This is a genomic window from Luteimonas sp. YGD11-2, from assembly GCF_004118975.1.
Taxonomy (GTDB): Bacteria; Pseudomonadota; Gammaproteobacteria; order Xanthomonadales; family Xanthomonadaceae; genus Luteimonas; species Luteimonas muca.
Map to the genome: position 1 here is coordinate 1 of NZ_CP035376.1, position 55,910 is coordinate 55,910.

Below are 55,910 nucleotides of genomic sequence, written 5' to 3' on the forward strand. Positions count from 1 at the left end.
GCCCATCCTGCGGCGGCGCGCAGGTCGCCTGCTGAAAAAAGTTCAACACCCGATGGATGTCTGGCCCCGCTGTCTCGAACGCCTCGAAGCCGAATTCCCGCTCGAGGACGTGCACACCTGGCTCAAGCCCCTGCAGGCCGCGCGGCGCGACGACATGACGGTGCTGTACGCACCCAACGCCTTCGTCCGCGACGAGGTGCGCTCGCGCTACCTGGCGCGCATCCGCGAGCTGCTCGCGCATTTCGCCGGCAACGGCGAGGTCTCGCTGGAGATCGGCTCGCTGCCGCGCGCGGCGCCGGAGACGATGGCCGACACGCCGATCAGCGTGGTGCCGCCGCAGGCGCCCAGCGAACCGTTCGCCGGCAACCTCGACAGTCATTACACCTTCGAGAACTTCGTCGAGGGCCGCAGCAACCAGCTGGGCCGTGCCGCCGCACTGCAGGCCGCGCAGAAACCCGGCGACCGCGCACACAACCCGCTGCTGCTGTACGGCAGCACCGGCCTGGGCAAGACCCATCTGATGTTCGCCGCCGGCAATGCCATGCGTGCGGCGAATCCGTCGATGCGGGTGCTGTACCTGCGCTCGGAGCAGTTCTTCAGCGCGATGATGAAGGCGCTGCAGGAAAAGGCGATGGAGGGCTTCAAGCGCCAGTTCCAGCGTGTGGACGCGCTGCTGATCGACGACATCCAGTTCTTCGCCGGCAAGGACCGCACCCAGGAGGAGTTCTTCCACACCTTCAATGCGCTGTTCGACAGCCGCCAGCAGATCATCATGACCTGCGACCGCTTCCCGCGTGAGGTCGAAGGGCTTGAGCCGCGGCTGAAGTCGCGGCTGGCGTGGGGCCTGTCGGTGGCGATCGACCCGCCCGATTTCGAGACCCGCGCGCAGATCGTGCTGTCGAAGGCGCGCGAGCGAGGCGCGCAGATCCCCGAGGACGTCGCGTTCCTGATCGCCAAGAAGATGCGCTCCAACGTGCGCGACCTCGAGGGAGCGCTCAACACGCTGGCGGCACGCGCCAACTTCACCGGCCGCGCGATCACCCAGGAGTTCGCCCAGGAGACCCTCCGCGACCTGCTGCGCGCGCAGATGCACAGTGTCGGCATCCCCAACATCCAGAAGACCGTGGCAGACTACTACGGCCTGCAGATCAAGGACTTGCTGTCGAAACGGCGTACCCGTTCGCTGGCCCGCCCACGCCAGATGGCGATGGCACTTGCGAAGGAACTCACCGAACACAGCCTGCCCGAGATCGGCGACGCCTTCGCGGGGCGCGACCATACCACCGTGCTGCATGCCTGCCGTCAGATCCGCACCCTGATGGAGACCGACGGCAAGCTGCGCGAGGACTGGGACAAGCTGCTGCGCAAGCTCAGCGAGTAGCGCGAAGAAGCCGGTGCACGGAACCGGTACAACATGTGGATAAGTCGACCGCCAATCCGGGGTGCCAGAGTTGTCCACAGGTTGTCTCCAACCCGCACCGACTTGTCCACCCGTTTCACAGTTCCAATTTCTCCAAAGGATTCAACGGGTTGAAGCACTAGCCCACCGATTCCGGCGACACCATCACCACCGCTTTTTGATATTTATCCAATCCTTGATACATGGGCATGGGGGTTAGCGCAGGCATGCGATTCAGTCTTCAACGAGAGGTATTCCTGCGACCGCTGGCCCAGGTGGTCAATGTCGTCGAGCGCCGGCAGACCCTGCCCGTGCTGGCCAACCTGCTGGTGCAGGTGCAGGACGGGCGGGTGTCGCTGACCGGTACCGACCTCGAGGTCGAGATGGTTGCGCGCTCCGCGGTCGACGACGCGGTCGACGGCGAGACCACGATCCCGGCACGCAAGCTGTTCGAGATCGTCCGTGCCCTGCCCGACGGCAGCAAGGTCACGGTCTCGCAGACCGGCGACAAGATCACCGTGCAGGCCGGGCGCAGCCGCTTCACCCTGGCGAGCCTGCCGGCCAACGACTTCCCGTCGATCGATGACGTGGAGACCACCGAGCGGGTGCAGGTGCCCGAGGCCACGCTGAAGGAGCTGATCGAACGCACCGCGTTCGCGATGGCCCAGCAGGACGTGCGCTACTACCTCAACGGGCTGCTGTTCGACCTTGGTGAAAGCCGGCTGCGTTGCGTAGCGACCGACGGCCACCGCCTGGCGCTGTGCGAGGCCGAGCTGGAGGCACCGGTGGTGACGCGGCGGCAGATCATCGTGCCGCGCAAGGGCGTGCAGGAGCTGCAGCGCCTGCTCGAGGGCGGGGACCGCTCGCTGGAACTGGAGATGGACCGCAGCCACCTCCGGGTCAAACGTGACGATGTCACGTTCACCTCGAAGCTGATCGATGGCAAGTTCCCGGATTACGCCGCGGTGATCCCGATCGGTGCCGACCGTGAAGTGCGGGTGGATCGCGAGGTGCTGCGCGCGGCGCTGCAGCGTGCGGCGATCCTGTCCAACGAGAAGTACCGCGGTGTCCGCGTCGAGGTCTCGCCTGGCCAGCTCAGGATCAGCGCGCACAACCCCGAGCAGGAAGAGGCGCAGGAAGAGATCGAGGCACAGACCAGCGTCGATGACCTCGCGATCGGGTTCAACGTCAACTACCTGATGGACGCGCTGAGCGCCCTGCGCGACGAGGAGGTCATCCTGCAGCTGCGCGATGCCAATTCCTCGGCACTGGTGCGAGAGGCGGGCAGCGAGAAGTCGCGGCATGTGGTGATGCCGTTGCGGCTCTGACCTGACCCTATGTTCCACGTGAAACAGTACCCGGCTCCGGCCGGGTACTTCGTTTCGGGCGTTCGCAGGGAAAGTCCGCCTCCCCGCGACGCCCTACACTGCTCTGGCTTTCGCCTTCCGGTACCACCGATCCGTGCGCATCACCCGCCTGCATATCCGCGATTTCCGCCGCCTTCACGACGTCGACGTCAGGCCGGGGCCGGGGGTGAACCTGCTGATCGGCCCGAACGGTGCCGGGAAGACCAGTGTTCTCGAGGCCATCCACCTGATGGCCTACGGCCGCAGTTTCCGTGGCCGTGTACGCGACGGCCTGATCCGCACCGGTGCCGCCGCGGTGGAAGTATTCGTCGAGTGGGATGACGCCGGGCGCGAGCGGCGCGCCGGCCTGCGCCATGGCGGCGACCGCTGGGAAGGGCGTCTGGACGGCGCATCCGTGGACCAGCTGGGCGACCTGTGCGCCGCGCTGGCGGTGGTCAGTTTCGAGCCCGGCAGCCACGCGCTGGTGGCCGGAGGCGGAGAGCCGCGGCGGCGTTTTCTGGATTGGGGCCTGTTCCACGTGGAACATGAGTTTCTGCCCGCCTGGCGCCGCTATGCCCGTGCACTGCGCCAGCGCAACGCCCTGCTCAAGGCGCAGCGCGGTGATGCCGAGCTCGACGGCTGGGAGCACGAGATGGCCGTCGCCGGCGAGACGATGACGCGGCTCCGTGCCGGATACGTCGACACATTGCAGGCGGCGCTGGCCGACGTGGTGCCGGTGATCGCGCCGTCGCTGGGCGCGGCGGGAATGGAGTTCGTCGCGGGCTGGAAGCGCGCGGACCTGAGCCTGCGCGATGCACTGCTGATCTCGCGCGAGCGCGATCGCCTCTCGGGTCATACCACCGTGGGCCCTCACCGCGCCGACTGGCGGGTGCATGTGGCCGCAACCCCGCAGGGCGAGGCGCTCTCGCGGGGGCAGGCCAAGCTGGTGGCGCTCGCCTGCCTGCTGGCGCAGGCACAGGATCTCGCTGGTCGGCAGGGCCAATGGCCGATCGTGGTGCTGGACGACCTCGCCTCCGAACTCGATGCCCACCATCGCGAGCGTGCGCTGGGGCTTCTGGCCGCCACCCGTGCCCAGGTCTTCGTCAGTGGGACCGATCTGCAGCCGCTGGCCAGTGCGGCCGCGGCCGGGGCGACAGTGTTTCACGTGGAACAGGGCAGCCTGATCCCCGACGGGCCGGCCGGCCCAGGCGCATCCGGGGCGGCCGTACCCCCCAAAATGCTATAATTCGTCGATTGTCGAGCCTGCTTCTTTGCCCTTCCGGCCGCCTTGGCCCGGCGCAGGCCGCGTCCGCACAGAGGAACGCATGACCGAGCAGACCCCCGAGTCCACCGCCGCCGGTGGCACCAGCGCCTACGACTCCAGCAAGATCACCGTCCTGCGCGGGCTCGAGGCCGTGCGCAAGCGGCCGGGCATGTACATCGGCGACGTCCACGACGGCACCGGCCTGCACCACATGGTGTTCGAGGTGGTCGACAACGCGGTCGACGAGGCGCTGGCTGGCCACGCCGACGACATCGTGGTGACGATCCACGTCGACGGCTCGGTGTCGGTGTCCGACAACGGCCGTGGCATCCCGGTCGACATCCACAAGGAAGAAGGCGTATCCGCGGCCGAGGTGATCCTCACCGTGCTGCACGCCGGCGGCAAGTTCGACGACAACAGCTACAAGGTCTCCGGCGGCCTGCACGGTGTCGGCGTCTCCGTGGTCAATGCGCTGTCCGAGCACCTGTGGCTCGACATCTGGCGCGATGGCCACCACCACCGCCAGGAGTACTCGCTGGGCGTGCCGTTGTACCCGCTCAAGGAGCTGGGTCCCGATGATCGCCGTGGCACGCTGCTGCGCTTCAAGCCGGCCTCGGAGATCTTCAGCGATACCGAGTTCCACTACGACATCCTGGCGCGCCGCCTGCGCGAGCTGTCGTTCCTCAACTCCGGCGTGCGCATCACGCTCGCCGACGAGCGCGAGGACCGCCGCGACACCTTCGAGTACGAGGGCGGCATCGCCTCGTTCGTGGAACATCTGGCGCAGCTCAAAACGCCGCTGCATCCGCATGTGATCGCGGTCTCGGGCGAACACAACGGCATCAGCGTGGAAGTCGCGCTGCAGTGGACCGATGCCTACCAGGAAACGATGTACTGCTTCACCAACAACATCCCGCAGAAGGACGGCGGTACCCACCTGCAGGGCTTCCGTGCCGCGCTCACGCGCACGCTGACCAATTACATCGAGCAGAACGGCATCGCCAGGCAGGCCAAGGTGGCGCTGTCGGGCGATGACATGCGCGAGGGCATGATCGCGGTGCTGTCGGTAAAAGTGCCGGACCCGAGCTTTTCATCGCAGACCAAGGAAAAGCTTGTCTCATCAGATGTGAGACCGGCTGTTGAGAGCACGTTCGGTGCGCGTTTGGAGGAGTTTCTCCAGGAACACCCGAACGAGGCCAAGGTGATCGCGGGCAAGATCATCGACGCGGCACGTGCCCGCGAGGCGGCGCGCAAGGCGCGCGACCTCACCCGCCGCAAGGGCGCGCTGGATATCGCCGGCCTGCCGGGCAAGCTGGCCGACTGCCAGGAGAAGGATCCGGCGCTGTCGGAACTCTTCATCGTCGAGGGTGACTCGGCCGGTGGCTCGGCCAAGCAGGGCCGCAACCGCAAGAACCAGGCGGTGCTGCCGCTCAGGGGCAAGATCCTCAACGTCGAGCGCGCGCGCTTCGACCGCATGCTGGCCTCGGCCGAGGTCGGCACGCTGATCACCGCGCTGGGCACCGGCATCGGCAAGGACGAGTACAACCCGGACAAGCTGCGCTACCACAAGATCATCGTGATGACCGACGCCGATGTCGACGGCTCGCACATCCGCACCCTGCTGCTGACCTTCTTCTACCGGCAGATGCCGGAACTGATCGAGCGCGGGCACATCTACATCGGCCTGCCGCCGCTGTACAAGATCAAGCAGGGCAAGACCGACCTGTACCTGAAGGACGATGCCGCGCTGGATGCGTATCTCGCCGGCAACGCGGTGGAAGGTGCGGCACTCACCCCGGCAGAGGGCGAGCCGGCCATCGAAGGCGTGCATCTGGAGAAGCTGCTGCTGTCGTACGCCCGCGCCCGCGACGCCATCGCCCGCAACGCGCACCGTTACGACCCGGCGCTGATCGAGGCGCTGATCGACTTCACCCCGGTGGATCCGGAGCGCCTGCGCGCCAATATCGACGAGCGCCATGAGCTCGATGCCCTCGAGGCCCGCCTCAACCGGGGTGGCCTCGGCCGCCCCGTCTATCGGCTCACCCTGCAGGCGGATGCCGACGGCCGGCCTGCGGCGTTGCTGTCCACCCGCAGGCACATGGGCGTGGAACTGCAGCAGGTGCTGCCGCTGGCCGCGCTCGAAAGCGGTGAATTGCGCGCGGTGCGCGAGGCGGCCGAGCTGCTGCATGGGCTGGTCCGCGATGGCGCGATGATCGTGCGCGGCAACCGCCAACAGCCGGTTGCGAGCTTCGCCGAGGCGCAGGCCTGGCTGCTCGAGGAGGCCAAGAGGGGGCGCCAGATCCAGCGCTTCAAGGGTCTGGGCGAAATGAACCCCGAGCAGCTGTGGGAAACCACGGTCAATCCGGATTCGCGCCGCCTGCTGCAGGTGCGCGTCGAGGACGCGGTGGCCGCCGACCAGATCTTCAGCACGCTGATGGGCGATGTGGTCGAACCGCGCCGGGAGTTCATCGAGGACAACGCGCTCAAGGTCTCCAACCTCGACGTCTGAGTCGGCTCGATGCACAGGATCCGGCGGCGATGTTTGCCGGATCCGGCGATATCACGTCCCGTCCGGCTGGAACCGGGCTTGACGAATCGTTAAGCCCCGCCCGATTACAAGTCGAATCCTCTCCCTGCGGAACTCCCGACGCATGAAGCCGATCCTGACAGCGCTGGCCGCGGCCGCGCTTGTGACCGCCTGCGCGACCACGGTGTCGCCCACCGGGCGCACCCAGTACGTGGGCGCCGTCTCCCAGGCCCAGCTCGACCAGCTCGGCGAGCAGTCGTTCGTGCAGATGAAGACCCAGCAGCAGGTGTCGGGCGACGCCCGCCAGAACGCCTACGTCAGCTGCGTGGTCAATGCCATCGTGCAGCAGCTGCCGGCCAACGAGCAGCGCATCCGCTGGGAATCGGCGGTATTCGTGGACGACAATCCGAACGCGTTCGCGCTGCCGGGCGGCAAGGTCGGCGTGTACACCGGCATCTTCAAGGTCGCGCAGAACCAGGACCAGCTGGCCGCGGTGATCGCCCACGAAATCGGCCACGTCATCGCCCGCCACCACGACGAACGCATTACCCGGCAGGCCGGCGCGAGCGGCGCGTTGCAGGTCGTCGGCGCCGTGCTCGGCTCGCGCTATGGCGAGGGGGTTGGCAATGCAGCGGTGCAAGGTGGCAGTATTGCCGCCCAGGCGGGGTTCCTGCTGCCCGGTTCGCGGGAGCAGGAAAGCGAGGCCGACGTGGTCGGCCAGCAACTGATGGCGTCGGCGGGTTTCGATCCGCGGGCCGCGGTCAACCTCTGGCAGAACATGATCGCGGCGAGCGGTGGCAACCGTCCCGCGACGTGGCTGTCGACCCACCCGGATCCGCAGAGCCGGATCGGCGAACTCCAGTCCCGCGCCCAGGGCCTGGTGCCGGCCTGGCAGCAGGCGCGGGCGGCGGGTCGCCAACCCAGGTGTGGCTGACAGGACGTTGGCAGATCGATTCCAGCGCAAACCAACGCACCGGCCCGGTGCCCAATGTCAACGCTACAGGTGATTGCATGAAAGCCACTACCCACGCACCGGCCCTGATCGCGCTCGCGGTTGCCGCCGTCCTCGGCACCGGCACCGTCAATGCCACGGCGACGTCCGGCATCCAGGCCGACGAACAGCAGTGCCAGCGCGAACGCGCGTCGCGCAGCAATCGCCCGCAGGAGCTCTATCCGGAGTCGACCCGCACGGCACCGACCGAGCGTGCCTCGCAGCGCATGGGTGGCCAGCTCAACAAGCTCGGCACCGCGCTCGACAAGGAAGACAACGCGCAGGTGCGGCAGATCGCCGACGAGGTGATCGCCAACGCGCGCGCCAACAACTACGACAAGGCCTATGCCGCGCAACTGGCAGCCAACGCCGCCTACAACGACGATGACCTGGCCGCGGCCAAGACCTACCTCGTGCAGGCGGTGGAACTCGATGCGCTCGACAACAACGCGCACTTCCAGTCGATGATGATGCTGGCGCAGCTGCAGGCACAGGACGAGGAGTACGAGCAGGCGCTGGCCACCCTCGACCGTTACCTGGAAGGCAGCCAGAGCAGCAAGGCCGACGACCTCGCGCTGAAGGGGCAGATCCTCGTCCAGGCCGGCCGCCCGCAGGATGCGATCCCGGTGCTGCGCCAGGCGATCGACGCCGCCGAGACGCCCAACATGGGCTGGACCCAGGCGCTGATGGCGGCCTACCTCGACACCGAGAACACCACCGAGGCCACCCGCCTCGCCGAGCAGATCGCCGCGGCGTCGCCGGGCGACAAGCGCTCCCAGCTCAACCTCGCGTCGATGCATATCCAGGCCGACAACAGCGCCGAAGCGATCGCGATCATGGAACGCCTGCGCGCCGAAGGGCAGCTGACCGAGGACCGCGAGTACCGCAACCTCTTCGCGCTCCACCTCAACACCGAGGGCGGTGAGCCCAAGGCCATCGAGGTCATCAACGAGGGCCTCGAGAAGGGCGTGCTGGAGGGCAACCACCAGACCTACCTCGCGCTCGGCCAGGCGTACTACTTCTCCGAGCAGGTGGCGCCGGCCATCGACGCCTACCAGAAGGCCGCGCCGCTGGCCGAGAACGGCGAGACCTATCTCAACCTGGCACGCATCCTCTTCAACGAGGACCGCATCCCGGAAGCCAAGCAGGCGGCGCAGCAGGCGCTGGACAAGGGAGTCCGCAACCCCGACGAGGCGCGCAAGCTGCTGGCGCACTGAGCGGTCGCCACCTCCGCACTGAAAAAACGTTTTCGGTGCGGTGGTGGCGAGGATTCTTTTTGTTATAGACTTGGGAATTCGCGTCTGCACACGGTGAAGACGCGCTCCAAAGCCACCGACTAGGGGCGCCCCGGCGTCCAGCCAGACTTGAGTTCCCCCCGCATGACGCAACGCTTGCATAACCAACCGCGCGAAGACGAAGGCCTCAACTGGGCGCGTATCGCTGGCTTCACGATGGTGATCGCAGTCCATGCGGCCGCGATCATGTTGCTGATGGCGCCGGTCAATCCGCCGGGCGCGGGACCCGAGGAGGAAGAGGTGACCCAGGTGGTCATCATCGAACCGCCGCCGCCGCCACCCCCGCCGCCGCCGCCGCCGCCGGAACCGCCGAAGCCGCAGCCCATCAAGGAACTGTCGCCGCCGCGCCCGACTCCGGTGCCGCCGCCGCCGGAAGATCCGCCGGTGGTGTTCGACGAGCCGTCACCGGTCGACACGCCTGCACCGACGCCGGCTCCGCCCGCGCCTCCGGCCCCGGTCGCCGATATCGGCGCCAGCGTCGACATTTCGTCGAAGAACATGAACCCGCCGAAGTACCCGCCCGCCGCCATGCGCGCCGGCATCGAGGGTACGGTGATCCTGATCATCGACGTCGACGCCAACGGCAACGTCACCAACGTCAGCGTCGAGACCTCCAGCCGCAACCGTGACCTGGACCGTGCCGCGATGCAGGCCGCACGTGGCTGGCGCTTCAACGCCGCAACCGCCAACGGCAAGCCAGCCGCTGGCCGGGTCCGCGTGCCGGTCGATTTCAACCTCGGCGGCTGACGCCTCCGCGGGTCGCAACACCCGTTCCATACCGCACCATCCATAACTCCAATCTTCATCATTCAAAGGTAAGCGTCATGCTGCAGGAATCCACCAACGCCCCTGTCACCGGAGCCACCGACAACGCCGCGGCAATGAGCCAGATGGGCTTCGCGGACATGCTCCAGCACATGGATGCGGTGAACTGGACGGTGCTGATCGTCCTGATCGCCATGTCGGCCATGTCGATCTACTGGATCATCTTCAACTTCATCAAGAACATGCGCCTGCGCGCATCCGCCGATCGCGTCGTGACCACGTTCTGGGAAACCCCGAACGCCCAGGACGCCATCCGCTACATGGAAGAGCAGCCCGCCAGCGAGCCGTTCTCCAAGGTCGCGCTCGACGCTGCGCAGGCCGCTGCGCACCACCAGCGTCATGAAGGCTCGCGTCTGGTCGAGTCGCTCAACCGTTCCGAGTTCGTCGACCGCGCCCTGCGCCAGGCCGTGATCCGCGAATCGCTGCGTCTCGAGTCCGGCCTGACCGTGCTCGCCACCGTCGGCTCGACCGCTCCGTTCGTGGGTCTGCTCGGTACGGTGTGGGGCATCTACCGCGCCCTGATCCGCATCGGTGCCAGCGGCCAGGCCGACATGGGTGCCGTGGCCGGTCCGGTCGGCGAGGCGCTGATCATGACCGCGATCGGTCTGGGTGTTGCGATCCCGGCGGTGCTGGGCTTCAACTTCTTCACCCGCTCCAACCGCATCACCAACAACAAGCTCGACACGTTCGCGCACGACCTGCACGACTTCTTCGCCACGGGTTCGCGCGTGGGCGATGCGCCGCCGGCCCAGCGCTGATCTCGTCGACGTACTGACGGAGTCCGGATATGGCTTTCAGTTCCAATGAGGGTGGCGGCAAGCCGATGGCGGCCATCAACGTCGTCCCGCTGGTCGACGTGATGCTGGTGCTGCTGATCATCTTCATGGTGACGGCACCACTGATGACCCACCGCGTGCAGGTGGACCTGCCCGAAGCCGATCTGCTCGAACGGCCGGAGGCGGGTCCTGCTCCGCCGATCACCATCGCGGTGACGGACCAGGGCAACGTGTTCATCAACGATCAGCCCGTGTCCCTGGCCCAGCTGGAGAGCGCGCTGTCGGTGGAGGCACAGAAGACCCCGCAGCCGCCGATCAACCTCCGTGCCGACCGCACCACGAAGTACCGGATCGTCAACGAAGTGGTGACCATCGCGCAGTCCCAGGGCATGCGTAAGGTCGGCTTCGTATCGACCGTCGAAAGCAATTGAGGAAGAGCACCCATGGCATTCAGTAGTGGTGACGGCGACGGCCCCATGGCCGAGATCAACATCATTCCGCTTGCGGACGTGATGCTGGTGCTGCTGATCATCTTCATGGTGACCGCCCTGAAGACGCAGTACCCGATCGACATCGACCTGCCGCAGCGTTCGACGACGCCGCCGGACAACCCGGTGGAGCCGCCGGAGCCCGTCCGTCTGCGCATCGACAACTCGAACCAGGTGTTCTGGAACGACAGCCCGGTGCCGGTGACCGCGTTGCGCAACATGATGGAAGCGGAAGTGCAGCGTGATCCGGCCAACCAGCCGACGCTGGAGATCGACGCCAGCCAGGACTCGGACTACGGCGTGCTCGCCAAGGTCCTGGCCGAGGCGAAGAACGCACAGATGCTCAAGATCGGTTTCATCAAGAAGTAATCGCAGGACCTGGCCGGTCGTCGCCTGCAGCGCGCCGGCCAGCCGCTTACCTTTGAACGCCGCCTCCGGGCGGCGTTTTTTTGTCTGCGCCCTGGGCACAGCACGGCGTGGAAGGTAGCGAGCCGACACGGACCGACATCGCCCCGCGACATCGCCCCGCGCCCCGCGCATGAGCGATGGCAGTACCTCGGCGCTGTGATCCGGGTGATCGGAGGGCCAGCCCACCGACGAGTGCACCGATCGGCGAGTCGCGCGGTCGACCTGGCTTTGCGGATCGCGAACCGACGCAGTACGAACGCAGCGGTGTGATCAGCCGCCGACGATGCGCACGTAACGGGCGACGGTGGCGGCGAGCCCGTCGTAGAGCGCCTCGCCGATCAGCGCATGGCCGATCGAGACTTCCAGCACGCCGGGCACGGCGGCAAGGAACGGGTCGAGGTTGTCCTGGTTGAGGTCGTGACCGGCATTGACGCCGAGCCCGGCATCGCGGGCACGGCGGGCGGTGTCGACGAAGGGAGCCAGCGTCGCGGTATCGCCGCGCGCGTGGCCCTCGGCGTAGGGGCCGGTGTAGAGCTCGATACGCTGTACGCCGATCGCGGCTGCCTGTTCCACGTCGGCGCCGGCATCCGCGAACAGGCTGACCCTGCATCCCAGTGCCTGCAGCACCGACACCGGTGCGCGCAGGCGCGCGGCATCACGCGCGAAGTCGAAACCGTGGTCGGACGTCAGCTGGCCATCGTCGTCCGGCACCAGGGTCGCCTGGTCGGGTCGCGCCAGTTCGCACAGCGCAACAAAACCCGGATAGCCCTCGCGTGCCCCGGCGAACGGGTTGCCTTCGAGGTTGAACTCGACGCCGCGCTGCCGGCACAGCGCCGCCAATGCGATGACGTCATCGGTGCGTGCGTGGCGTGCGTCGGGGCGCGGATGGACGGTGAGTCCGTGCGCGCCGGCCTCCAGGCAGACGCTTGCCGCACGCACGACATCCGGTTCGCCACCACCGCGCGAATTGCGCAACAGGGCGACCTTGTTGAGGTTGACGCTGAGCCGGGTCATGCGTTGCGTGCGTGCTCAGCGTGCGGTGTCACGGTCGCCAAGCGTGGCGGCGGCGGCGGCGGCGCGGCGCGCCTCGGCCTCCTCGCGCAACCGCCGCAATTCGGTCGGGTCGATCATCATGGTGTCGTCGCGGCTGCGGGTTCCCACCCGCTGTGCGAGAAGCGACAGTACCCAGATCACCAGGAACACCAGCGCGGCCAGCACGCAGATGACGGCGAGCGCCATCGAGGTGGTCGACATCGCGATGGCGAATGCCGCGATCGCCAGCAACAGGAACAGCCAGGGCATGGGCGCTCTCCTTGAGCCTCGTCCGGTGAAGTCTACCCGCTGCGTGGCGCGGCGGTCGCCGCTCGCGAACGCCACGGCACCGCCCGTCCCGAATGCCGGGTGGCAACTCACAGCAACGGCGACAGCAGCCTGGCCATCGCTTCCGGCAGCCGATAGGTGAACAACGGGCGGCTGGCGACCGGCTCCACTTCGGGCGCGTCGGCGAACTCGCCCTGCAGATGCCGGTCGAGCCGGGCCGCGACGTCGCGGTCGTCGAACATCACCGCAACCTCGAAGTTGAGGCGGAAGCTGCGGTGGTCGAAATTGGCGCTGCCGAAGATCGAGATCGCGTCGTCGACCAGTAGCGCCTTGGTGTGCAGCATGCGCGGGCCGTACTCGTGGATATGCACGCCGGCCGCGATCAGCTCGTCGAAGTAGGAACGCGCCGCATGGGTGACCAGCACCGAGTCGCTGCGCTTGGGCAGCAGCACGCGCACGTCGAGACCCGCCAGCGCCGCCGAGGTCAGTGCCATCCGCGCGGCTTCCCCCGGCACGAAATACGGCGTTGCCAGCCATACGCGCCGTCGCGCCGCGTGGATCGCACCGACCTGCACGCGGTGGATGGCCTCCCAGTCCGAATCCGGCCCGGACACCACCACCTGCGCGGCGATGTCGCCGGGCGGCTGTGCGTGCGGGGTCTGGTCGGCGATCTCCTTCAGGCAGTCGCGCTGGCCGCTGGCGTAGATCCAGTCCTCGGTGAACACCCTCTGCAGCGGGCGCACCACGTCGCCCTCCAGCCGCACGTGCAGGTCGCGGAAGGCATCGTCGCGGCTGCGGTTGTCCTGTTCGTCGCTGATGTTGATGCCGCCGGTATAGGCGATGCGGCCGTCGATCACCACGATCTTGCGGTGCGTGCGCAGGTTGATCCACGGCCGCTGCCAGATGCGCCCGAAGCGCGCCGGATGGAACCAGGCGATCTCGCCGCCGGCGTCCAGCAACGAACGGAACATACGCCGCGCGCGTGCCGCCCCGACGGCATCGACCAGCAGGCGCACGCGCACGCCGGCGCGCGCGCGCTCGGTCAGTGCCTCGCACAGCGCGGTGCCGATCTCGTCGCAGTGATAGATGTAGTACTCCAGGTGCACGTGCTTGCGCGCCGCGCGGATGTCGTCCAGCAGCGCTTCGTATTTCTCGCCGCCATCGACCAGCAGCCGCACCTCGCGCGCCACCGAAGGCGCCAGGCCGCTCGCCGCCTGTCCGAGGCGGGCGAGTTCGCGTGCGTCCGCATGACCACCGAAGGCATCGTGGCTGGCGTCGAGCTGGCTGCGGCTGTTGGCGCGGCGCAAGCGGTGCCGCTTGATCTTCTGCGGCCCGAACACGTGATAGATGAGGAATCCCACGTACGGCAGCAGCGCCAGGCCGAGCAGCCAGCTCAGCGTCGCGACCGGCTCGCGCTTCTGCAGCACGATCCAGCCGCCAAGCACGACCAGGTACAGCAGCCAGCCGAGCGCGAGGACCGTGGTCAGGTCCAGTGAGGCGGCAATGGTGTCGGCAAGCGGCGCAATCGCGTCGGGCATCGAAAAATCCTCGGAGAACGGCGACACGATAGCGGCTTGCCGGTGTGCGCCACAGTGTGAGCGGCGGGTGTAACCCCACACGCAGGGGTGTTGCATGGATGTAACAGGCCGGGAACCGCGCCCCGCCGCGCCATTGCTCATCCGGGCGCGCGACGGGTGATGCGCAGGCGTTACAGGGATACAGGGCCCCAGTGCCCGGCCGGCGGATACAAGTCGTTGATTCGAAAATGAAAATTGATGTGGCACGCGGTATGCGTTGGCTGTGGGACCCGAAAGGAGTTCCGCCATGTCCCGCACCGCCACCACCGCGATCGTCACCGGCCTGCTGCTCGCGCTGCCGGGCCTGGCCTCGGCCGCCGGCGCCAGGCGCGCCGTGGACGCGCACCATGGCGAGATCACCCTGCTGCGTGATGTGCATGCGCGGCCGGCCTATCGGCCGATGCCCCCGGGCATGGCGATCATTGCCGACCCGACCCCGAACCGGGAACTGGCCCATGCCCTCGGCACCGGCGAACTGAGCGACGCCGAATTCGCCGGCCTGGCCGCGGATGCCCCGGTCACTGCGACGCGCGGCGTGGCCGTCCCTTTGGCACAGCGCATCGAGCAGCCGCTGCACGGCGTGCTCGGCGGTACCGGGCCGAACGGCGGCGCCAATGGCACCGGGAGCGCGCTGGGCGGCGCGCTCGGCGTGCCGCTCAACGCCGTCGGCAATACCACCCGCGGCATCGGCGACCACGTCAAGGGCGCGCTGGCGCAGTTCCCGATGATGGGCACCAAGGCGGGCGGCCCGTGAACCTGCCGCGCGCATTCCACCGCACGGCCGCCGGCGCGGCTGCGCTGGCGCTGTGCATTGCCGCGGTCCTGCCCCGGGAGGCGGCCGCGGACGACTACACGGCGATGCTCGGCTACCTCGCCGACAGCCGCATCGAGGACCGCGCCTTTGCCGGCGCCCAGGGTGCGATCGCCATCAACCAGGCGGCCGGCGACCACAACCTGCAGGCCAACCTGCACAGCCTTGCGCAGGGCGACCGCGCCAGCGCAACGGCCACCGCCCGCCAGTACAGCAACGATATCCGCACCCGCGGCGCGCTGCCCGACACCGCACGCGCGGTCATCGGTGGCGACGCATTCCGCGGCGCCGGCGGACTCGTTTCGATCAACCAGGCCAGCGGCGCAGCGAACGCCGAGCTCAATGTCGTCATCGCGACGCTGGCCAACCAGGGCATACGCGAGGCCGGGGATGCGTGGTTGGCATCCGCGGATCTCGCGTCGGCAGGGCCGCGGGCCCCCGCCGTGCAGGACGACAGCGACCCGGCGACGCGACACGTCGCTGTGGAGCGCACCGCCCTGCACGGGTTCGAAGGGGTCCTGCAGCTCAACCAGATCGCGGGGGCAGGCAACACCACGGACAACGCGCTGGTGATTTCCGTGCAGGCCGGACCGTGAAATTCACTTCCCAGGAACACGAAGAGGAAACACCCAGATGAACACCAACCTGAAGCGGACCGCGCTTGCACTGGCCGTTACATCGTTCGCACTGGCGGCCCACGCCGCCGAACCCTCGCTCCCATGGGCGGACGTCAATACCGCAGTCGACACCGACATCACCATCTCCGGCGACATCGAGGCCGTCGGTGAAGTGGACGTCAGTGGCGAGCTGGTGGTCGGGGGCGAGATCACCCTCAACCAGACGTATGACTACACCGACACCTACGTGCGCGACGTCAACATCGACGAGAACGTCGTCCATGACCACACGGTAACGACGAACGACGATATCTCGAACGTCATCGACAACACCACGACCAACGACATCACCAATACGGTCACCAATACCAGCACCACGACCAATGACACCAGCAACAGCGTCGATTACTCGAGCACGACCGACATCAACAACAGCGTCGACGTATCCCTGCTCGACGACCGCAGCTATGTCGAGGATCGCAGCTTCACCGAAGACCGCATCGTGCTCGACGATCGCAGCTACGACGAAGACCGGACCTACACCGAGGACCGCAGCTGGACCGAGAACCGCAGCTACGACGAAGACGTCAATGTGACGCGGGACGATACCCGCAGTTACGACGAGTCGGTCAGCCTCGAGGACAACCGCTCCTACAACGAGGACGTGTCGCTGAGCGTGTCGCAGGAGCTCGAGGTCTACCAGCGAGTGCACCAGGAGGAGGAGAACGTCAACGTCGACTCCAACATCCGCCGCGAGCGCAACGAACACGGCCGTTCGGTGTACCTGTCGAAGGATCTGTCGCTGGATTCAGACATCAGCTTCAACGGGGACATCGAACTGACAGGCGAACTCGAGGTCGACTCCGCGGCGATTGCCGTGGTCGATGGCCGCCAGACCATCGTCGACAACGAAGGCAACAACGACATGCTGGCCAACGACGCGTCGATCTCCGATGACGCGGCCTCGGGTTCGTCCGGCAACCTCGGCTTCAACGTGGCCGCGGGCGACAACAACGCCCAGGACAATGCGGCCGCGCTGTCGGCTGCCGATGCGGCCTTCAGCTTCGGCATGTCCGATGCCGAGATCTTCAACAACCAGCTCGGCGCCAACAACGCAACCGAGAACCAAGGCGTGACCAACAACGCCAACATGGGCGGCAACGCCTTCAACGGTGCGAGCGGCAACATCGCGGTCAACATCGCCGCCGGCAACAACAACGCCCAGCGCAACTCGCTGGCGGCGTCGGTGTCGGTTGCCGGTTATGCACAGGCCTCGGTGGCTTCCGACCAGGTGTCGACCGGCAACGTGACCAACAACATGGGCATGACCGAAACCCGCGAAGTCGATTCGGACTTCAGTCTGAACGGGACGATCTCCGCTGGTGATGGCGCCGAACTCGCGTACGCCGGTCGCGGCAACGCGTACCAGCAAGCACACATGTATCCGGACTCCTGGGGCGCCGACGAGAACGACGGCAACCATGAGAGTGGCCCGCGGCTGGGTCATATCGACCTCGATAGCGATATGCAGGGTGCTGTGGACAACCCGTACCAGGACGATGTTGGTGGCTTGGCCTTCGACACTGACGAGGCAGGCATCATCGACCTGTCCGAGCTCGAGCTCGATGCAAGCCTGAGTGGTGCTGGCACGTTGCTGTTCGATGTCGACGTGCAGGCAACCAACACCGCCAGCCTCAATGGTTCGGCCTTCAGCGGGGCGTCCGGCAACATCGGCGTCAATATCGCCTCGGGTACCGGCAATCTGCAGTCCAACAGCCTTGCGCTGGCGGTTGCGCAGCCGGGTGGCAACGGTGGCGGCGGCGGCGGTGAGTAGTCGAATCGCGTCCTGAGTTCCCCACGGAGCAAGTGCGTCACCCCCGGCGCCTCCCCTGTCGCCGGGGTCCCGAAAGCCCCGCTCCACTCCCCCCGGAGCGGGGCTTTCCCTTCCTGGAGTGATCGATGTCAGCCCGCACACGGATCCGCGTGCTCGTCACCAGGGTGCTCGCTGCCTGCGTCCTGTTTCTTGCCGGCAGCGGCCATGCGGTCGCCGCGGAGATCGGCTTCAGCGGCGTGTTGCCGAACGGTGCGATCTACCGCACCCCGGTCGAGAGCATGCGCGAGGCGCGCTATCGCAATCTCGTGCGCCAGCAGACCGACTACAGCTGCGGCGCGGCCGCACTGGCGACGCTGCTGCGCTACGCCTATGGCCTGGATGCCGACGAGGCGACCGTCATCGAAGGGATGATGCGCGTGGCCGACCCGGTGGTGGTGCAGCAACGCGGTTTCTCGCTGCTCGACATCAAGCGCTACGTCGAAGCCCTGGGGATGCGTGGCCGCGGTTACCGGATCGACGAATCGCGCCTGCGTTCGCTGCGCGTGCCGGCCATCGTGCTGGTCGACGTGCGTGGCTTCCGCCACTTCGTGGTGCTCAAGCAGGTGGTGGGCGACCAGGTCGAGGTGGGTGATCCGATCCTCGGCAACCGCAGTGTGCCGATGGGGGAATTCCTGGAGTCGTGGCCGTCACGGGCCGTGTTTGTCGTGATAGGGAGCGACTTCGACCGAAACACCGTGCTGCTGGAGCCGATGTCCAGGCCCAGTGCGCGAACCCTGTATGCACGGCAGGGGCCGATCACCGACGCCGAGCTCATCGACTTCGGTTTCAGCCACGCCGACCTGTTCTGATGGAGTAACGCCATGCACACCGCCACCTGGTGCCTCGCCCTGCTGCTTGCAGGCGCTCCCGCCGTGGCCGCGCCGCCCGCATCCGCTCCGGCGCGCACCCCTCTTTCCGAGATTCCCGATGCCGAACTGGGCGACATGCGCGGCCGCTACGTGGTCGGCAACGACCTGGTCGCCTGGTTCGGCGTCACCATGACCTCGGTCTGGCAGACCGCGTCCGGGCAGACCCTGCAGGGCACCCTGCAGCTCGGCATGGACTTCTCGGCCGGTGGCACGCCGACGTTGAGCTTCGAGCCCACCGTGAGCATCACCGCCGCCGATGCGCCGCTGCCGACGGCAACCGCCGGTGCCAGCGTGGACGCATCCGGCCTGGCCAATGTCTCCGGCCTGGTGCAGAGCGTGCAGGTGGCCGGTGACGACAATGCGGTGCGCAACGTCACCGCGCTGCGCGTGCGCGAAGGCGCGGCGCCGGCACCGCCGGCCGCGCAGGACGCCACCAGCCGCACCGCTTCGGCTGCCGGCATGCAGGCCAGCGCCGGAGTCGTCGACGGCGTGGCGCAGGTGCGGCTGCAGGTGGACGGCCAGGGGCTGACCACGCAGTGGCTGCGGTCGGGCAGCGCCGGGCAGAGCGTGCAACTCGCCGCCAGTGGCCAGCAGATCCACAACCAGCTGCAGATCGACCTGGTCCGGCAGAGCCTGCCGGCGACCGCCAACCTGCAGCGCGACGTGGCACAGGCCATCGGCCTGAACCGCGGCGTCGGCATCTGAGACCGTCCCGGGGGGGAACGCAGTGAACAACCAGACCTTGCATGGCACCGGCCGCATCGCGGCCGGTCTTGTTCTCGCGCTGGCCGCATCCGCCGCCGGCGCGCAGACACCGCCGCCGGCCACCGTGGCCAGCGACGCCGACCGCGCCGAAATGCGCAGGCTGATGGAGCAGCTCACGCAGATGCGTGCGGCCTATGCCCAGGAGGTCAGGCGCCTGCGCGACCTCGACATGCAGATGCAGGCGCTGCAGGCGCGTCTGGAAGGACGCGTGCCACCGGCGGTACCGCTCGCCTCGCAGGCCGCAGCACCAGCCCCGCAACCACTGCAGGCACCCGTGCAGGCGCAGGCCGAGCCTGCCGCGGCCGCACCGCCACCCGCCGAGGGCTACGCGGGTACCGCCGAAGAGGCGCGGCGCGCGCAGGAAGAGGAACGCGAAAGCCGCAGCGTGGCCGACGTCAAACAGCAGAACCAGGCGCTGTTCGACCGCCGCCTGGTGCTGGAAAACAGCGTTGCCTACACCCGCTACGACCGCAAGCAGCTCACCCTCAACGGGTTCCTGGCGCTGGATGCGATCTTCCTCGGCAACATCGCCATCGAGAACGTCGAGTCCGACACCCTCAACTACAGCTTCGCCGCGCGCTGGGGCCTCAACCCGCGGCTGACGCTCAACCTCGACGTGCCCTATCTGGCGCGGCGCACGCTCTACCAGAAGGGCGGCGCCGGCGGTGCCGCGGCCAGCATCGCCCAGGAGCGCACCAGTGGGCACGGCATCGGCGACGTATCGCTCAGTGCCAACTACAAACTGTTCAGCGAGCGCGGCATCTGGCCCGACACCGTGCTCAATCTCGGCATCACCGCGCCCACCGGTCGTGAGCCCTATGGCATCAACTGGCGCATCCTCGAGCGCGACGACGACGACTTCATCCGCTTCGCGGTGCCCGAGGAACAGCCCACCGGCAATGGCCTGTGGGCGGCGACCGTCGGCCTGTCCGCGGTCAAGACCACCGACCCGGCGATCCTGTTCGGCAACATCGGCTACACCCGCACGATGGCCGGCTCCTTCGATGACCTGGACAACAACCCGGAAACGGTGAACCCGGGCCAGGTGCGGATGGGTGATGCCTACTTCTTCGGCGCCGGCGTGGCGTTCGCCTTCAACGAACGCACCAGCCTGAGCATTTCCTTCAGCGATCGCCTCGCCGCGCGTGCACGCACCCGGTATGACGGCGACGTGTGGCGCAAGGTGATCGGCAGCGACGCCAACGCCGCGATGTTCAACCTCGGGGTGACCCACGCGCTGAACCCGAACACCACCCTGGTCGGCATCCTGGGCATCGGGTTGACGCCGGATGCGCCCGACTTCTCGCTGACCTTCAAGCTGCCCTACATGCTGTAACCGGCAGAGCGCGCCGGGATGGGGCGCGGGTGGACGAGCCGCGGGCGAGGCCGCTCAGCGCAATGCCTGCAACTGCAGGCGGTGCTTGCGGCACAACCGGTACACCGTGACCCGCGACACCCGCAACCTGCGCGCGCACTCGCTGACGTTGTAGCCGCATGCGCGCAGGGCATCCAGCACCGCCTGCCGCTCGGCGTGCTCGCGGCGGTCGTCGAGGCAGATCGCCGGCTGCAGGGTGGGGTCGGCCAGGTGCAGGTCGGCAGGGCGGATCAGCTCCTGCTCGCTCACGACCGCCGCGCGGCGCACCCGGTTGAGCAGTTCGCGCACGTTGCCCGGCCACGCGTGCTCGCGCAGCGCACGCCGTGCGTCGGCATCGAAACCACGCGCGCGCACCTGGTTGTGTTCGCGGAACTCCTCCAGCACGCGGCGTGCCAGCAGTTCGATGTCGTCACCGCGCACGCGCAGCGGCGGCATGTCCAGGCGCAGCACGTCGAGCCGGTAGTAGAGATCCTGGCGGAAGCGACCCTGTTCCACCGCCTGCTCGAGGTCGACATGGGTGGCCGCCAGCACGCGCACGTCGACATGCACCGACTGGTTGCTGCCGACCCGTTCCAGGGTGCCTTCCTGCAGCACCCGCAGCAGGCTGGTCTGGGCGTCGGCGGGCAGGTCGCCGATCTCGTCGAGGAACACGGTGCCGCCGTTGCCGGTCTCGAACAGGCCCATCCGGCGCGCATTGGCGCCGGTGAACGCGCCGCGCTCATGGCCGAACAGTTCCGACTGCACCAGCGTCGGCGACAGCGCGCCGCAGTTGACCGCCACGAACGGCCGCCAGCGACGCGCCGAAAGATCGTGCAGGGCACGCGCCGCCAGTTCCTTGCCGGTGCCGGTCTCGCCGGTGATCAGCACCGGCAGGTCCACCCGCGCATAGCGGTGCACGGTGGCGCGTACCTCCAGCATCGCGGGGCTGGCGCCGACCAGCCGGTCGATGTCGCCGGCGGTATCGGCGCGGGTACGCTCGCAGGCGGCCAGGGCCTGCGCCAGCTGTTGCGCGTTCACCGGGGACACCAGGCGCTCGCTGCAGCGGGTGAGGATGCGCTCGAGCGCCGGATGCTGCTCCACAGCACCGCTGCCATCCAGGGAGATCAGCGGCAATTCCGAGTGTGCTTCCAGCAGGCGCGCCAGCGGCGCCACCTGCTCGGCGGTGAGGGCCCGCAGGTCGACCAGGCCGATCACCCGGTCGCCGGTGCGCATACCGATGCGTGCCGGGGCATCGCCGGCCACCACCCGCAGCTGCCAGCCGGCCGCGGCCAGCATGCTGCGCTCCTTGCCGCCGGGCTGGCCGAACCAGACCACGCAGCATCGCCCCACCTCGTTGTGGTTCACGTCCATTTCCCCCGCGAACGCCGGTCCGCATCGCGTCGCCCGGCGCCGCCCGGGTGGACGCACCGGCAGGAGGTCCAACGCCGCCCGCGGGCCTGGGCGGCCACGGCGCACGCTGAACATGTTCAGGCGCGTCGCACCGGCTGAGACACCGCCGCGGCAGACTGCCGCGATGAGTGCACCCGGACCCCACGGCAAGCCGCGCATTCCGGGCAGCGGCGCGATCAAGGGCCGCGGCTCGGCATCGTGGGTGGAGGGCCGCTTCGAGCGCCGCAGCGCGCAGGCCTGCCACGACGGCTGGGACAGCCTGCGCGAGGACGATCCGACGTTCCAGCCGGCGCCGCTGCGCACCCATGTCACCGAGGAAACCGCGCGCAGCATCATCAGCCGCAACCAGTCGCCGGATGTCGGGTTCAGCCAGTCGGTCAATCCATACCGTGGCTGCGAGCACGGTTGGACATTTTACTAACTGTTCAACGGCGATGATCGACCTATCTAATTGATTACATAGCCTTATTGACATTTATCTGTGAACAGAACAGGCTGCTCCGAGCCTTCATGTGAACACGGGTATGTACAACGCGTATGTTCAGAGAGCGGTTCCGTCGGCAGCCTTGCCCGCGGACTTGCAGCTGAGAGGGGTCGGTTGGCCAGCCGGAGGCCACTTTCTCGTCTCTGAGGTCAGCGGCGAACCGATTGATGCCGTGCTGAGATTCCTCCGACATCAATACGGCTCCAGAGTCACGACTGACTTCCGCAGGTCGGCACGAAGCGTTGAATCAGGTGTCTACGACCTGAAAGATTTCTTCGACTTCCTGGATGCGAGTGGCTTGGAGTTCGAGGAAGTCCGCAACACCCAGCTCGAGAACTACCTGTTCTCGATGATTTCGCGTGACTCGCCTACGACAGGCAGGGCCTACTCCCGGGAGACAGTGCGCCGCCGCGCTTCAACGATACGAAGCTTCTACCAGTGGGCCTCGGATCAAGGAATCACAAAGTACAGGCTGGATCTAGCTAGGATCGACGCTGTTGAACGAGAGTTCCGCTCCAACTCAAATTATTTGTCCGCACCAAGGGCTCAGAAGCGGGACGCAAAAGTACGTTACATTCCGCGCGAAAAGCTGCGCCTTATCCTTGATGCGTGTGGACCACTAGTTGTTGATGCCCGCGCCGTCAAGGAAGGCACGACATCCCGCCTAAGGCTCATGTATGAATGTGCTCTGCAGGCTGGCCTAAGAAGGGCCGAGATCCCTCGCCTCACGGTTGCTGACGTGAGGGTTAGTTCGAGACTGGCTGCTGGGAGGGAGCTCCTCAATCGGGTGCCACTTGATGTGCTCGGCAAGGGCGCAAAAGTTCGGACGGTGATGTTTCCCGTTTGGATCATCGAGAACATCGCAAAGTACATTGATTGCGAGCGAGCCGAGGCAATAGCGTACAGACGCCACGCAGATCCGTCGTTCGAAGACCATGGCTTCGTGTTCGTACGCGAAGCCAGCGGCACTACTTGCGTTGGAGAGCCATTCGACGAGCGCTACCTCAGCGGACCTATTCGGCAGATTCAGATGAAACTGGGGATCAGATACGGTATCTCTGATTCGGATCAGCCGTATCAAAGACGCTATGGCGTGCATGCACTGCGTCACACCTATGCCCTCGTTGAATACTTCAGTCGCAAAGAGGCTGGTGACCCCGAACCTTGGCTATTTGTCCAGGCCCAGCTTGGTCACAGCGATCTGTCGACCACCACAGGAATCTATCTCTCGTTAGCGCGCGAATACGAGTACGAGTTCGGCCAGCTCTTGAAATCAGGCCTTGATGAGTTGAAATCAAATGGCTAAGAAGGGCCAGTCAAAGACGCGGTTTGCGCTGGACGCCGGAGAAACTGCGCAGCCAAACGCTAGCAATGAACTGCCACCTGGAGTCGCGCTGGAAGTCTTCCCCAGCATCCTTGCAATTACATTCGCTGATCAGCCAGGGATACGTTATGACGTGCGCGAGCTCGTCAAACTTGGGGGTCTCGCGCAGCCTGCTGCGAAGTCCATCGCACGAGTTCTTTCCTCAATGAAGGCCGGATCAAGTCGGCGAACAAAGTACAAGGATTTTAAGTACGGGTATCTTAAGTTTATCGACGAGTTAGATTACCCGCCTTCAGATTTAGGTAACCTAACCCAAGCACATGTAGGCGATTTCATCACGTGGCTTGGCTCGACAAGAAGTGCCCGCGATGGAGAACCCCTGACGAAAGGGAATCGCATCCACAAGTTGGGGTGTCTAAAGGAGATGCTTCGCCGGCTTTCGAGAGACGATGCAGCCATCGATGTCTCTCTGCTTGTTCCGCCAAATCCTTGGGCTACCGAACTTTGTCGTCGTAGTGCTACAGAGCCCCTAACTACAGAACAGCTTCGCAGCCTTGTCCAGCATGTCGAGAACGCGCTGCAACCCATCATCGATTGGGCAGATAAAACCTTTCCCGCAAGCCCCCGAGAAGGCAACTCGCATGCATCGTCGGTCGCCGAGGCTTGGGAAGTACTCCAACACATAGTTGATGGCAGAGGCTATGTCCCGCAGAAGCACGAGCTGCGATCAGATGTATCCATATCGGGATACCTTCGCGACCCTGCATTCCTTGACCACCTGGTCGCCCTTGCAGGACCAAACTCACGCCAAGCACATCTCGCGTACACCTATCTGCTGATCTTCACGGCCTTCAACGAGCAGCCCCTGCGAGATGTTGCACTTTGTAACATCGAGATTGAGGCGGTGATGGGGTTCAAACGAGTTCTTTTTGCTGCGGAGAAGAATCGATCGCTGGGAACCGTGCGGCGCGTGTTCCATGACGATCCTGAGGACAGGCTATCCGTCTTTCGCGTTGTCGATGTCATGAAGCGCTGGACTTCTCTTCTTAGGGCGATTGCGCCAGCAGAGATGCAGGACAAACTGTTCCTGTTCTTGCCTCGCAATCGAACATCGGCCTACCCCGTAGGAACCTTCTCAGATGTGGACACTATGGGCTCGACAGTGTTCCGGAACTGCATGAGCACTTTGAGCAAAGAGCTCGGAGACAAGTACATCGGCCCGCGATCAATACGTGCGTCGGGCGCACAGATCATCGACGACATCACCAACGGTGATCTTCCAGTGGTAGCGATAGCGATGGGCCACGAGACAATCGTTACCACCAACAACTCCTACCGATCCTCAGCAATGCGAGATCGAGATCAGATGAAGCTGGCCGGTGTGATGCTGCATCGTGAGCGCTACCTTGCATCCAATGGAAAGGTTGATCCAAGAGGGGTGCGCGGAATGATTGAGACCACCGGCGCTACCCCCGGTTGGGTCTGCATTGACAACCTGTCAAGCCCAATTCCCGGTCAACGTGATGGCTTCCCGTGTACGGCGTATCCAGAATGCCCCGCATGTCCACACGCACAGCCGCATCCCAACCAGAGCTACTTCTTGGCGCGAGCGGTTCAGCTGTTCGGGAAGATTCAAGATGCTGTCGCGCGTCAAGGCCCTAAGGCCGCGCTGGCGCGCTATGGCCACTTGCTTCCGTACCTGGCGGCGGGCAGGGAGCGCATCAGAAGCACAGAGATTCAATCGCAAGCTGCCATGATGAAGCTATCTCCGCTGCCGGACCTTGATTAATGAAGAGGTCACGGCTAGCCACCACAAAGGAAAGCTACAGCCTCTTTGGAAGCAAATGCGGTGTAGGAGAGCGAGTTTGGGATCTGCCAAACAGCACGCCGGGCAGCAAGACTTACGCATCAAAGATCATCTGGGAAACTGCACTCCCGGACGGCACCTGTTTGACCGACAAGTGCAATCAGCAGCTCCTCTGGGATATGCAGTTATTCATCGTCAGCCGGGTTAAAGACCCCCGAGGAGTAGCGCAGGCGAGCGCGGCTACCTGTGGTGCCGATGGTCGAGCGCTACGCGTGCTTGCACGCTGGATGAACCATAGAGGCCTAACCAGAATCACAGACATCACCACAAGTTTGACCTGGGACTATGTGGACTACTTATTGATGGAGCGCCAAGCCCGAAATGCAGAAAAATCTCGCGAGCAGAGGACCGCTAGGCAAGGAGCGTCTTCTAAGTTCAATGGTCTGAGTCACAGCACGGTTTGGCGGGATGTCAACATTCTGCCGCTATTGTTCCGGCAGCGCGAGGCAATGAAGGCGCTAGGTGGCGGGGCACTGGAGAGCGTGCCCTATGACGGGCGCAGCACGCTCGCTGTCGTTCGTGAGGACATTGGTCTGCGGCGGGACGGGCGCTTGATGCCTATTCCAGATGATGTGGCGGTGCCAGTACTCAACGCATCGGCCCGCCTCCTCGGTGTGCCCTCTCGGGATATTATCTCGCTACAAAAGATTCATGATGATGTGGCCTCGTTGGGCCCGGGGCAGGATCGCATCGATGCGTACCACCGGAATCGACAGCGCATCCTGGATTTCGAGTTCGGGATCCGAGAGAACGAGAAGCGGCCATGGCACAAGCCAATCACACCGCACACCAGAGTGATGCGCGACGGACGTAGCGTTCACATTAAAGAGATTCAGGCGTTACGCCGCTTGATAGTTTCGCTGCAGACCGCCTGCGTGATTGTGCTGCAAGGACTGACCGGACTGCGCGCGCATGAGCTTATTGGCATCGAGGTTGAGGAGGAACTGGTGGATGGCCTGCCAAGCTGCGTGACGTCAGATTGCAGTGGCTCAGGCGATATACGGCGCTACTACCTTACCGGACGAACCCACAAGGGGAGGGCGCGGGATGAGAAATGGCTGCTGGGCGCGTCTCTGGAAGGATCAGGATACGTCCCTCTGCCGGTGCAAGCGTTGCTGGTACTCCACGAACTGAACTCGCCATGGCGCAAGCTCGGCCAGACGAAGTCGCTGTTGATTACGTTCTCTTCGACTCGAGGATTGCCACGCCGTGCAGAGTCTGTAGGGTCGATGACCGTCTCGGCACTCAGCGTGCTGCAGAAGGAGTTCGTCGCCGAATGGGTAGATCTCACAGCTGCTAGCGATCAGTCGAAGATCGATTTTGAGAATGGCGACGCCCTCCGCCCACATCGATGGCGCACGACCTTTGCCATGTTTGTGATGCGAGTATCACCAAAGCTCATTCCAGCGCTTAGCGACCATTACAAGCACTTGAACGCCACGGTGACGGAGGCCGGCTACATCGGGACAAATCCCGCACTTCGCGATGAGATGGCATCAGCCAGGGCCCAGGCCTCCGCAGAAAGTTTGCTGCGCATGACGGATGAGAGGAGCCCTCTCATCGGGCGTGGGGCGAAGCTGTTCAGGAAGCACTCTAGGGAACTTGTTGCTGCTATAGCCAGGCAACCCGGAAAAACACAGTTTGAGCGGACGCTCTCGTACGTGGAGAGGTTGGAGCTCTACTTATACGATGCGGCTATAGGTCAGTGCTTATCGTCCTTTGCTCCGTCTCTTTCTTTCTGTAACAAGCTAGCTGGCTACGCTGGCCCGCTACGACCCTTCCCAAAGGACGAATTCAGAACTACATCGAACTGCATCAAGTGCGAGCTGCTTGTTGTATCGCAGGATCACGAGCCCTACTTCGCAGATCGAGTACGCAAGTATGAAGAGATGCTAATCCAGAACTCTGAGACTGATGAACCGACCTACCACCGCCATCTGAAGCAGCGCCTCAAGCAGGCTCGTCAGATGAGAGGTCTGATAGCGAATCCTAAAAAGGAATCGGAATGACTGGCAACGACAGTGCTCGGGCAGACTTTCTGGCTGCGCTTGGTAGATTGCGTCAGTCCAAGCCCACTCATCCCGACCTCATTCTCATGGCGGAGAAGGGCCTGCTGAAGATCTCACCAGCTTCAGTAGCGAAGGAAGCTCGGCGCAGCCGAACCCTGATCGGAATGGAGGGCTGCAAGTATCCTGATATCAGGCGAGAAGTGCTTGCATCGAAGGATCAAAGCCCGCTCCAGATCAAGAGATCTCAAGCGTTGAAGGCGATGTCGGATGAGGTCAAAAGGCTGAAGAGTGCAATCCAGGTAAAGGACACTGCGCTCGCCGTTGCCCGACTCAAGATCGCTGAGCTTGAGAGGCGACTTCAGGAACACGAGCCTCTTGATCCAAAAGTCGTGCCAATCAGAAGAAGTAGACAGGGCGGCTAGCCCTTCGAGAATCTGGCGACGTCCATCTCTGGGCTAGCCTGCCAATGAGACCGCCTATGCCGTAGCATCCCCCCGATGCTGGATGCAGGGGCCCAGGGGTGAACAACACAGCGAGTAGCACGCTTTTGACCGAGGCGGACACGTGCCGAGAACTGGTGACACCCCAGATTCAGCAGGCTGGCTGGTCCAGCGCGCCGTATAGTATCGGCGAGCAGCACCAGATCACCGACGGCCGAATCCTCCTGATCGGCGGCAAAGCCCGACGTGCCAAGCAGCGCCGGGCGGATTACCTGCTCTACTACCGGCGCGACTTCCCAATTGCCGTCGTGGAGGCCAAGGAGGCCGGTCTGCCGGCCGAGAACGGCGTCCAGCAGGCACGCGAGTACGCGCAGTTGCTGGGCCTGCGTTTCGCCTACGCGACCAACGGCCGCCGCATCATTGAAATCGACTACACGACCGGCACAGAGCGCGAGGTCGATCGCTACGCCACGCCCGAGGAGCTGTGGGCGCGCCTGAACGGTGCGAACGGGCTTCCGGCGGCGGCGCAGGCGCAATGGCTGGAGCCCTACAACCTCACGTCCGGCAAGATCCCCCGCTACTACCAGGACGCGGCCATCCGCAGCGTGGTCGAGGCCATCCTGTCCGGTCAGAAGCGGGTGCTGGCGACCTTGGCCACCGGTACCGGCAAGACCAGCGTCGCCTTCCAGGTGTGCTGGAAGCTCTGGAACAGCCGCTGGAACCGCAGCGGCGAGTACCGCCGCCCGAAGATCCTGTTCCTGGCCGATCGCAACATCCTGGTCGATGATCCCAAGGACAAGGACTTCATCCACTTTGGCGATGCCCGCCACAAGATCACCGGCGCCGATCCCAGCCAGGCGCGGGACATGTACTTCGGCATCTACCAGGCCCTGACCACATCCAGCGAGGACGTGTTCCGGCAGTACGCCCCGGATTTCTTCGACCTGATCGTCATCGACGAGTGTCACCGCGGCTCTGCCCGCGACAGCAGCAGCTGGCGCAAGGTGCTGGACTACTTCTCGGCGGCCACGCACTTCGGCATGACCGCCACCCCACTGCGCGAGGAATCCCGCGACAGTTACGAGTACTTCGGCAACCCCGTCTATACCTACAGCCTGCGACAGGGCATCGAGGACGGCTTCCTCGCGCCCTACCGGGTGCATCGCGTCATCACCACGGCCGATGCTGCCGGTTGGCGTCCGAACCGCGACGAACTGGACCGTTACGGCCGCGAGATTCCGGACGAGGAATACCAGACCAAGGACTTCGAGCGGGTCGTGGCCCTGCGTGCGCGCACCCAGGCAATGGCCAGGCACCTGTCCGACTTCATGCGCGGTACCGACCGCTTCGCCAAGACCATCGTCTTCTGCGTGGACCAGGAGCACGCGGCCGAGATGCGACAGGCGCTGGTGAACCTCAACGCCGACCTCGTGCGCGACTACCCGGATTACGTGTGCCGCGTGACCGCGGACGAGGGCGCCATCGGCCTTGCCCACCTGCACAAGTTCAAGGATGTCGATGAACCGACGCCCGTCATCCTGACCACGTCCCAGCTGCTGACCACCGGCGTGGATGCCGAGATGGTCAAGAACGTGGTGCTGGCCCGGGTCGTCGGCTCGCGGCCGGAGTTCAAGCAGATCATCGGCCGCGGCACCCGCCTGCGCGTGGACTACGGCAAGGAGTTCTTCAACATCATCGACTTCACCGGCACCGCGACCCAGCACTTTGCGGACCCGGACTTCGACGGCGAGCCGGCGCGCATCGAGCAGGTCACCATCGACGATGAAGGCGAGGTGGTCGAGAAGGAACTGAGCGAGACCGACCCACCGCCCGAGTACCCGGAAGTCGAATCCGAGGACGATCCGGAAATCGCCGGCGTCATCAGTGAGGAATCCGACGAACCGCGCAAGTTCTACGTGGACGGCGGCAAGGTCGAAGTCATTGGCCATCTGGTCTACGACCTGGATGCCGACGGCAAGAAGCTCCAGGTGGTGCGCTACACCGAGTATTCGGCCCGGACCGTGCGCTCGCTGTTCCCGAACCGCGACGAGCTGAAGTCGAAGTGGGCCAGCCCGGACACCCGCATCGAGGTGCTGCGCGAGCTAGCCGAGCGCCACATCAGCTTCGACGAGCTGGTGGCCTCGACCGGCCATCAGGACGCCGACGCCTTCGACCTGCTCTGCCACCTGGCGTGGAACGCGCCGCTCCTGACCCGTCGCCAGCGCGCCGAGCAGGCGCGCAAGCACGCCGAAGACCAGTTTTCGAAGTACGGCGACACCGCCCGCGATATCCTGCGTCTGCTGCTCGACCGTTACGTCGAGCGCGGCGTGATCCAGTTCAACCGCCTGTCGGACCTGTTGAAGGTGGACCCCTTTGACCGCTACGGCACCCCTTCCGAAATCGCAGACCGCCACTTCGGCGGCGTGCCCGCCTTGCGCGAGGCCGTCACCCGACTACAGGCGACGCTGTACCAGTAAGCAGAACGCGTAATGCCCCGTACCAAGAAGACCAAACCTGCCCAGACGACCGCCCAGCAGCTGTCCGCCCTCATCAAGTCCGTGCGCCAGATTCTGCGCAAGGACAAGGGACTCAACGGCGATGCCGACCGCTTGCCGCTGCTCACCTGGGTGATGTTCCTGAAGTTCCTCGATGACCTGGAAACACGCAAGGCGGACGAGGCCGCGATGGACGGGCGCGACTACGATCCGCTGATCGAACCCCCATACCGCTGGCGCGACTGGGCTGCGCGTCCGGACGGTATCAATGGCGATGAGCTGCTGGCATTCCTGAGCCAGGACAAGGCGCCCGGACCGGACGGCAAGCGCCGGGCCGGTCTGTTCGCCTACTTGCGCTCGTTGGCCGACCGCGAGGCCAACGGCGGCCAGCGTCGCGTCATTTCCAACGTGTTCAAGGGCGTGCAGAACCGCATGGTCAGCGGTTACCTGCTGCGCGACGTGCTTAACAAGATCAACCAGATCCACTTCAGCAGCAGCGAGGAGATCCACACCCTCTCGCACCTCTATGAATCGATGCTGCGCGAGATGCGCGACGCTGCCGGAGATTCGGGCGAGTTCTACACCCCGCGCCCGGTGGTACGCTTCATGGTGCAGGTCACCGACCCGAAGCTGGGTGAAACCGTGCTCGACCCAGCCTGCGGCACCGGCGGCTTCCTGGTCGAGGCCTTCGATCACCTCAACCAGCAGGTCAAGGGCGACACGAAGCAGCGCGAGCTGTTGCACCAGGCCACCGTGTACGGCCAGGAGGCCAAGCCGCTGCCGTACATGCTGGCCGAGATGAACCTGCTGCTGCACGGGCTGGAGGCCCCGCAAATCGCCTACGGCAACACGCTGGCGCAGCGGCTGAACGAGATTGGCCACAACCAGCGCGTGGACGTGATCCTGACCAACCCGCCCTTCGGCGGCGAGGAAGAAGCCGGCATCAAGGCCAACTTCCCGCCCAACCTGCAGACGAGTGAAACCGCGCTGCTGTTCCTGCAGTACATCATGCGCATGCTGCGCCACAAGGATGCGCCGGTACCGGCCCACGGCCGCCTGCGCAAGGCCGGGCGCGCCGAGCGCGGCGGCCGTGCCGCCGTGGTGGTGCCCAATGGCACCCTGTTTGGCGACGGCGTGGCTGCGCTGATCAAGGAGCAGCTGCTCAAGGACTTCAACCTGCACACCATCGTGCGCCTGCCGCAGGGCGTATTCGCGCCCTATACGGACATTCCGGCCAACCTGCTGTTCTTCGAGCGCGGCGGTCCGACCAAAAATATCTGGTACTACGAGATTCCGCTGCCGGAAGGACGCAAGAAGTACTCCAAGACCGCGCCCATGCAGTTCGAAGAGTTTGCCGATTGTCTGATGTGGTGGAAGAAGCGCAAGGAGGGGCCGCAGGCGTGGAAGGTAAAGGCGACCGAGATCGCCAAGCGCGGCTACAACCTGGACCTGAAGAACCCCAATGCGAAGCGGGGCGCCGAGCATGTGCCGCCGGCGGAGTTGATCGCGAGGATGCGGGAGCATGAAGGCAGTGTCATGCGGCTGCTTTCTGAAATGGATCAGATCGTAGGCGAGGCGCTGCGGTGATCCAGAAAAGTCGATTCGGTGATCTTTTCTCAGTTGAGAAAGGTCGAATTGGAATCAGAGCGGCAACGCCAGGTGACTTTCCGCTGGTGACAACTGGCGAGGAGCATCAAACGCATTCAGAGGCTCACTTTTCTGGAGATGCGGTATGCATACCGATGGTCTCGGCGACAGGCCACGGACATGCCAGCATCAAGAGGCTACATCACATAAGTGGCAAGTTCGCTGTCGGCTCCATTCTCTGTGCTTGCATTGCCAAAGACGAGAGCCAGGTCTCGGCGAGATATGTGCATTACTGGCTAAGTGCGCGCAAGGACGATGTTCTGATTCCCTTGATGCAAGGTAGCGCAAACGTTTCGTTGAAGATTGCGGACATTTCTGGCATCGAGATTTCGCTTCCTCCGCTGGCCGAGCAGCAAGCCATCGTCGCCCGCCTCGACGCCCTGGCCGATAAGACCCGACAGCTGACCGCCCACCTCGACGCCATCGAGGCCGATGCCGACCAGCTGCTGGCCCAACAGTTCCAAGCGGCCATCGCCGATGCGCCGTATCGCCCGATGTCCGAGGTGGCACCGCTGATCAGGCGCCAAGCGGCCATCGCGCCGGAAGTGAGTTACCCGGAGTTGGGCATCCGTTCGTTTGGGAAGGGCACCTTTCACAAGCCGGCATTGCCTGGGATGGAGCTCGGCACTAAGCGGCTGTTCCGCATCGAAGCAGGGGATCTGTTGTTCTCCAACGTTTTCGCGTGGGAAGGGGCGATCGCGATTGCCGGCCCTGCGGACGCCGGACGCTTTGGCTCGCACCGTTTCATGACCTGCGTTGTTGACGAGGAGGCGGTGTTATCCAGCTTCCTGCTGTACTACCTGTTGGCACCGGAAGGCTTGGAGAAGGTGCGTGAGGCCTCTCCGGGTGGTGCAGGGCGGAATCGAACATTGGGCATCGAGAAGCTAGCAAACATCAAAGTTCCGGTTCCACCACTTGTCGCCCAGCAGGCCTTCGTTGATCTGCAAGCTACGGTCTCGTCGCTTAAGGCCCGTCACGCCGCAATCCACGACGACAATGCCGCGCTGCTGCCCGCCACGCTGGATCGTCTATTCACCTCCGCGGATTGCGGGGCATAAGAACCGATTCATCAGAGTGATTGGGTGGCTAGGATGGCGAGCAAGGTGCCGGACGTGATGCAGACGTCGTTGATTGAACGCGTGCTTAAGCAGCCTGACCAAGAATGCTGTACGTTTCCCAGCCTTTAAAGGCCAAACACGAAAGAACGAACTGCGTCAGTAGTTGTGGCTGTGTTGTATGTTGTAGCGCAATACAACATACAACATCGCAGCCTGTGCCAGGACGTGGACACTACAGGTCCTGGATCAAGCTGGACGAGGGTTTGTACCGGGCTTCAAGATGCCCATAGCGGGCACGGATGGCTTCAATCGCCTTGGCGGAAAGCTCCGGGGCGCCATCCGGCAAGGTTGGGAACAATTCCTCGCGCAGTTTGGACAACGCGTAGTTGATGAGCTGGGTTTCGTTGAGCCCGAGCATTGCGGCCATCGCCTTGACGGTCTTGCGCGTCACCGTGTTCGGTGTGTCCTTGTCCTTGAACTTCATCAGTAGTTGCGGCGTGGGCACGGGAGCTCCATATGTCTGCTTATCACATACTCTCAAGCGTGGGCATTCGCGTTAAGTCGCCCGCCCCTGTCCCGCTGTGAGCAGTGGGTGGCGTGCCATAAGATTGCCTCAGCGTACCCGCAACAAGTCACTCCATCTCGTGGTGTACGAGGGCGACAAGTGCTCCTGCCGCATGCGCCACTGGGCCGGGGTGCGCCGGTGGGCCGAGGCGAATCCCATCGTCCCCCGGCCGAAGCGCCGATTGGCCTGGTCAAGCACGGCCATGAGCTTCTCTGACCGCGGGTCCACGCCCGCGAACAGGTCGGCCTGGTAGGTGTCCTCGTGGGTCAGGTCCAGTAGACCAACGCCGGCCTTTTTGTAGGCGTAACCCTTCCGATACATCGAACGCACCAGGGCCTGGGCCACCGCCAGCACCTCACGTGTGTCGCTGGACGGGGCGATGAGCGGGATGGCGCGGCTGGGGTGGTATTGCTTGGCGCCAGGCTTGAAGGGGTTGGTGTTGAGCCACACCCACACGCCCGAAGCCTGGAGCGATCGGGCGCGAAGCTTCTCGCAAGCGCGGACGGCGAAGGTTGCCACCGCATGGCTCACGTCGTCGAGGTCCACGACCTCGCGCCCGAAGGAGCGGGAGACGACGATCTGCTGCCGGTCCGGCTCGGATTCTTCCAGCTGCGCGCAGGCAGTGCCCTGAAGCTCGCGCTGCGTACGCGCCAGTACTACGCCATAGCGGGTCCTGAGGGTGTCGGGGTCGGCCCGGGCCAGGTCCCCGGCCGTGAGGATGCCTTCGGCGCCCAGCCGGGTCGCCCACTTGCGGCCCACGCCCCAGACATCCTCCACCGCGAAATCGGCCAGCTGCGCGGCATTGCTGACCTCCTCCACGCCCTCCACCGTCGACTTTGCCCGCTTGTTGCCAAGCTTCGCCAGGGTCTTGGTCGACCCGATGCCCACGCAACACGGAATCCCGGTCCACTGGCGGATGCGAGCGCGCGCTCCGGTGGCGACTCGCACCCGCTCGTGCGCAGGGATGCCGTCGAACGACACGAACGACTCGTCGATCGAGTAGACCTCCACGGCGGGGAACAGATCCCGCAGGATCGACACCACCCGGCCCGACAGGTCCCCATACAGCGCAAAGTTGGCCGAGCGGACCTTCAGCTGCCGGCGGATGGGGGAGGGCACCTCATGGATGGGCTGGCCCATCTTCACGCCCAAGGCCTTCGCCTCGTTGCTCCGGGCAATCGCGCAACCATCGTTGTTGGACAGCACGACCACGGGCTGGCCGCGCAAGGACGGGTCGAACACCCGCTCGCACGAGGCATAGAAGTTGTTGCCGTCGACGAGGCCGAACATCGCTTCAATCCGTTGGAGATGCGGGACAGGGTAGGCCGGTCGCTCTCACCGGCTGAGACTGCCGCCCTGGCAAGGCCTTACAGACCCAGGTGGCGAAGTCCTACCCCCGCCGAGGCAAAGCCCGATGGCCACGCCTTGGCGCGTCAGGGACACTGGCCCTGCGGTTCAGGCCAATGTCCACCCGGGTGGGCCGGGAGCAGTCCCCTCCTCCGAGCGCCGATAAGCCTTCAACGCCCCTTCGGGGGCGTTGTCGTCAGCGCTTTCTGCGGAACTGCTTGCGAAACGACCAGGTCACCACGCCCCACACCTCGACCTCTTCCTCCGGGCCTACCCGGATGGGGGCGTGCTGTGGGCTTCCCGAACGCAGCTCCAGGCCCCGGGCGGTCGGCCACCACTGCTTGACGGTGTAGCCGCCCTCCCATAAGACCATGACCACGTCGCCATGCCGTGGTGTGAGCGAGCGGTCCACCACCAACGTGTCGCCGGGGAAGATGCCGAACTCCACCATCGACGTGCCCGTGTCGGCTTCGACGAAGAAGGTGGCTGCGGGGTTGCCGATCACCCGCTCGTTGAGGTCCAGATCATCGCCCTGGCCGTAGAAGTCCTCGGCCGGGGAGGGAAAGCCGCAGGTGGCGCGGAAGGGCATCACCGGCCGGGGCATCCATGAGGGGGCAGGCACGCACGCGCCCAACAGCCCAGGTGGGTCAGGCATACGGCGGGGCAGGCGGTAGACAACAGCAAGTTCAGACATGGGGGCCAGGATCCGGGGACGTCACCCGCTCAGGGCGGGCCAACAGAGTAGGAGCCCGGGCCCGGCAAGGCCATTAGCATTTCGCTGAATGGGGCGCCCCCTTGGCAAGGCAATGCCGCCTACCACGACGGTCGAGCTTACCTCGAGCCTGCAGGGCCGGAGGCAGTAGCGCTGAGCGTTGAAGGCGACGCTGGCCTAACGAGTGGATGGCTAGGGTGGGCGGCACTATCTGCCAGGAGCTTCTCCATGCCCGACAACCCCAATGATCGTGGTTCGCAGGACCGGTCCCGTATTTCCATGGAGCAGGATCACGAGGTGCGTTACTGGACGGAGAAGTTCGGGGTGGACCGGCAGCGCCTCCAGGACGCAGTGAACGCGGTAGGCAACTCGGCCGAGGCTGTGGAGAACTATCTGGCCGGCCGCTGAGCCGAGCTCGCCCACGCGATGACCGCTTGGCACTCGGTCGGCCCCATGAGGCCGATGTGGGCTTGGCGCTCTGAAAGCCGAAGGGCTGCCGCCAGTTCCGGGTAGACAGCAGAGCGAGAGCGTCCACCGCCTTGCCACAACGGGTCTAGGGCTCTATGCGCCAAGCTCCGCCAATGGCGGGTGTCGGCGTCGGCCAAGGTGCCCAACGGCCGGGTGGTGCCTTGGCAGCACCGAATGAAGGCGTCGCAGGGTTCGCACTTCCACGCCGGGCCCCAGTCCGCGGGGTAGGGATAGCCCGGCTCCTGCCAGCGCAGCAACACGGCCGGCTGCTGGCAGTAGGGACAAAGGACGCTCACCCGGGGCGTTCGATGACTCGATCCGTCCACTCGTCGGGCACCGCATAGCCCGCATCGTCGCAGTCGGCCGTCAGCTCGAACAGTTCGACGCGAAGCGCGTCCAGGTCTTCCGGGGCGGCTTGAGCTAGCAAGGCCTGCTCCTGCTCGGAAAACCACCGCCAGAACTCGCCGTAGGTCTTGCCATACCAGTGCGCGGGACGCGTGGCCAACTGGAAGTCGTGGAGGGCTTTTTTCAGTGCGTCGTCCATCGGCCTACTATAGACGCGAGACCCCGTCTCTGGAGGACCCTATGGCCACGCTCCAAGCCCTCACGGCCCAGCTCGACGAACTGGAAGCCAGCCTGCCCCAGCTCATCGCAGATCACCCCGACGACGGGGACTTTTGGATGGCGTTCGCCGGGGTGGCCGACGTCATCGAAGACCAGGCGGGCGAGCACTGCCAGGCGGTGGGGAAACGACTGGCGGCCATGCTGGCACAGCACGGGCGCTACATGTCCTACATGGAGCTCGACTGCGAGGACGACTGAATGTGCTACTCCGCCCAAGTGTTCGCCGGATTCCGCAAGTTCCAGCGCCAGACCGGCTCGAAGATGGCCATTCGGGACTACGTGAAGCTGTTCTGGCGGGACATGGGTAAGGACCCCCATGCCAAGCGCCCGAAGGTGCCTCGGGCCATGGAAATCGATGTCCTCCAGTTCGGGCCCGACGAGGTCGCCGAGCTCATCCGGGCGTGGGACGCGGACGAGATGACGAATCTGTCCCAGGAGCTGTTCAAGCAGAAAAAGCGGGTGGCCGACGGGCAGCGCAAGCTGCTGGAAAAAGTCACCAAGAAGGCCCAGGACGACGTGCGCATTGGCACGGACAAGATGGCCCGGATCCAGGCCCGCATCGACGCGCTCAAGCGCACCGAGCCCAAGCCCAGCGACTCGCGGATCTTCCCCGGCTACTTCGTACCGGTCATGGTCATGGAAGACGGGGAGCGGGTGGTCAAGCCGATGCGCTACCAGTGTCGGCCTGCTGGAAAGCCCGCGTTCTACGACACCAAGTTCCCGGGCACCTACAACGCCCGGCGGGACAACCTCGAAGGCTTCTGGAAGGATCTCTTCGGCCAGCAGCATGGCCTGATGGTGGCCGACGTGTTCTACGAGAACGTGGAGGTGGACGGCAAGAACCAAGTGCTGGCCTTCACGCCGCGCGACCATGAACCCATGCTCATCGCCTGCCTTTGGTCGAAGTGGACGGATCCCAAGGGCGAGCATCCAGACTTGTTGTCGTTCGCCGCCATCACCGATGAGCCCGAGCCCGAGGTGGCCGCCGCAGGCCACGATCGGACCATCATCAACATCCGCCCCGAGCACGTCGATGCCTGGCTCAATCCTGGCAAGAACCTGGCGGCTATGCAGGCCATATTCGACGACAAGCGGCACCCGTATTACGAGCACCGACAAGCAGCTTAGGCGTGCCTGTAGTAGGGATTGCTCAAGACATATCCGCATGCATGCTCAAGGCGCCTACGCGAGCTGCTCATGCAAGCATGAAGTCGTCGAGGACGCATGAGTGATTGCGGACAGTATCCGGGATAGGGTCGAGGCAGCTTCCGACTCGAAGCGGTCGTTCGCTAGCCATCCGAGGACCTATCGCGCTGCTAACTTAGTCGGCCAACGTGTCGTGTGTCAGGTGGGTCCCCTAACCATCGATGTCATTTTCTCCCTTGTAGCGTCCGTTGCTTAAGACGGCCGCATACGCGGCCCAGTCGATAGCCGGAACGCTGCCCAAGGACTGTAGTTTCGACAGCAAGCGAAATAGGAAGAGAATCAACGCGCCATCGCTTGGATACACGCTCAGGCTGCCATTGAATGTGTCAAAGGCGCCGTCTTCGAGCGCACACCCGCAATCCAGGTGTTCGTCCACGGTGTCCGGCAGGTTCTTCTCGAACGTAGGGCCCAGTCCATCAGCCCAGCTCGAGCGCGGTGCCACTAGCCCGGCCACGATGGGGAACGGGGGCTTGGAGGGGAACACGCCCCCAGCATGGGCGATGGGGACTGACGTACGCAGCAACTTGCGCACCGAAGCGGCCTTCTGCCCTGCGTACCCGAAGTAGCTTTTGTCGAAGTGCGGCTTGGATTCGAATACCGCGTACACCGCCTCCGCCGGGACATAGCGATGCCGCTGCTGATCGAGCAACGTCGGAGTGAAATGCCGATCGAAGATTATGATATCGATCTGTTCACTGCTTCCCCCGGCGCTGTCAATAACAAAGCCGGTCTCGACCTTATAGCGGTCGGGCAAGTATGCGCGGAAGACCTCGATCCAGTTGTCTTCATTGACGCTACCCTGGGTGCCCGAATGACTGATCGATTGAGAGGCACGGCGAATCTTCAGTGCGAGGTCGTCCTGTACTCCAACGAACGCATCACGAAGCCAGGCGGTATCGTCGATTGGGTGGGTCATCTGCAACGTCCTTGTTACGACTTAGGGAACTTGGGGCCGAAGAGCGTGCGCCAAGCATCGAGTGCTTGGCCGTTCTTGCCTTGGCGAGCCAGGTTTATCGCTAGTGTGACCTCCCGAGCAGCAGCCTCGAGCAGGGTCTTGGCGCGTGCCTTGCGGGCCGCATCCATGCTGTCGCTCACTGGCGGACCCAGCCCGGCCGGGTCGGGCCACGTGTCGTGAATGCGCGTAGCCAACGTAGCGAAAAGGCCTTGGAACTCGTAGTCGAATCTGCCACCCCAGCCACCGTGCAGGCAGTCCAGCGCCATGACCTCGAGGAGGAACGATGGCTTCACGGGCTTCTCGCCGTGCTTGGGGTTGTTGTTCCAGTACTTGAGCATTCGCACAATGCCCTTCCACTCGCCCGAGTACGCCTTGTTGGCAGCGGTTGCTTTTGTCGCATGTTTCTCCGGGTTGGTCTTGATCCACGCTCCCGACGCAGTGTCGGGGATCTCGTAGTCATCGCCGGCGCGGAAGGCCGGAATCACGTCCACGCTCAGAATGCGATAGTGGGTGTTGTCGTCCGAATCCACGTCAACGCCGAAATCTACGTTGAGCGAGCGTGACTGTTTGCTGACCTTCTCATGCCCGTACTTTTCCACAAGCGCAGTGTAGAAGGCATCGATCACCTCAGACGGTGCCTTGTCGCGATAGCCGCGCTCGCTGTCGGCCAGCTCGAAGAAGATGTCGACGTCCTTGAGCGGCTTGGTCTTGGTGTAGCGCGCGTAAGATCCGGTCAAAAAGTCACGATCGACCTTGAACTTGCTGTTGATGTGTTCACGCACCTCCGTGTGCCTGGCGATGGCATTCTTTTTCTCGTTCTCGTTCAGCTCCAGTCGCGACCGGAATTTCCGAAAGGCGTCATCCAAGCTGATCATCCTGTCTTTCTCCAGTAGGTGGTATTGGCACCCAGGCCCTGGTGCTCGACGGTGGTCCCTAGGCTCTGCGGCACCATCCCGGCCGTCGAATAGCCAGTAGCATCGCCCCAGCCGACCACGTCCGGCGCGCCAGGCGCGACGATGAGCAAGAGCGAGTAGCGGCACTGGCTCGGCACCAGCCCCGCCTTTGTGATCGCGTAGCGAAGCTGAGTCGTGTCGGTCCAGAACGATCCATCACCGCCGGTCCAGCCGTAGCTGATTTCCAGGTCCCAGCGGAACACCATCGTGTCCGTTTTCGGGTCGATGATCTGCAGCTTCACCGAGCGCAGGTGCTGCGACTCCATCCAGGCGGTGAGGGCGCGCAGGTTGCTTTCCTTGTTCTGCACGAACTTCTGCGGATCCAGTCCACTGAAGAGCAGGATGTCCTTGAGGCTCTTAAGGATGTTGTCGGCCACGTAGCGGACGGAGTGCGTGTACGAGTAGACGCTGACGGTGGTCATTTCAGCAGGCCCTCGAGGTCGAGGGTCAGCGCGTTGCCAGTCGACGCCGCCGGTGTGCTGTCGGCAACCTCGAAACCGTCGGTGGTGTCTCGCGCAGTGATGCGCTTGCTCGATCCAGCCAGCGCACGCTGCACCCACTCGAGGTCCTCAGCTTGGCACGGCAGCGATACTGACCAGTCGCCCTTCAACGGGTCGAAGCCCAGCGCATCTTCGCTTGCCTCCGCCTCGTCGAGCGCGTCTTCATCGTAAATACAATACAGCCGGGTGCGCGGACCGTCACAGGTCACCACAATCGGGGTCTGGCGCATGGAGCCGTCGCCGATCACACTCGCGACGATGCCGGTGACAGCCTCAAGCTCCGCGGCTGCGGTGGCGTTATTGTCCCGCGTTAGCAGCGCCATGATGAAACGCCAGGTGGCAATCGAGTCCCGATACGGGATGCTGCGGATGGTGCGGCGAACGGTGCTCATCGCTGCAGGCCCCCGTCGACGCGCACCCGGCGGGCCCGGTCAAGCGCGGCGCGCAGCACCGGAACAGTGAGCTTGTTGGGATCAAGCGCGATGTCCAGCGAACTACTCAGCGCCGCCGCCACCGTCTTGCGGATGGCGCGCCCGTCCAACCCCACCGCCGCATCGGCGCAATCGCCGATGCTCGCGGATCTCGCGAGCGCTGCTACCTCAGGGTAGGTTGCCGCCAGCCCCTGCAGGCACTCGATGAGGATCTGCCGGCAGGCCGTGGGATCGGGGAGCGGCACCTCCAGTACCAGGTCGCAGCGCGAGGTGAAGGCGCTGTCGACCGCCTTCGGGAAATTGCTGGTTGCCACGAACAGAAGGTCCGGGTGCTGCTGCGCGAGGGCGTCCAACTGGATCAGCACGGCGTCGGTGGCGCGGTGAGCATCGATCGGATTGGCATCCATGCTCATCTTTGAGCGGTCGGCGGCCAGCGTCTCGACTTCGTCCAGCAGGACGATCGTGGGACCCCGCAGCGCCGCCTCGGCGATACTCTTGGCGAAGAGGTCCGTGACGGCGCGTTGACTCTTGCCCAGCATGGCGCTGGTGAGCGAGTGTGGCTCGACTTCGAGGAGCCGGAAGGGCTGACCCTTGAAGGACTCAGCGATCCGGTGCGCCAGACCGCGTGCTAGGGAGGTCTTGCCCGTCCCCGGGGGGCCAACCAACAAGATCACTCCGTGGAGCGGAAGCACGGTTCGGGCCACCTTGCGGCGCACGGTGAAATTCAGGACGGCCTGCCCGAGCAACTGCTGCTTGAGCGACTCCTCCAGAACGATCGAGTCCCAGAGCGCCCCTAGTTCCGGATCGGGTAGGGGGCGATCGACGTGGATGCCCTTGGCGGCATCCTGCGGTACGGCGGCGAGGTGGGTCATGCGAAGTCCTTCGAGGTCGCGGGATTCACTCAACCCGGCGGGCGGCGACATTGCCACTGCAGCACAGGCACTTGTAGTAGGGGCCGTAGCGGCCGTCGATGCGGTCACCGAGCGGGCCGTTGCAGTTCGGGCACATCAGCCCCTCCCCGCGGTGCCACAGCCAGAACCGGTAAAGCGGCCCGAGCGCCATTCCGCTGGCCAGAAGGATGCCGCCAAGTAAAACCCACCGGGGGAAGGCCGTCAGCCCGGCCAGCAGGGGCGAGGCTCCGATGTCCTTCAGGACCCACGCCAGCACGAATGAGAGCGCCAGGACCACGCCCGGCGGTACCAATACCCGAAAATACATCCAGTCCTGCCGATCCATTACCCTTGCTCCTGTGGTCCAGGCGATCGGGACGCGGTCACCTGCGTCATCCGGTATAGGTCTGGCCGGTCTCGTAACTCGAGATTCGCCGGACCCGTCAGGATCTAAGGCTCCACGGAAGGGCGGAATCCCATGCCGCGTCCGAAATGGGCATCGGGTGGAGCCGTACCATATGAAGGAGGGAGGATTGGCGGATTCGGCAGACGTACGTGTGGCCAGCGGTGGCGTCGAACAGGGCGACGCCCTTGACGCGATCACTGAGCAGGATCTGCGCTACCTAGGCGCGGTCGCTGCACGTCTGTGCATGGGCGACACCATTTCGGCAGAAGACTTGATGAACGAGGCCCTCGCGCGGACCTTGGCCGGTGACCGGACCTGGCGCGACGACCTGCCGCTACGGACGCAGCTGATCAGCACGATGAAGAGCGTGCTGAGCGCTTGGCGCAAGGCCAGAGCCAGAAACCCGGAAGTGCAGTGGAATGACGCGATCGACGCACTGGACTTGGATGGCGACGAGGACATGGCAGCATGTGAGCCCTTCGAGGCGCGGCTGCAAGAGGAGCTCCAAGAGATTGACGCGTTGCTCGCCAACGATCCAGGGGCAAGAGATTTGATGTATGCCGCCATGGAAGGGTTTGCTAGAGCTGAATTGGAAGAAGTGACCGGATTGACCGCCAGCGAGATCATCGCCGCACGTGAGCGCATCAAGCGCCTACTGGCCAAACGGGAGAACTGACATGAGTGGCAGTGAACGCCCGTCGCAGCAGTACCAGCGTCTGCTGGACTACTTACATTCGGACATTGAAGACCTGCCGCTAGATGCGGAACCGGTTGCGATCGATAGGGGTGCCGTGCTCGCCGCAGCGAGAAAACGAGCCGGGAGAATTCGATTCTTGCGTGCTCGCGCAGAAATGGAAGCTGCTAGAACACGATCATCGCAGACAAAACTATCCGATCAGGTCATTCGAAAGGCGCGCGAGATCTTGGATCAGATAGTTCAAGGTGACGCCGGATCCCTAAAGAAGTTCTCATTGGCATTCCGCAGCGGAAAAGCACTTCCAGACGACGAGGTGCTGTCGATCCTTAGTGAGTTTCAAGCACTTGGACATGACTTGGATGCTATCGCACAGAGGTTACGCGATTGACTACTCCGGATGCCCTGCTTCGATCGCTTGGGGTTGATTCGCCGGATGACATTGACCTGGAGACGATCGCTTGGAGCTGCGGATTGGCTGTTCGATATACATCGCTGAATGGCTGCGATGCTCGTATCGTCGGTATGGGGGATCGGGGCGTTCTCACGGTCAACTCGAAGCAAGGGCTTGCGCGGCAGCGGTTCTCGATTGCCCATGAGTTGGGTCATTGGCAGCTTCACCGCGGCCGCCTGACGCTTTGTCGAGCCGAAGAAATCGAAGGCTCAGCATCCGAAGCCCGGGGTCTTGAAGTAGATGCCGATCGCTTTGCCGCCGCCCTGCTCATGCCCCGCTTCTTGTTCGAGCCCGCGGCCGCGGCGCTCGACCGTAAACCCCCATGGACGATGGTTGAGTCTCTTTCGAGCCTGTTCCAGACCAGCCTGCTGGCCACAGCATTGCGCGTAATCGCGTTGGACCTTTGGCCGGGATGGCTCGTATGCCATACGCGCACCGGCCGGCCCTTCGCTTTCAAGGCGCCCACTGCGGAGGACGTCGGACGACCGATGATCGCTGTGGATTATCGTTCCGGTGCCTTCGACATTCTGCACGCTGGCGCTTCGGTCGTGCGCTCGCGACAACTGCCGGGGGACGCCTGGTTCTCCGGCGCTCAGCGCCGTATCGCCACCGAACATAGCCGGGCATATTCGCCGGACCGCGCGCTTACATTCGTGCGTCTCGATTAGAGCCGTGCAATGCGCTGCAAACCACTCTTGAAGAGCTATAGTACGCGTTCATTATCCTTGGGTCGTTGACGATCGGAATCCTCCACCCAACTCCTTTCCGCTCGTCGGCGATAGCAGGCATCGCTTTGCTTGGGGTAGAACGTGCCAACTGTTGATAACGCTTTAACGGCCGCTCTTGGCCGAAAGGGGGCGGGGCAAGTGATTAGGGCGCATTATCTAGGGTACGCGATCGCGTTCAGCGTACCCGCAACAAGTCACTCCATTTCGTGGTGTAGAGGGTCGGCAGGGATTCGTGTAAAAACGGGCCGAATCCTGCCTAAGTTGATGTATCCAAACGAGTTGCGGGACTAGACCATGTCGCGTGGTGGGACTACATCCTCACGGTCGTGCCGCGGCAATGTGACCGAGGCCAAGGCTGCGATCGCGACCAGCCCCGCCGACACCATCAAACAGGCGGCCAATCCAAAGCGCTGGAACACCCAGCCAGACAGCACCGTGCCCAGCAACCGGCCCATCGCGTTGGCCATGTAGTAGAAGCCGACATCGAGCGAGACGCCGTCCTCGGCCGCATAGCTGACGATCAGGTAGCTGTGCAGCGAGGAGTTGATCGCGAACAGCACACCGAACACGGTCAGTCCCGCGATCAGAACCAGCTGCGGCGAATGGCCCTGCAGCAACAGCATCGCCATCGCCGCAGGCACCAGCGCGAGTACGCTCGCCCAACCCAACGCGGAACGGCCATCGGGCACCTTGCCGCTTCGGCGGCCGGTGACGTACGGCGCGAGCGATTGCACCACGCCATAACCGATCACCCAAGCCGCGAGAAAGCCGCCGACCTGCCAGTGGTCCCATCCCAGCGAGGTGGCCAGGAATACCGGCAGGGCCACCACGAACCAGACGTCGCGGGCGCCGAACAGGAACATGCGGGCGGCCGACAGCTGGTTGATCGCGCGGCTCTTGGAAAAGATGTCTCGGAACTTCGGCTTGGCTTTCGCTTTCCCCAGGTCACGCTTCAGCAGCACCATGCTGAGCAGCCACACAACTGCCAAGCCGGCCGCCATGATCGCGATCGCCGGCGCGAAGCCGACGGCGGTAAGCAGCGCACCGCCCAGGAAGAAGCCCACGCCCTTGAGCGCGTTCTTCGAGCCGGTCAGCGCAGCGACCCAGCGGTACAGTGCCCCTTGTTGATCGTTGGGCACCAGCAGCTTGATGCTGCTCTTGGCGCTCATCTTGTTGAGGTCCTTGGCGATGCCCGATAGGGCCTGCGCGGCCATTACCCACGGCACCAGCAGCCATGCGGTCGGCACCAGCAGCATCGACAAGGCCACCACCTGCAGGGCCAGGCCGATGTTCATGGTGCGGTTGAGCCCCACGTGCGCACCGAGCCAGCCGCCAACGAGATTGGTGATCACCCCGAAGATCTCGTAGAACAGGAACAGCATCGCCACCTGCAGCGGACTGTAGCCAAGCTGGTGGAAATGCAGCACCACCAGCATGCGCAAGGCGCCGTCGGTCAGGGTGAACGCCCAGTAGTTGCCGGTGATCAGCAGGTACTGGCGCACGTCCGGGGAGAGGCGCGCGAGCATGGTCACCGATCCGCGCTGCCGACCAGCCGCACCAGTTCGGCGGTACGGTTCACGTAGCCCCATTCGTTGTCGTACCAGGCGTAGATCTTGACCTGGGTGCCGTTGACAACGAGCGTGGACAGCGCGTCGATGATGCTGGAGCGCGGATCGGTCTGGTAGTCGATCGACACCAGTGGACGCGTCTCATAGCCGAGGATTCCGGACAGCTCGCCGTCTGCGGCCGCTTTCAGCATCGCGTTCACTTCCTCGACGGTGGTCGGACGCTCGACCTCGAACACGCAGTCGGTCAGCGAGGCATTGGTGAGCGGCACGCGCACGGCGTGGCCGTCGAGCCGTCCCTTCAGCTCGGGAAAGATCTCCGCGATCGCAGTGGCCGAGCCGGTGGAGGTTGGGATCAAGCTTGCCCCGGCCGAGCGCGCCCGGCGCAGGTCTTTATGCGGTGCGTCGATGATCGTCTGGGTGTTGGTCAGGCTGTGGATCGTGGTCAGGCTGCCGTGGCGGATCCCAAGCCCCTCATGAATCACCTTGACCACCGGTGCCAGGCAATTGGTCGTGCACGACGCCGCTGAGACGATGCGGTGCTTGGTCGGATCGAACCGGTCCTGGTTGACGCCCATGACGATGTCGAGCGTGCCGGCGGACTTGATCGGCGCGGTCACCACCACGCGCTTCACGCCCTGATCCAGATACGGCTGCAGCACGTCCGGCTTGCGGAACTTGCCCGAGGCTTCGATCACCACGTCGCAGCCGGACCAGTCGGTGGCGGCCAGTTCCTTGTTGTGCGTCAACGGAATGCGTCGGCCCTCGATCACGAGCGCATCGCCGTCGGCTACAATCGTTCGGTCCCAGCGGCCGTGCACCGAGTCAAACGTCAGCAGGTGCGCGAGGGTGGCCGGCTCGCCTGCCGGGTCATTGATCTGGACGAACTCGATATCCGGCTCCTTCCACGCGGCGCGCAGGGTGAGACGGCCCATGCGGCCAAAGCCGTTGATGCCAACGCGAATGGTCATGGGCTCACTTCCTTGCCGGGATGCGACTCGATGGAAAGACGATCCCATGCCTCGGGGCGCAATGAGAGCAACAGCGCAATCCGGTGTTGCAGCATCTGAAGCGCCATGCTGAAGGCTTTCTGGCTCTGCTCAGGAGTTCCCTCAACGGCGGCGGGATCCGGAATGCTCCAGTGGGCGGTGACCGGATGACCGGGCCAGTTGGGACAGGTCTCGCCCGCGGCGCGGTCGCAGACGGTGATGATCAGATCCATCACCGGCGCGTCCGACACGGTGAATTCGTCCCAGCTCTTGCCGCGCAGTTCGGATGTCGCCAAGCCTGCAGCAGTCAGAGCTCGAACAGCACCGGGATGCACACGTCCGTCGGGGTGGTTTCCCGCGCTAAAGGCACGGATTCGCTCGCCGCCCAAGCGGTTGGCCAGTGTCTCGGCCATGAGGCTGCGGGCGGAGTTTCGGGTGCACACGAACAACACGTTGTAACGGTCTTTCATGTGGTCACCTCAGGTCAGGAACGAGCAAACGATCTGTCGCAAGGCTGGGTCATCGCAGCGGCCGGCGCCATCACGCAAGACTCAGCCGTATCACGAGGGCCGCCAGCGTCGCGAGTAGCACCGGCAGCGTCAGGACGACACCGACCCTGAAGTAATAGCCCCAGGTGATCCTGATGTCCTTGCGTGCCAGCACGTGCAGCCACAGCAGCGTGGCCAGGCTGCCGATCGGCGTGAACTTCGGACCCAGGTCGCTGCCGATGACGTTCGCGTAGATCATCGCCTCGCGCACCGCCCCGTCCGCCTGGCTTGCGTCGATCGACAGCGCACCGACCAGCACCGTGGGCATGTTGTTCATGACCGACGACAGGAAGGCCGTCAGCAGGCCGGTCCCGAAGGTCGCCGCCCACAGGCCATGGCCGGCGAACCAGTCCAGGAGGCCGGCCAGGTGGTCGGTCAGCCCTTCGTTGCGCAGGCCATAGACCACCAGGTACATGCCGAGCGAGAACACCACGATCTGCCAAGGCGCCTCGCGCACGACCTTGCGGGTCGAGATCACGTGCCCGTGCGCGGCCACCCCAAGGAGCACCAGCGCGCCGGCGCCCGCCACGGCGCTGATGGGCACGCCGAGCCTTTCCAGCACGAAGAAGCCCACCAGCAGGAGGCCCAGCACCGCCCAGCCCGCGTTGAAGGTGGTGCGGTCGACGATCGCCGAACGCGGATCCTTCAGCCCGGTCACGTCGTAGTTCACGGGAATGTCTCGGCGGAAAAACCACAGCAGGACGGCAAGCGTCGCGGCCACGGAGACCAGGTTGACCGGGAACATGACCGAGGCGTATTCGGCGAAACCGATGTCGAAGTAGTCCGCCGAGACGATGTTGACCAGGTTGGACACGACCAGGGGCAGGCTTGCCGTATCCGCGATGAATCCGGCCGCCATCACGAACGCCAGCGTCGCCGCCGGCGTGAACCTGAGCGCCAGCAGCATGGCGATCACGATCGGCGTCAGGATCAGCGCGGCGCCATCGTTGGCGAACAGCGCCGCGACGGCCGCCCCGAGCAGCACGAGGTAGACAAACAGCCTGCGCCCGTTGCCCTTGCCGCAGCGCGCCACGTGCAGTGCCGCCCACTCGAAGAACCCGGCTTCATCCAGCACCAGGCTGATGATGATCACCGCGACAAAGGTGAAGGTGGCGTTCCAGACGAAGCCCCAGACCGTGGGAATCTGCCCCAGCTCCACGACGCCGGTCAGCAATGCCAATGCGGCACCCAGCATCGCGCTCCAGCCGACCCCGAGGCCTTTCGGCTGCCAGATGACCAGAACGATGGTGGCGATGAAAATGAGCAGCGCAAGCAGCATGGTTCAGGCCTTGCTCGCTTTCCAGGTACCCGCGGCGGACGGGCGGGAGGCAGGGAGACAGCGACTCTGGTCACCACCGCAGCAGTTGCGGGTCAAGAATTCGATCAGGCCGTTCATGGCGTCGAAGTCGGCGCGGTAGCAGATGTAACGGCCGCGGGGCTCGCCTTGGATCAGGCCGGCGGCGGCGAGTTCCTTGAGGTGGAACGACAAGGTCGCGCCGGGCAGCGATAGCGCTTCGGCGATCTCGCCGGGCATGCGCCCCTCTGGACCGGCCTCGACCAGCAGGCGAAAGACGGACAGCCGCGTGGGTTGCCCCAAGGCGGCCAAGGCGGTGGTTGCGTTCTTGAGTTCCATGTTTCTAGAATACTGGAATGAAACCGAACGAAGCAACGGCAATGACAACATCCGATCTCGCCAACCTGGCTCCAGCGGCCGTGGACATTCCTGCCCACGACAAGCTCGGCGCGGACGGGGCCACGCACCCGCCGCGGATCCTGATCCTGTACGGCTCGCTGCGCCCACAGTCCTACAGCCGCAAGCTCGCGCTGGAAGCCGAGCGTCTGCTGCGCCACTTCGGCGCGGAAACCCGGGTGTTCGATCCGCACGACCTGCCGATGCTGGACAGCGTGGACGCGGACCACCCCAAGGTGCAGCAGCTACGCGCGTGGTCGCAGTGGTCCGAGGGCCAGGTTTGGGTCAGCCCGGAGCGACACGGCACCCTGACGGCCGTGTTCAAAAACCAGATCGACTGGCTGCCGCTGGAGCAGGCAGGGATGCGTCCCACCCAGGGCCGGACCCTGGCGGTGATGCAGGTGTGCGGCGGCTCGCAGTCGTTCAACGTGGTCAATGCGTTGCGCCAACTCGGCCGCTGGATGCGCATGGTCACCATCCCCAACCAGTCCTCCGTGCCGAAGGCCTGGCAGGAGTTCGACGACGGCGGCCGGATGAAACCCTCGCCGTACTACGACCGCGTGGTCGACGTGATGGAGGAGCTGGTCAAGTTCACCCTGCTGGTGCGCGACCGCAGCGACTATCTGACCAGCCGCTACAGCGAACGCAAGGGCGACCTGGCCGCAGCCACGCTGGCCGAGGCCTCCGGGGCGGTCACCGCCCCTTCGGTTACGGTGATCGCGCCGGCAGAAGCCTCGCCGGCGAGCACATCGAGTACCGACGTCGCACGGCCTGTCCGCGCCGCCTGCTGCGGGACAACTTCCACCTGCAGCTGAGGAGCAGGACGTGAACGCCACGATCTATCACAATCCGAACTGCGGCACCTCGCGCAACACGCTGGCACTGATCCGCCACGCCGGCATCGAGCCCACGGTCATCGAGTACCTGCGGGTTCCACCCACACGCGAGCGTCTGATCGAGCTGATCGCGGCCGCGGGCTTGAGCGTGCGCGATGCGCTGCGGCAGAAAGGCACGCCGTACGCGGAGCTTGGGCTCGACGATCCGACCCTGTCGGACGAGCAACTGCTCGATGCCATGTTGGCGGAGCCGATCCTGATCAACCGGCCCTTCGTGGAAACGCCGATGGGGACGCGGCTGTGCCGACCTTCGGAGGTCGTGCTCGATCTCCTGCCGCCGGTGACCCGTCCGTTCACCAAGGAGGACGGCGAGGTCGTCATCGACGAGAGCGGGCGGCGCGTTCATTGACGGGTTTGAGGCCCCCACCCAACTTCGGGATCCTCCCGGTGATTATTCCCGCCACGCAGGCCTCTAGGTTGAGGCATCGAAGCAGTCCGCGCGACATGCGTGCCATGTTAAGCTCGCACACTTGCCGAAGTGATCTTCGGGCCATTTAAGTCCAATTCCTGTGATGACGCCGCCCTAAATCTCGACAAAAGAGACTGCCTGCCATGGCGGGCTGGTGCTGCTGTATCCCTTCACAGTGTTCCTTCGGTGTGTGCCGAAGCGTATTGGACTATCTCCCTTGAATAATCTCTCTACCCTGCGCCAGGATTGGCTCGGGAATGTTCGCGGCGATCTGATGGCCGGCGTTGTCGTCGCCCTCGCACTGATTCCCGAAGCCATCGCGTTCTCCATCATCGCGGGTGTCGATCCAAAAGTCGGCCTCTACGCGTCCTTCTGTATCGCGGTCGTCATTTCCTTTACCGGTGGTCGGCCAGGAATGATCTCCGCAGCGACCGGCGCAATGGCGCTACTCATGATTGGCCTCGTCAAGGAGCATGGTCTTCAGTACCTCCTTGCAGCCACGTTGCTGACCGGCGTTCTTCAGATGATTGCCGGCGCGATGAAACTCGGGTCGGTGATGCGCTTCATATCCCGGTCCGTGGTCACGGGCTTCGTCAATGCCCTCGCAATCCTGATCTTCCTTGCGCAGCTGCCGGAGCTGACGAATGTTCCCTGGACCGTGTATGCGATGACCGCTGCCGGCCTGGCCATCATTTATCTGTTCCCGCGCGTGACGAAGGCAGTTCCATCTCCTCTCGTCGCCATTGTGGTACTGACCATTGTCGCCCTCCTGCTCAAGCTCGACATCCGCACGGTCGGCGACATGGGCGAGTTACCAGACAGCCTGCCCGTATTTTTGCTGCCGGATGTTCCGCTGAACCTCGATACGCTGAGGATTATCCTTCCCGTCTCGGCCACGCTGGCCGTCGTGGGACTGCTGGAATCACTGCTTACCGCCAAGATCGTCGATGATCTGACTGACACGCCGAGCGATAAGAATCGAGAAGCCATGGGCCAAGGCGTTGCCAACATCGCGTCCGGTTTCATAGGCGGCATGGCGGGTTGCGCCATGATCGGCCAATCGGTCATCAACGTGAAATCGGGCGGCCGTGGCCGCCTCTCCGCCCTCACCGCAGGCGTGGTGCTGCTGATGCTGGTGGTCTTCGCTGGCCCTTGGGTGAAACAGATTCCCATGGCGGCGCTGGTCGCAGTGATGATCATGGTGTCCATTGGTACATTCAGCTGGGGATCGCTCGCGGCACTGAAGACCAACCCCAGGACATCAAGCGTGGTGATGATTGCCACGGTCGTCGTAACGGTGTTCACCCACGACCTGGCCAAGGGTGTCCTGACCGGCGTACTGCTGTCCGGGCTGTTTTTCGCCCGTAAGGTGGGTCAGGTGCTCCATATCGGTTCGACCTCCCACGAAGATGGCCGCGTGCGGCACTACACCGTAACGGGACAGGTGTTCTTCGCATCGGCAGACCAGTTCATTGCTGGCTTCGATTTCCGCGAGGCGCTTGAGCGCGTACGGATCGATGTCGGTCGTGCCCACTTCTGGGATCTGAGCGCGGTGGGCGCTCTGGATACGGTCGTAGTGAAGTTCCGGCGCGAAGGCACGGAGGTGGAGATCCTGGGTCTGAATGAAGCCAGCGCGACGCTAGTGGATCGCCTGGGTGTGCACGACAAGCCCGATGCCGTTGAACGGCTCATGGGTCACTGAGGAGCGAACTGATGTCGGAACAACTGATCGGGCAGGCGCATCTGAATATCGGCGGCAAGGTTCTTGCCGCCATCGATCCATCTGTCTACAGCGAGAGTGTGGCCCACTACGCAGCTTGGGCCGCGCGCCGGCTAGCCGCCCCCTTGGAGTATCTCCATGTACTGGATCGTCACCCGGAACACGCGGAAAGCAAGGATCTGAGTGGCAGCCTCGCTCTCGGCGCGCTGGATGCCCTGATGAAGGAACTGGCATCGCTGGATGAATCCAAGAGCAAGCTCGCCCAGGAGCGTGGTCGACTGTTGCTCAAGCATGCGCAGGCCATCGCACAGGAGTTTCACGGTATCCAGGCCGAGACAAAGCTCCGTCACGGCGCCTTAGTTGACGCGTTGACCGAGCAGGAAGCGAGCGTCCGCCTTTTTGTCTTGGGTAAACGCGGCGAGCACGCGGATTTTGCCAAAGGGCATCTAGGGGGCCAAGTCGAGCGGGCTGTCCGTGCGGTTCACCGCCCGCTGCTCGTGGTTTCCAGAGCGTACACAGAGGTCTCCAAGATCCTGTTTGCGTTCGACGGCAGCCCGACCACACGGAAGGGCATCGAAATGGTGGCGGGCAGTCCGTTGTTCCGCGGCATGAACGTGGATGTACTTACCGTCGGCAAGGAAAGTGATGCAGCGAGCCAGGGCCTTGAATGGGCGCTGTCGACACTGACACGCGCCGGCTTGGGCAACCGCGGACTCGTGGAGGCCGGTGATCCCGAAGAGGTCATTTCACGACGGGTGAAGGAAGAGTCCGTTGACCTACTGGTAATGGGTGCTTATGGCCATTCGCGTGTAAGGCAACTGATCGTTGGCAGTACCACGACGAGCGTGCTGCGGACTTGTCGCATACCTATCCTGCTGTTGCGCTGAGCGCCTCGGTTCACGGCAAGGCCTCATAGCGATGCCGCACGGGCCGATGTGTTCGAATACATCGAGCGGTTCCACAATCCGAGGATGCGACGAAGGGTGGCCAGGCACGACCAGAAGTTCTCAACCCTTTTACAACCGTCCGTGATTTCGGGGTAGAACCCCGGGTGAGTTGGGGAAGCGTTGGTCCGGCCGCAGGGTGTGGCTGGCCCGGATGAGCATGTACGCGGTATCCCTGCGTCCCACCTGTGTCCCGTCGAGCAGGTCGCCTGCCCGGCGCATGAGGGCGTCGGCCAGCTCCCCGAGCTTGATCTCGCGGTAGGGGTTGGGTGGGGTGTGGCGGGGCATGGGCAGAAGCCTAGCCCTCACGGTCTCGCTGGCTGCGACGCGCTACGCTCATGCTTCGTCCGGAGGTTCCCATGTGCTATTCCTCGATGGTTCGCGCCGAACACCGGAAGTTCCAGCGCGAGACCGGGTCCAAGATGACGGTCAAGGAGTACGTCCGCCTGTACTGGCTGGACGAAGGGATGGATCCGTACGCCCGGAGGCCGCGCACCCCTCGTGCAATGGACATTGGATTTCTCCGGGACGGACCGCCTGAGGTCGCCGACCTGATCCGGCAATGGGACGCCCGGGAGACGGCCGCGCTTGAGGCCGAGCTGTTCGCCCAGCGCAAGCGGGTCGCGGACGGCCAGCGCGCCCTCCAGACCAAGACGACCAAGAAGGCGCAAGAGGATGTGCGGATCGGGAGCAACAAGCTCGACCAGATCAAGACACGCCTGGCGACCCTGAAGCGGACGGAGCCCAAGGACAGCGATCAGCGCATCTATCCGGGCAGCTATTGCCATGTCCTGGTGTCCGAGGGCGGCGAGCGGGTCATCCGCCCCATGCGCTACCAGTGCCGTCCGGCCGGCAAGCCGGCCTTCTACGATCGGAAGTTCCCGGGGACCTATAACGCCCGGCGCGACAACCTAGGGATGCTCTGAACAAATCCCTTCGGCGACAATAGCGCAAGGTTCGACGGGTGACGACGATGCAGCTGAGCTTCGGGGACGCGGAACACACGGGCAAGCGCAAGAAGACGCGGCGCGAGGTCTTCCTGGCGGAGATGGAGCAGGTGGTGCCGTGGAACGCATTGCTGGCGCTGATCGCACCGCACTACCCGAAGATGGGCCAGCGCGGCCGGCAGCCGTACCCGTTGGCGACGATGCTGCGCATCCACTTCCTGCAGCAGTGGTACGCGCTGAGCGACCCGGGCATGGAAGAGGCGCTGTACGAGATGCCGGTGATGCGCCGCTTTGCCCGCCTGGGCGGGCTGGACAACATCCCGGACGAGACCACGATCCTCAACTTCCGCCGGCTGCTGGAGACGCATGATCTGGCGCGGCAGCTCCTGGAGCGCGTGAACGCGCATCTGGCGCGCAAGGGCCAGAGCCTGAAGGCGGGCACGATCGTGGATGCGACGATCATCGCGGCACCGAGTTCGACTAAGAACAGGGGCGGCGAGCGCGACCCGGAGATGCACCAGACCAAGAAGGGCAACCAGTGGCATTTCGGGATGAAGGCGCACATTGGCGTGGACGAGGAGTCGGGCCTGGTGCACCACGTGGAGTGCACGGCGGCGAACGTGAATGACGTGACGCAGGTGCACAAGCTGCTGCACGGCAAGGAAGATACGATCTGCGGCGACAGCGGCTACACCGGCGCGGACAAGCGCGAGGAGCTGCAAGACGTGGAGGCTGCGTTCTGGATCGCGGAGAAGCCCTCGAAGTTGCGAGCGCTGAAGAACAAGCGCGAGCGCAAGTACGCCGAGCGCTGGGAGCACTTCAAGGCCAGCCTGCGGGCGAAGGTTGAGCACCCGTTCCGGGTGGTGAAGCGGCAGTTCGGTTATACCAAGGTGCGCTACCGCGGCTTGGCGAAGAACACGGCGCAGGTGCTGACGCTGTTCGCGCTGTCGAATCTGTGGATGGCGCGGCGACGTCTGTTGCTGCCGACGGGCTAAATCCGTCCGTTGGACGGGGAAACCCGTAAAAAAGCGCCAGAAATGGCGAGAAAGTGATCACATCGAGGTCGATCAGGCGCCTTGGCGCTGAAATCTAAGCATCAGCGCGCTTTGATCAGACCTTCCCTAACACCTGAATTAAGCCGCGCCGCGAAGCGGCGTCGGCTTGAATGAATTGTTAGGGCTCATTGAACGACAGCTCTATTGACGTGTAGAAGGGTGTCGGCCATTGTCCAGCAAGGCCGGATGCCGATATTGCCTTGTGCACGCACTGGGCCAATGGTGTTTCACCCGTGCGCCAGCTCTCTGCCACCGGGCCGTCAGCATTGAGGGAGAAAACTACGGTAAACGCCGAAAGGTCCATGCCGGGACGGCCGCACGTGACCATGGCTGATCCGAGCGCGTTGCCTTGCGCTTGCAACAGTTGAGAGCTGATCTCCTTGGGGAGGTTTGCCTCATTGTCATCAGCCAAAGCCTTGGCTTGATCGAAACCCATAGCGGCTGAAGCTAGCTGAGTTGCAAGAAGCAGTTCTATGAGCACCGTGAACCTCCCTATGAGCCCTAACACTTGAGTTAAGCCGGCGTGCGTAGCGGAGCCAACAACATGGCAAGCTCTGCCTGCCATGTTGTTGGTGTAGCGAAGCGCGTTCGGCTTGAACGAATTGTTAGACCACACTTACGACGCTATACAAACCTCGACGCTGTCCCCAGTCGTGCCATCAGCGTTATGGCGGAAGATCGTGCCCTCAGATCCCGTGCCAGAACCCTTTGTCCACCATTCCAGTTCGCCACCAACGTAACGTGCGCCACTGCCAGAAACCGCGATTTGCATGTTGTAGGTACTACCTTTGTACTGGACTGTAGCTGAGTCGGTTGAGGGGTAGGTTGCGGCAATGGTCTCTCCGCTCTCGCAGCGATAGCTATGCACAGCGGACGTGGAGGGTGCCACTGCCGATGCTCGGGCGTCCTCTTGCCCTTCCGGATAGCTTGCGCAAGCGGAGAGGAGGAAGATTGAAGAAATAGCGAGGGAACCGA

At 64.3% G+C, this 55,910-nt stretch carries 55 protein-coding genes and 2 pseudogenes; 37 read left to right on the plus strand and 20 right to left on the minus strand.

Annotated elements, in window-relative coordinates:
- Positions 1–52: 52 nt before the first annotated feature.
- The 10 genes from dnaA (at position 53) to ERL55_RS00050 (ending at position 11,280) form a co-directional block, all read left to right on the plus strand.
- Positions 53–1,381: a chromosomal replication initiator protein DnaA gene (gene dnaA, locus ERL55_RS00005; protein WP_129134598.1), complete on the plus strand. Its 1,329-nt coding sequence runs from the start codon at positions 53–55 to the stop codon at positions 1,379–1,381.
- A gap of 245 nt (positions 1,382–1,626) precedes the next feature.
- A complete protein-coding gene (gene dnaN, locus ERL55_RS00010; protein WP_129134599.1) occupies positions 1,627–2,727 on the plus strand; it encodes a DNA polymerase III subunit beta in 1,101 nt (366 codons plus the stop codon).
- Positions 2,728–2,875: 148 nt separating this feature from the next.
- Positions 2,876–3,991: a DNA replication/repair protein RecF gene (recF, locus tag ERL55_RS00015; RefSeq protein WP_232141569.1), complete on the plus strand. Its 1,116-nt coding sequence runs from the start codon at positions 2,876–2,878 to the stop codon at positions 3,989–3,991.
- Between the two features lie 79 nt (positions 3,992–4,070).
- Positions 4,071–6,518, plus strand: a complete 2,448-nt coding sequence (gene gyrB, locus ERL55_RS00020) for a DNA topoisomerase (ATP-hydrolyzing) subunit B (RefSeq protein ID WP_129134601.1) — start codon at positions 4,071–4,073, stop codon at positions 6,516–6,518.
- A gap of 142 nt (positions 6,519–6,660) precedes the next feature.
- Positions 6,661–7,470 carry a M48 family metallopeptidase gene (locus ERL55_RS00025; protein WP_129134602.1) on the plus strand — a complete coding sequence of 270 codons (810 nt, stop codon included), beginning with the start codon at positions 6,661–6,663 and terminating at the stop codon, positions 7,468–7,470.
- A gap of 77 nt (positions 7,471–7,547) precedes the next feature.
- Positions 7,548–8,744: a tetratricopeptide repeat protein gene (locus tag ERL55_RS00030; protein ID WP_129134603.1), complete on the plus strand. Its 1,197-nt coding sequence runs from the start codon at positions 7,548–7,550 to the stop codon at positions 8,742–8,744.
- A 162-nt stretch (positions 8,745–8,906) separates the two neighbouring features.
- Entirely contained in the window at positions 8,907–9,569 is a 663-nt protein-coding gene (locus tag ERL55_RS00035) for an energy transducer TonB (protein ID WP_129134604.1), read from the plus strand.
- Positions 9,570–9,646: 77 nt separating this feature from the next.
- Positions 9,647–10,405 carry a MotA/TolQ/ExbB proton channel family protein gene (locus tag ERL55_RS00040; RefSeq protein WP_129134605.1) on the plus strand — a complete coding sequence of 253 codons (759 nt, stop codon included), beginning with the start codon at positions 9,647–9,649 and terminating at the stop codon, positions 10,403–10,405.
- 29 nt (positions 10,406–10,434) lie between these two features.
- Positions 10,435–10,854 (plus strand): biopolymer transporter ExbD, encoded by a 420-nt coding sequence (locus ERL55_RS00045; RefSeq protein ID WP_129134606.1) that lies wholly within the window; start codon positions 10,435–10,437, stop codon positions 10,852–10,854.
- 12 nt (positions 10,855–10,866) lie between these two features.
- The gene (locus tag ERL55_RS00050) at positions 10,867–11,280 is read left to right on the plus strand and encodes a biopolymer transporter ExbD (RefSeq protein ID WP_129134607.1); all 414 of its coding nucleotides are present in this window, start codon (positions 10,867–10,869) and stop codon (positions 11,278–11,280) included.
- Positions 11,281–11,589: 309 nt separating this feature from the next.
- Here the strand turns inward: ERL55_RS00050 and ERL55_RS00055 are convergent, their stop codons facing one another.
- The 3 genes from ERL55_RS00055 to cls all read right to left on the minus strand — a co-directional run bounded on the left by ERL55_RS00055 (position 11,590) and on the right by cls (position 14,177).
- A complete protein-coding gene (locus ERL55_RS00055; protein WP_129134608.1) occupies positions 11,590–12,333 on the minus strand; it encodes a pyridoxine 5'-phosphate synthase in 744 nt (247 codons plus the stop codon).
- Between the two features lie 15 nt (positions 12,334–12,348).
- A complete protein-coding gene (locus tag ERL55_RS00060; RefSeq protein ID WP_129134609.1) occupies positions 12,349–12,621 on the minus strand; it encodes a hypothetical protein in 273 nt (90 codons plus the stop codon).
- Positions 12,622–12,728: 107 nt separating this feature from the next.
- Positions 12,729–14,177 (minus strand): cardiolipin synthase, encoded by a 1,449-nt coding sequence (gene cls / locus ERL55_RS00065; protein WP_129134610.1) that lies wholly within the window; start codon positions 14,175–14,177, stop codon positions 12,729–12,731.
- Positions 14,178–14,463: 286 nt separating this feature from the next.
- Here cls and ERL55_RS00070 point away from each other — a divergent pair, with 286 nt between their 5' ends.
- The 6 genes from ERL55_RS00070 (at position 14,464) to ERL55_RS00095 (ending at position 20,487) form a co-directional block, all read left to right on the plus strand.
- On the plus strand, positions 14,464–14,970 hold the full coding sequence (locus ERL55_RS00070; protein WP_129134611.1) for a hypothetical protein: 507 nt from the start codon (positions 14,464–14,466) through the stop codon (positions 14,968–14,970).
- Between the two features lie 44 nt (positions 14,971–15,014).
- Positions 15,015–15,623 carry a hypothetical protein gene (locus ERL55_RS00075; RefSeq protein WP_129137116.1) on the plus strand — a complete coding sequence of 203 codons (609 nt, stop codon included), beginning with the start codon at positions 15,015–15,017 and terminating at the stop codon, positions 15,621–15,623.
- Positions 15,624–15,660: 37 nt separating this feature from the next.
- A complete protein-coding gene (locus tag ERL55_RS00080; RefSeq protein WP_129134612.1) occupies positions 15,661–17,478 on the plus strand; it encodes an adhesin in 1,818 nt (605 codons plus the stop codon).
- A gap of 125 nt (positions 17,479–17,603) precedes the next feature.
- Positions 17,604–18,326: a C39 family peptidase gene (locus tag ERL55_RS00085; protein ID WP_129134613.1), complete on the plus strand. Its 723-nt coding sequence runs from the start codon at positions 17,604–17,606 to the stop codon at positions 18,324–18,326.
- 12 nt (positions 18,327–18,338) lie between these two features.
- On the plus strand, positions 18,339–19,091 hold the full coding sequence (locus tag ERL55_RS00090; RefSeq protein ID WP_129134614.1) for a hypothetical protein: 753 nt from the start codon (positions 18,339–18,341) through the stop codon (positions 19,089–19,091).
- A gap of 79 nt (positions 19,092–19,170) precedes the next feature.
- A complete protein-coding gene (locus ERL55_RS00095) occupies positions 19,171–20,487 on the plus strand; it encodes a hypothetical protein (RefSeq protein ID WP_343132725.1) in 1,317 nt (438 codons plus the stop codon).
- A 54-nt stretch (positions 20,488–20,541) separates the two neighbouring features.
- Here ERL55_RS00095 and ERL55_RS00100 read toward each other — a convergent pair whose 3' ends face one another.
- Positions 20,542–21,801, minus strand: coding sequence for a sigma-54 dependent transcriptional regulator (locus ERL55_RS00100; protein WP_241685902.1), 1,260 nt, complete (start codon positions 21,799–21,801; stop codon positions 20,542–20,544).
- Between the two features lie 238 nt (positions 21,802–22,039).
- Here ERL55_RS00100 and ERL55_RS00105 point away from each other — a divergent pair.
- From ERL55_RS00105 to ERL55_RS00140, 8 genes and pseudogenes are all read left to right on the plus strand, one after another.
- Positions 22,040–22,364 (plus strand): annotated as a pseudogene (locus tag ERL55_RS00105) (hypothetical protein); the annotation flags it as partial.
- Positions 22,365–22,571: 207 nt separating this feature from the next.
- Complete coding sequence (locus tag ERL55_RS00110; RefSeq protein ID WP_164972071.1) at positions 22,572–23,705, plus strand: tyrosine-type recombinase/integrase; 1,134 nt, start codon at positions 22,572–22,574, stop codon at positions 23,703–23,705.
- The gene (locus ERL55_RS00115) at positions 23,698–25,512 is read left to right on the plus strand and encodes a hypothetical protein (protein WP_129134618.1); all 1,815 of its coding nucleotides are present in this window, start codon (positions 23,698–23,700) and stop codon (positions 25,510–25,512) included. The genes ERL55_RS00110 and ERL55_RS00115 overlap by 8 nt, the downstream gene beginning before the upstream one ends.
- A complete protein-coding gene (locus ERL55_RS00120; RefSeq protein WP_129134619.1) occupies positions 25,512–27,599 on the plus strand; it encodes a hypothetical protein in 2,088 nt (695 codons plus the stop codon). The genes ERL55_RS00115 and ERL55_RS00120 overlap by 1 nt, the downstream gene beginning before the upstream one ends.
- On the plus strand, positions 27,596–28,021 hold the full coding sequence (locus tag ERL55_RS00125; RefSeq protein ID WP_129134620.1) for a hypothetical protein: 426 nt from the start codon (positions 27,596–27,598) through the stop codon (positions 28,019–28,021). The genes ERL55_RS00120 and ERL55_RS00125 overlap by 4 nt, the downstream gene beginning before the upstream one ends.
- A gap of 155 nt (positions 28,022–28,176) precedes the next feature.
- Positions 28,177–30,516, plus strand: coding sequence for a DEAD/DEAH box helicase family protein (locus ERL55_RS00130; protein ID WP_241685791.1), 2,340 nt, complete (start codon positions 28,177–28,179; stop codon positions 30,514–30,516).
- Between the two features lie 12 nt (positions 30,517–30,528).
- The gene (locus tag ERL55_RS00135) at positions 30,529–32,121 is read left to right on the plus strand and encodes a class I SAM-dependent DNA methyltransferase (RefSeq protein WP_129134621.1); all 1,593 of its coding nucleotides are present in this window, start codon (positions 30,529–30,531) and stop codon (positions 32,119–32,121) included.
- The gene (locus tag ERL55_RS00140; protein ID WP_129134622.1) at positions 32,118–33,239 is read left to right on the plus strand and encodes a restriction endonuclease subunit S; all 1,122 of its coding nucleotides are present in this window, start codon (positions 32,118–32,120) and stop codon (positions 33,237–33,239) included. The genes ERL55_RS00135 and ERL55_RS00140 overlap by 4 nt, the downstream gene beginning before the upstream one ends.
- Positions 33,240–33,471: 232 nt before the next feature.
- On the opposite strand, the gene ERL55_RS00145 is transcribed toward ERL55_RS00140, so the two are convergent.
- The 3 genes from ERL55_RS00145 to umuD form a co-directional block, all read right to left on the minus strand.
- Positions 33,472–33,723 carry a hypothetical protein gene (locus ERL55_RS00145; protein ID WP_129134623.1) on the minus strand — a complete coding sequence of 84 codons (252 nt, stop codon included), beginning with the start codon at positions 33,721–33,723 and terminating at the stop codon, positions 33,472–33,474.
- Positions 33,724–33,852: 129 nt separating this feature from the next.
- The gene (locus ERL55_RS00150; protein ID WP_129134624.1) at positions 33,853–35,094 is read right to left on the minus strand and encodes a Y-family DNA polymerase; all 1,242 of its coding nucleotides are present in this window, start codon (positions 35,092–35,094) and stop codon (positions 33,853–33,855) included.
- 253 nt (positions 35,095–35,347) lie between these two features.
- Positions 35,348–35,740, minus strand: a complete 393-nt coding sequence (umuD, locus tag ERL55_RS00155) for a translesion error-prone DNA polymerase V autoproteolytic subunit (protein WP_129137119.1) — start codon at positions 35,738–35,740, stop codon at positions 35,348–35,350.
- Between the two features lie 351 nt (positions 35,741–36,091).
- Here umuD and ERL55_RS00160 point away from each other — a divergent pair, with 351 nt between their 5' ends.
- Positions 36,092–36,271 (plus strand): DUF3606 domain-containing protein, encoded by a 180-nt coding sequence (locus tag ERL55_RS00160; protein WP_053505321.1) that lies wholly within the window; start codon positions 36,092–36,094, stop codon positions 36,269–36,271.
- Between the two features lie 352 nt (positions 36,272–36,623).
- On the opposite strand, the gene ERL55_RS14795 is transcribed toward ERL55_RS00160, so the two are convergent.
- Entirely contained in the window at positions 36,624–36,875 is a 252-nt protein-coding gene (locus ERL55_RS14795) for a hypothetical protein (RefSeq protein ID WP_164972074.1), read from the minus strand.
- A gap of 41 nt (positions 36,876–36,916) precedes the next feature.
- Here ERL55_RS14795 and ERL55_RS00170 point away from each other — a divergent pair, with 41 nt between their 5' ends.
- Together ERL55_RS00170 and ERL55_RS00175 are read left to right on the plus strand one after the other, a co-directional pair.
- A complete protein-coding gene (locus ERL55_RS00170) occupies positions 36,917–37,153 on the plus strand; it encodes a hypothetical protein (RefSeq protein ID WP_129134625.1) in 237 nt (78 codons plus the stop codon).
- Positions 37,154–38,083 carry an SOS response-associated peptidase family protein gene (locus ERL55_RS00175; protein WP_129134626.1) on the plus strand — a complete coding sequence of 310 codons (930 nt, stop codon included), beginning with the start codon at positions 37,154–37,156 and terminating at the stop codon, positions 38,081–38,083.
- 229 nt (positions 38,084–38,312) lie between these two features.
- On the opposite strand, the gene ERL55_RS00180 is transcribed toward ERL55_RS00175, so the two are convergent.
- The 6 genes from ERL55_RS00180 to ERL55_RS00205 are packed head-to-tail and all read right to left on the minus strand — an operon-like array spanning position 38,313 to position 42,236.
- A complete protein-coding gene (locus tag ERL55_RS00180) occupies positions 38,313–39,077 on the minus strand; it encodes a DUF6602 domain-containing protein (RefSeq protein WP_129134627.1) in 765 nt (254 codons plus the stop codon).
- A 14-nt stretch (positions 39,078–39,091) separates the two neighbouring features.
- Positions 39,092–39,991: a CBASS oligonucleotide cyclase gene (locus ERL55_RS00185; protein ID WP_129134628.1), complete on the minus strand. Its 900-nt coding sequence runs from the start codon at positions 39,989–39,991 to the stop codon at positions 39,092–39,094.
- Positions 39,988–40,491 carry an HORMA domain containing protein gene (locus ERL55_RS00190; protein ID WP_129134629.1) on the minus strand — a complete coding sequence of 168 codons (504 nt, stop codon included), beginning with the start codon at positions 40,489–40,491 and terminating at the stop codon, positions 39,988–39,990. The genes ERL55_RS00185 and ERL55_RS00190 overlap by 4 nt, the downstream gene beginning before the upstream one ends.
- A complete protein-coding gene (locus ERL55_RS00195; protein WP_129134630.1) occupies positions 40,488–40,961 on the minus strand; it encodes a hypothetical protein in 474 nt (157 codons plus the stop codon). Before ERL55_RS00195 ends, ERL55_RS00190 begins: the two co-directional genes overlap by 4 nt.
- Positions 40,958–41,872 (minus strand): AAA family ATPase, encoded by a 915-nt coding sequence (locus ERL55_RS00200; RefSeq protein WP_129134631.1) that lies wholly within the window; start codon positions 41,870–41,872, stop codon positions 40,958–40,960. Before ERL55_RS00200 ends, ERL55_RS00195 begins: the two co-directional genes overlap by 4 nt.
- A 25-nt stretch (positions 41,873–41,897) precedes the next feature.
- Complete coding sequence (locus tag ERL55_RS00205) at positions 41,898–42,236, minus strand: hypothetical protein (RefSeq protein ID WP_129134632.1); 339 nt, start codon at positions 42,234–42,236, stop codon at positions 41,898–41,900.
- 187 nt (positions 42,237–42,423) lie between these two features.
- Here ERL55_RS00205 and ERL55_RS00210 point away from each other — a divergent pair, with 187 nt between their 5' ends.
- The 3 genes from ERL55_RS00210 to ERL55_RS00220 are packed head-to-tail and all read left to right on the plus strand — an operon-like array spanning position 42,424 to position 44,112.
- On the plus strand, positions 42,424–42,972 hold the full coding sequence (locus tag ERL55_RS00210; protein WP_129134633.1) for a hypothetical protein: 549 nt from the start codon (positions 42,424–42,426) through the stop codon (positions 42,970–42,972).
- Between the two features lies 1 nt (position 42,973).
- Positions 42,974–43,381, plus strand: coding sequence for a hypothetical protein (locus ERL55_RS00215; RefSeq protein ID WP_129134634.1), 408 nt, complete (start codon positions 42,974–42,976; stop codon positions 43,379–43,381).
- Positions 43,378–44,112, plus strand: coding sequence for an ImmA/IrrE family metallo-endopeptidase (locus tag ERL55_RS00220; protein ID WP_129134635.1), 735 nt, complete (start codon positions 43,378–43,380; stop codon positions 44,110–44,112). The genes ERL55_RS00215 and ERL55_RS00220 overlap by 4 nt, the downstream gene beginning before the upstream one ends.
- 347 nt (positions 44,113–44,459) lie before the next feature.
- Here ERL55_RS00220 and arsJ read toward each other — a convergent pair whose 3' ends face one another.
- The 5 genes from arsJ to ERL55_RS00245 all read right to left on the minus strand — a co-directional run bounded on the left by arsJ (position 44,460) and on the right by ERL55_RS00245 (position 48,907).
- Positions 44,460–45,698 (minus strand): organoarsenical effux MFS transporter ArsJ, encoded by a 1,239-nt coding sequence (arsJ, locus tag ERL55_RS00225; RefSeq protein WP_206733334.1) that lies wholly within the window; start codon positions 45,696–45,698, stop codon positions 44,460–44,462.
- A gap of 2 nt (positions 45,699–45,700) precedes the next feature.
- Positions 45,701–46,708 (minus strand): ArsJ-associated glyceraldehyde-3-phosphate dehydrogenase, encoded by a 1,008-nt coding sequence (locus ERL55_RS00230; RefSeq protein ID WP_129134637.1) that lies wholly within the window; start codon positions 46,706–46,708, stop codon positions 45,701–45,703.
- Positions 46,705–47,196: an arsenate reductase ArsC gene (locus ERL55_RS00235; protein ID WP_129134638.1), complete on the minus strand. Its 492-nt coding sequence runs from the start codon at positions 47,194–47,196 to the stop codon at positions 46,705–46,707. Before ERL55_RS00235 ends, ERL55_RS00230 begins: the two co-directional genes overlap by 4 nt.
- A gap of 70 nt (positions 47,197–47,266) precedes the next feature.
- Positions 47,267–48,553 (minus strand): arsenic transporter, encoded by a 1,287-nt coding sequence (locus ERL55_RS00240; RefSeq protein WP_129134639.1) that lies wholly within the window; start codon positions 48,551–48,553, stop codon positions 47,267–47,269.
- Positions 48,554–48,556: 3 nt separating this feature from the next.
- Positions 48,557–48,907, minus strand: coding sequence for a metalloregulator ArsR/SmtB family transcription factor (locus ERL55_RS00245; RefSeq protein ID WP_129134640.1), 351 nt, complete (start codon positions 48,905–48,907; stop codon positions 48,557–48,559).
- A gap of 41 nt (positions 48,908–48,948) precedes the next feature.
- Here ERL55_RS00245 and arsH point away from each other — a divergent pair, with 41 nt between their 5' ends.
- From arsH to ERL55_RS00280, 7 genes and pseudogenes are all read left to right on the plus strand, one after another.
- Positions 48,949–49,779 carry an arsenical resistance protein ArsH gene (arsH, locus tag ERL55_RS00250; RefSeq protein WP_129137121.1) on the plus strand — a complete coding sequence of 277 codons (831 nt, stop codon included), beginning with the start codon at positions 48,949–48,951 and terminating at the stop codon, positions 49,777–49,779.
- A 10-nt stretch (positions 49,780–49,789) separates the two neighbouring features.
- A complete protein-coding gene (gene arsC, locus ERL55_RS00255; protein WP_129134641.1) occupies positions 49,790–50,209 on the plus strand; it encodes an arsenate reductase (glutaredoxin) in 420 nt (139 codons plus the stop codon).
- A 334-nt stretch (positions 50,210–50,543) separates the two neighbouring features.
- Positions 50,544–51,971: a SulP family inorganic anion transporter gene (locus ERL55_RS00260; protein ID WP_129137122.1), complete on the plus strand. Its 1,428-nt coding sequence runs from the start codon at positions 50,544–50,546 to the stop codon at positions 51,969–51,971.
- 11 nt (positions 51,972–51,982) lie between these two features.
- Positions 51,983–52,876: a universal stress protein gene (locus ERL55_RS00265; protein WP_206733335.1), complete on the plus strand. Its 894-nt coding sequence runs from the start codon at positions 51,983–51,985 to the stop codon at positions 52,874–52,876.
- 30 nt (positions 52,877–52,906) lie between these two features.
- Positions 52,907–53,032, plus strand: a pseudogene (locus ERL55_RS00270) (IS3 family transposase); the annotation flags it as partial.
- 260 nt (positions 53,033–53,292) lie between these two features.
- Positions 53,293–53,859: a hypothetical protein gene (locus ERL55_RS00275; protein ID WP_129134642.1), complete on the plus strand. Its 567-nt coding sequence runs from the start codon at positions 53,293–53,295 to the stop codon at positions 53,857–53,859.
- A gap of 47 nt (positions 53,860–53,906) precedes the next feature.
- A complete protein-coding gene (locus ERL55_RS00280) occupies positions 53,907–54,875 on the plus strand; it encodes an IS5 family transposase (protein WP_129137124.1) in 969 nt (322 codons plus the stop codon).
- A gap of 178 nt (positions 54,876–55,053) precedes the next feature.
- Here the strand turns inward: ERL55_RS00280 and ERL55_RS00285 are convergent, their stop codons facing one another.
- Positions 55,054–55,416, minus strand: coding sequence for a hypothetical protein (locus ERL55_RS00285; RefSeq protein WP_129134643.1), 363 nt, complete (start codon positions 55,414–55,416; stop codon positions 55,054–55,056).
- Between the last annotated feature and the right edge of the window lie 494 nt (positions 55,417–55,910).

Excerpts from the sequence above, each read along its gene's own strand:
- dnaA (WP_129134598.1), top strand. The coding sequence starts at position 53 with ATGGATGTCTGGCCCCGCTGTCTCGAACGCCTCGAAGCCGAATTCCCG.
- dnaN (WP_129134599.1), top strand. The coding sequence starts at position 1,627 with ATGCGATTCAGTCTTCAACGAGAGGTATTCCTGCGACCGCTGGCCCAG.
- gyrB (WP_129134601.1), top strand. The coding sequence starts at position 4,071 with ATGACCGAGCAGACCCCCGAGTCCACCGCCGCCGGTGGCACCAGCGCC.
- ERL55_RS00025 (WP_129134602.1), top strand. The coding sequence starts at position 6,661 with ATGAAGCCGATCCTGACAGCGCTGGCCGCGGCCGCGCTTGTGACCGCC.
- ERL55_RS00030 (WP_129134603.1), top strand. The coding sequence starts at position 7,548 with ATGAAAGCCACTACCCACGCACCGGCCCTGATCGCGCTCGCGGTTGCC.
- ERL55_RS00035 (WP_129134604.1), top strand. The coding sequence starts at position 8,907 with ATGACGCAACGCTTGCATAACCAACCGCGCGAAGACGAAGGCCTCAAC.
- ERL55_RS00040 (WP_129134605.1), top strand. The coding sequence starts at position 9,647 with ATGCTGCAGGAATCCACCAACGCCCCTGTCACCGGAGCCACCGACAAC.
- ERL55_RS00045 (WP_129134606.1), top strand. The coding sequence starts at position 10,435 with ATGGCTTTCAGTTCCAATGAGGGTGGCGGCAAGCCGATGGCGGCCATC.
- ERL55_RS00050 (WP_129134607.1), top strand. The coding sequence starts at position 10,867 with ATGGCATTCAGTAGTGGTGACGGCGACGGCCCCATGGCCGAGATCAAC.
- ERL55_RS00055 (WP_129134608.1), bottom strand. The coding sequence starts at position 12,333 with ATGACCCGGCTCAGCGTCAACCTCAACAAGGTCGCCCTGTTGCGCAAT.
- ERL55_RS00060 (WP_129134609.1), bottom strand. The coding sequence starts at position 12,621 with ATGCCCTGGCTGTTCCTGTTGCTGGCGATCGCGGCATTCGCCATCGCG.
- cls (WP_129134610.1), bottom strand. The coding sequence starts at position 14,177 with ATGCCCGACGCGATTGCGCCGCTTGCCGACACCATTGCCGCCTCACTG.
- ERL55_RS00070 (WP_129134611.1), top strand. The coding sequence starts at position 14,464 with ATGTCCCGCACCGCCACCACCGCGATCGTCACCGGCCTGCTGCTCGCG.
- ERL55_RS00080 (WP_129134612.1), top strand. The coding sequence starts at position 15,661 with ATGAACACCAACCTGAAGCGGACCGCGCTTGCACTGGCCGTTACATCG.
- ERL55_RS00085 (WP_129134613.1), top strand. The coding sequence starts at position 17,604 with ATGTCAGCCCGCACACGGATCCGCGTGCTCGTCACCAGGGTGCTCGCT.
- ERL55_RS00090 (WP_129134614.1), top strand. The coding sequence starts at position 18,339 with ATGCACACCGCCACCTGGTGCCTCGCCCTGCTGCTTGCAGGCGCTCCC.
- ERL55_RS00100 (WP_241685902.1), bottom strand. The coding sequence starts at position 21,801 with ATGCTGGCCGCGGCCGGCTGGCAGCTGCGGGTGGTGGCCGGCGATGCC.
- ERL55_RS00115 (WP_129134618.1), top strand. The coding sequence starts at position 23,698 with ATGGCTAAGAAGGGCCAGTCAAAGACGCGGTTTGCGCTGGACGCCGGA.
- ERL55_RS00120 (WP_129134619.1), top strand. The coding sequence starts at position 25,512 with ATGAAGAGGTCACGGCTAGCCACCACAAAGGAAAGCTACAGCCTCTTT.
- ERL55_RS00125 (WP_129134620.1), top strand. The coding sequence starts at position 27,596 with ATGACTGGCAACGACAGTGCTCGGGCAGACTTTCTGGCTGCGCTTGGT.
- ERL55_RS00135 (WP_129134621.1), top strand. The coding sequence starts at position 30,529 with ATGCCCCGTACCAAGAAGACCAAACCTGCCCAGACGACCGCCCAGCAG.
- ERL55_RS00145 (WP_129134623.1), bottom strand. The coding sequence starts at position 33,723 with ATGAAGTTCAAGGACAAGGACACACCGAACACGGTGACGCGCAAGACC.
- ERL55_RS00150 (WP_129134624.1), bottom strand. The coding sequence starts at position 35,094 with ATGTTCGGCCTCGTCGACGGCAACAACTTCTATGCCTCGTGCGAGCGG.
- umuD (WP_129137119.1), bottom strand. The coding sequence starts at position 35,740 with ATGCCCTTCCGCGCCACCTGCGGCTTTCCCTCCCCGGCCGAGGACTTC.
- ERL55_RS00160 (WP_053505321.1), top strand. The coding sequence starts at position 36,092 with ATGCCCGACAACCCCAATGATCGTGGTTCGCAGGACCGGTCCCGTATT.
- ERL55_RS14795 (WP_164972074.1), bottom strand. The coding sequence starts at position 36,875 with ATGGACGACGCACTGAAAAAAGCCCTCCACGACTTCCAGTTGGCCACG.
- ERL55_RS00170 (WP_129134625.1), top strand. The coding sequence starts at position 36,917 with ATGGCCACGCTCCAAGCCCTCACGGCCCAGCTCGACGAACTGGAAGCC.
- ERL55_RS00175 (WP_129134626.1), top strand. The coding sequence starts at position 37,154 with ATGTGCTACTCCGCCCAAGTGTTCGCCGGATTCCGCAAGTTCCAGCGC.
- ERL55_RS00180 (WP_129134627.1), bottom strand. The coding sequence starts at position 39,077 with ATGACCCACCCAATCGACGATACCGCCTGGCTTCGTGATGCGTTCGTT.
- ERL55_RS00185 (WP_129134628.1), bottom strand. The coding sequence starts at position 39,991 with ATGATCAGCTTGGATGACGCCTTTCGGAAATTCCGGTCGCGACTGGAG.
- ERL55_RS00190 (WP_129134629.1), bottom strand. The coding sequence starts at position 40,491 with ATGACCACCGTCAGCGTCTACTCGTACACGCACTCCGTCCGCTACGTG.
- ERL55_RS00195 (WP_129134630.1), bottom strand. The coding sequence starts at position 40,961 with ATGAGCACCGTTCGCCGCACCATCCGCAGCATCCCGTATCGGGACTCG.
- ERL55_RS00200 (WP_129134631.1), bottom strand. The coding sequence starts at position 41,872 with ATGACCCACCTCGCCGCCGTACCGCAGGATGCCGCCAAGGGCATCCAC.
- ERL55_RS00205 (WP_129134632.1), bottom strand. The coding sequence starts at position 42,236 with ATGGATCGGCAGGACTGGATGTATTTTCGGGTATTGGTACCGCCGGGC.
- ERL55_RS00215 (WP_129134634.1), top strand. The coding sequence starts at position 42,974 with ATGAGTGGCAGTGAACGCCCGTCGCAGCAGTACCAGCGTCTGCTGGAC.
- arsJ (WP_206733334.1), bottom strand. The coding sequence starts at position 45,698 with ATGCTCGCGCGCCTCTCCCCGGACGTGCGCCAGTACCTGCTGATCACC.
- ERL55_RS00230 (WP_129134637.1), bottom strand. The coding sequence starts at position 46,708 with ATGACCATTCGCGTTGGCATCAACGGCTTTGGCCGCATGGGCCGTCTC.
- ERL55_RS00235 (WP_129134638.1), bottom strand. The coding sequence starts at position 47,196 with ATGAAAGACCGTTACAACGTGTTGTTCGTGTGCACCCGAAACTCCGCC.
- ERL55_RS00240 (WP_129134639.1), bottom strand. The coding sequence starts at position 48,553 with ATGCTGCTTGCGCTGCTCATTTTCATCGCCACCATCGTTCTGGTCATC.
- ERL55_RS00245 (WP_129134640.1), bottom strand. The coding sequence starts at position 48,907 with ATGGAACTCAAGAACGCAACCACCGCCTTGGCCGCCTTGGGGCAACCC.
- arsH (WP_129137121.1), top strand. The coding sequence starts at position 48,949 with ATGACAACATCCGATCTCGCCAACCTGGCTCCAGCGGCCGTGGACATT.
- ERL55_RS00260 (WP_129137122.1), top strand. The coding sequence starts at position 50,544 with ATGGCCGGCGTTGTCGTCGCCCTCGCACTGATTCCCGAAGCCATCGCG.
- ERL55_RS00265 (WP_206733335.1), top strand. The coding sequence starts at position 51,983 with ATGTCGGAACAACTGATCGGGCAGGCGCATCTGAATATCGGCGGCAAG.
- ERL55_RS00275 (WP_129134642.1), top strand. The coding sequence starts at position 53,293 with ATGTGCTATTCCTCGATGGTTCGCGCCGAACACCGGAAGTTCCAGCGC.
- ERL55_RS00280 (WP_129137124.1), top strand. The coding sequence starts at position 53,907 with ATGCAGCTGAGCTTCGGGGACGCGGAACACACGGGCAAGCGCAAGAAG.